Here is a 57,120-nt window from a genome sequence, read left to right as displayed (position 1 = left end):
GTCGCAGCGCACCTCTCTGGAGGACCGCTTGCTGCTGCTCGAGCAATGGATGAACGCCGCGACCGGCACCGAGGCAGAGCTTCTGGTCGAGTACCGGGTGCGGCGGCGCGGGCGCGGCGGGTTGCAGCAGATGCAGCTCGACCCGCTGGACGAGCTGGCGCCGGGCGATCTGCTGGTCGTGGTCGTGAAGCCGCCGGAGGCGCTGGCCGAAGCGGAGCCGACACAATGAAACGATTCACCTTCTTCGACAAAGGCGGCGAACCGTCCCGTGTGCCCCACGCCCCGGACCGGTCGCAGGGTATCGACATCGTCTACCTGTTCGACATCCTGCGCGGCAATGCCCGGCTGATCTCGGTCGTGACGCTGGTCTGCCTCGTCGGCACGTTCTTCTATCTGCAGCGCGTCACGCCGATCTACACCGCCCATTCCCAGATCATTATCGACACCCGGCAGGAACGGGTGACGCCGGTCGAGGAGGTGGTCTCCAGCCTTAACGTCAGCAACTCGGTCGTTGCCGGCGAGGTGGTCACCATCCAGTCGAATGTCCTGATCGGGAAGGTGGTCGACACCCTCGACCTGGTCCATCACCCGCAGTTCGACCCACGCCTGCCGCGACCGGAAGGGCCCATCGCCGGGATCAAGCGCTTGATCCGCGGCGAGGAACCGTTCCACGTCATCGCCCGCCGCTTCCCGGATGAGGCGCTCCGCTCGATCGTCATCAACGATGTGCGGCAGCGGCTGAGCGTCTCGCAGATCGGGGTGTCCTATGCGATCGGCGTCCGCTTCGACTCGCCGGATCCGCAGCTTGCCGCGGATGTGGCGAATGCCGTGGCCGACCAGTACATCGCAGGTCAGCTCGCCGACAAGCACGACGCCACCGTCCGGGCCAATGACTGGCTGGCCGACCGCATCCAGGAGCTCAGCGCCCAGGTGGAGACGGCCGACGCGGCCGTGGTCGACTTCCGCATCGAGATGACCTCGGCCGCAGGCGGCGGGGAGGAGACCACCAACCAGTTGCTGGCCGAGCTGAACTCGCGCCTGGTGGCGACCAGCGCCGAACGCGCGGATGCCGAGGTCCGTTACCGCCTGGTCGAGCGGCTGATGGAAAGCGAGGGCCTTGCCGCCGTCGCCGATGTCGTGACCTCGCCGCTGCTGGAGACGCTCCAGCGCCAGCAGACCGACCTGACCTCGAAAAAGGCGGAGCTGGCCAGCACGCTGGGCCGGCGCCACCCCGAAATCATCCGCATCACCGCGCAGATCGAGGATGTGCAGCGCAGCATCGAGGACGAACTGCGCCGCCGCATCGAATCGATGCGCGGCGATGTCAGCGTCACCCGCAACCGCGAAGCCGCGCTGCAGGAGCAGATCAAGGAGGTCTCGGACCGGGCCGAGATGATCTCCACCGCCTCGGTCCGCCTCAACCAGCTCGAGCGCACCGCCCAGGCCACCCGGCTGGTCTATGAAAACTTCCTCTCGCGCTTCAAGGAAACCAGCGCGCAGAGCGACTACCAGCGGCCCGAGGCCCGCGTCATCGGGCGCGCGGCGGTTCCGCTGGTGCCGTCCTTCCCGCGGCGCACCCTCTCGATGGCGATGGCCGCCGTGTTCGGGCTGTCCATCGGCGTCGCCTTTGTCTTCCTGCGGAGCCTTTTCACGGTGCCGATCCGCACCTCGGACGAGTTGCGCGAGGCGACGAACCTGCCCTTGCTGGCGATGCTGCCCTATGTGCGCTCGCTGGGGCCGCGCCATGCCTGGCTGCGCCGCGAACTGAGGAACGAGAAACCGTCGGCCTTCATGGAAGGGATACAGCTGATACGGACGAAGCTGTTCGAGATGTCGCACGGCAAGCCGCCCAACGTGGTCATGGTCACCTCGTCCCTGGCGAGCGAGGGCAAGTCGTCGCTGTGTTTCGCGCTGGCCCATTCCCTGTCCAAATCCGGGGCGTCGGTGGCGCTGCTGGACGCCGACCTGCGCCGCTCGGATTCGGTGCGCGCGCTGGGGCTGCCGCGCAAGGGGACGTGCCTCGTCGATTACCTGGAAGGCAAGGGCAACTTCAGGGACCTGATCGAACGCTCGGAACTTCTGGATGCCGACGTGATCACCCCGCGCCGCTCCAGCAACAATGCCGCCGGCCTGATCTCCTCCAAGAAAATGTCTGGCCTCATCACCCGCCTGTCGGCGCGCCACGACATGGTGATCATCAACGCCCCGCCGGTGCTTCAGCTCTCCGACGCGCTCGTGCTGTCGAACCACGTCGATACCACCCTGATGGCGGTGCAGAGCGGCCGCCCCTCGGCGCGGATCGTCAAGCAGACGCTGGAGCGGCTGAACGAGGCCGGCGCCGATGTCTGCGGCACCGTGATGACCCAGGTCCGGCGCAAGGATGTCGCCGGGCGCGAGGTCTATGGCTACGCCTATGAGTATTGAGACCGGCCTCCGCCCCCCGGCCGCCTGGCCGGAAGGATTGGCCGCGCAGGGAGGTCCGGCCCGGCAACCTGAACACAAGCCTTTCGCGTTGCGGTCTTCCCGATCTGGCCGTGACAAGCGCTGCCGATCCGGGGGATAGTGCACCCCACCCGCGCTTTCGGCAGAAAGGGCAAGCCGGCGGAGCCGGCGCGCTCGAGAACGCGACCGCTGCACAAGGCGAGGTATGAGACGCACCGGAACCGGCGGTTCCGGTCATGGATCTTTCGAAGGGCCGAATCCGGCGATTTTTCATGCGTGAAGAAGGCACAGCAAGGCGTATCGGGATCGTGATCCCGCCGGGCGCGCGGCTCAGCGGCCGGCAGGCGCTGCTGATCGACCGCATCGCCGCCGACCCGCGACTCCGCATCGTGGCCAGGATCGAAGGGACGGAAACGCGCCGCGCCCCCCGGCTGCCGCCCCTGGCGAAGGGCCTTCTTGCCGCCGAAGGCGCGCTGAGCCGGCTGCGGTGGCCCGACCATCCCGCGCAGGACGCGCAGGCGTTGCTCGATGCGCTGCCGGTTCTGGAAGGGCGCGGGGCGGACGGCCCGGTCGACGTCTTCCTGGCCCTCGGGGACAATCACCTGTCCGCGCGGCAGCTCGCGATGGCACGGCTGGGCGAGTGGTCGCTCAGCGTGTCCGGCGTGCCCGCCGCGCGGTCGGACTGGGCCATGGTCGATCCCGCGCTGCGCGCCGCGGGGCTGGTGACGGTGGACATCCTCCAGCGGACCGCCGGGCGGCCCGAGGGGCAGGTGCGGGCGCGCACGGCCTACAACCCCAAGCCCACGGCGATCCTGACCGCCGCGTTCATCGCCGAGAAATCCTCGCTGTTCCTGCGCAAGGAACTCGGCGGGACGGAGGCGCGCGGCCGCGCTCCGGACGCGCCCCCCCCGCGGCCCGCGCCACCCGCGCCGGGCACCGCGGCGCTGCTGGGGTATGCCGCCCATGTCGCGCGCATGGCCGCGCAGCGGGCCGCGGACCGGCTCCGCGTGAAACTCGGACGGGGGCGCGCCTTCTGGCAGCTGGCGGCGGGGCACGGCGACGTGCTGGATTTCGAGCCGTCGCAGGCGCTGGACGTGCCGCGGCGGAGCTTTCTCATGGCCGACCCCTTCTTGTTCGAAAAGGACGGCGAGCTTTTCGTGTTCTACGAGGCGCAGGACGCCGACGAACGTCCGGCCTGGATCGAAGTCGGCCGCCTGGAGGGCGATCGGCTGATCCCGCTGGGTGCAGCGCTCAGGCGCGACTACCATCTCTCCTATCCGTTCGTGTTCAGCGACGGCGACCAGATCTACATGATGCCCGAGACCCAGACCGCCCGACGACTGGAGGTCTGGCGGGCCACCGATTTCCCGCTGGAATGGGAGCTGCACGCCTGCGGTTTCGAAGGCTCCCACATCGCGGATTCCAACCTTTTCCAGCATGACGGGCAGTGGTGGCTGATGACCAACCTGTCCGACCATGTGGTCTTTCAGGAGCATTCCAGCGAACTCTATCTCTTCTCCGTCGATGGCCCGTCCCTGACGGGATTGCGGCCGCATCCGCAGAACCCGGTGGTGATCGGCAGCGACGTCGCGCGCAACGCCGGCGCCGTTGTCCAGCACGGCGGGCGGCTGTTCCGGGCGTCGCAGAACAACAGCCACGGCATTTACGGCTACGGGCTCAACATCATGGAGATCGAGGAACTCGGCCCCGACACCTACCGCGAACGGCGCGTGCGCGCCTTCACCCCGAAGGACCGGCCGGGATCGCGGGGGCTGCACCACGTCAGTTTCGCCGCCGGGCGGTTCGTCCTCGACTGGAGCGGCAAATGAAGTGGTGGGCCCTGCTGCTGCCGATGCTTGCCGGATCGCCCGCTTGGGCGCAGGAGCCATTCCGCCTCGGCGTGCAGACGCATTTCGAACAGGGCTGGGGGCTGGACTGGGCCGGCATTGCCGCGGGGCTGGGCGCGCCGCTTGTCCGCGATGAAATCGGCTGGGCCGAGGCCGAGCGGGCCCGCGGGCGATACGATTTCTCGAAATCGGACCCCTACATGCGCGAGATCCGCGCGCAGGGCATGGCGCCGCTGATCGTCTGGACCGACACCAACCCTCTTTACGACAGGAAACAAACGCCGCACAGCGAAGACGGTCGCGCGGGCCTCGTGGCCTACCTGGATGCGATGCTGACCCATTACGCGGGCACGCTGACGCGGATCGAGATCGGCAACGAGGTGAATTCCGAAGAGTTCCTTTCCGGCCCGTTTCGGGACGACCCGCCGCGCCACCTCGCGGCGACGGTGCGGGCCGTGGCGCAGGGGCTGAAGCCCCGGCATCCGGACGTCGAGATCATCTGTGCCGGAACCAACATGATCCCCCTGCAATTCCTGCGCGACTTCTTCCGCCACGGCGGGCTGCTGGATTGCGACGCGATCTCGATCCACCCCTACCGGCGCCATCCCGAGAATGCCGACCTGGAGATCGCGGCCCTGCGCGCGCTGATGCGCGACATGGGCGGCGAGAAACCGATCCACGTCACCGAATTCGGCAAATGGGTCGAGGACCCGGCCGAGTCTGCCGTCTACATGGTGAAAATGGTTTCGATCCTCGCGGCCGAAGGCGTGGGCGAGGCCTATTGGTATGCCCTCATGGATGAGCCGTGGTGGCCGAACATGGGGCTGATGACGCCGCAGCGCGCCGAGAAACCCGCAGCCGAGGCATTTCGCTTCCTTCAGGAAAAGCTCCTGCCGCTGGGGCGCCCGGTGCCGCGCGCGGCGACACGCGCGGCGCGCGTGTTCGAATACGGCGACGGCGAGGGCCTGGTGTTCTGGGGCGTCGATGGCGCAATCGCGCTGACGGGCGAGGCCGCGTTCTTCGATGTCACGGGCCGGCCGGTGCCGCGCCCGGAGCGCCTGACCGAGACGCCCGTCATCGCGCTGGGCCGGCGGCTGGACCTCCGGATCGTCACCGACGCGCCGATTGCCGATTCGCTCTACCAGTACGACACCCCGCCGTGGAGCTACTTCGCGCGCCGCCCGGGGATCGGGCTGACGCCGCTGGAGACGATGGAATGGCGGTGGTCGTCCTATCGCGGCGCGCCGGACCTGTGGCCCCTGAAGATCACCGACGCGGGGATGACCACGGCACGGTTTTCCGACGGGCCCTACCATGCCGTCGAACGCTTCACCGCCGCCGCGGCGGGGCGCTACCGCGTGGTGGGCTGGTGGCAGGCCTCGAAGGACAGCGAGCCGTCCGTCATCCTGGTCACGCACAACGGGGCCGGGATCGCCGAGGGACGGACCGGGCCGGGCCGGTTTCGGCTCGGGCCGCTGGATGTGACGCTGGCGGCGGGCGACACGGTGGATTTCGAAGTCGCCCCCGGAGGGCCGGGCGGGGACGGTTCGCTCCGCCGCCGCATCCGCATAGACGGGCCCCTTCCCTGAAGGGCCGGGCCAACATTCCATGAAGCGTTAATAAGAATTTGGAGAATCGCGGACCTTCAGTCTACGATTTTCCCAGCGGATGCCGATTGAAACCTTCTCCTGTTCCCTCCGAATTTCATTGACCGCGCTTAGATCACCCGCGGCGGAAACGCCAAGAAACACATGTGAAAGGGTAGATAGTATGATTTTCAAATATGATCCCGCGACGCTTCGGGAAGAGCTGCACCAAAAGGGCTACGCGCACCTGAAGGACGTCCTGTCCGACGATTTCGTAGGCTATCTGAAGGATTTTTACGAGACCTCCATGAAAGACGCTGAAAACGAGTCCGAGGACTGGAAGATCGCCGGCAAGAAACGGCAGTTCGTCTTCAACTTCCCCTCGACCGAAGCCGCCCGGGAATTCAAGACCGGGCTCGCACGGCTGACCGGCATCGACGAGAACACCTTCACGATCTCCGAACGCCATCTCAAGGTCTATGACGAAAAGGCCAATCCCTATCCGGCCCCGCACAAGGACCGCTCGGCGTCGTCCTATTCGATCGGCCTTCCCGTCTTCCTGCCCAAGGGGTCGACCGTCTGCCTGTTTCCCGATCTCGATGCGGCGCCGAACACGGAGGATCACGCTGTTTTCCTGACCGAGCGCGACCGACCGGATATCGAGAAGATCTACGAAAAGGAAAATGCCCTGATGCTGAACGAGAGTGTCGGGGACATCGTGATCTTCCTCGGCTCGGCGCTCTGGCATGAGCGGGTGCGCGGCGCAGGCACGGCGGTGCTCTACGTCAAGGTCAACGGCGAAGGCGTCGATCCGCTGGGCGAAAACATCTACGCCGCCGCAATGTAGGCCAGCCCATGCGCGCCATCGGCTGAACGCGCCGACCCGCGCGCGCAGCGCCCGGCGCGGACGGATGGGGCAGCGCGGAAAACCGGCCCGCGCGGGGCTCTGTGCGGCACCCTGCGGGCCAAGTCGCATGTCAGGGGAAAGGCATCTGAAATACCGCCCGGACATTGATGGCCTTCGCGCAGTCGCGGTTCTGGCAGTGGTTTTCTACCATGCCGGTCTGACGCCGTTCAGCGGCGGCTTTGTCGGCGTCGACGTCTTTTTCGTCATTTCCGGTTTCCTCATCACCTCAATCCTGCGCGACGAGATCGCCCGGGGACGCTTCCGTCTGGCGAATTTCTACGACCGCCGGGTCCGGCGCCTGTTCCCGGCGCTGTTCGTCGTCCTGGCCGCCAGTTCGATCGCGGCCTGGGCGATGCTCCTGCCCGAGGACATGCGGAATTTCGGGCAGAGCCTGGTCGCGGCGAACCTGTTCGTCTCCAACCTGCTGTTCTGGAAGGAGGCGGGCTATTTTGACACGGCGGCCGAATTGAAGCCGCTTCTGCACACCTGGTCGCTTGCCGTCGAGGAACAATACTACCTCCTCTTTCCGCTGCTGATCGTGGGTGGCGCGCGCGCGTTCCGGGCGGCGCTGGGGGCCGTTCTGGCCGCGATCGGCGCGGCCTCTCTGGCGCTGGCGGCCTGGCAGGTGAGCCACGCCCCCGATGCGGCCTTCTTCCTGCTGCCCGCGCGTTTCTGGGAGCTGCTGACCGGCGCGGCGCTCGCCTTCCTTCCCGGCCCGGCCACCGGCCGCCGCGGCGTGACGGAGGCCATCGCGACATGCGGGCTGGGCCTGATCGCCCTGCCGATATTCGCCTATTCCGATCTCACCCCCTTCCCCGGTCTGGCTGCGATCCTGCCGTGCCTGGGCGCGGCGCTGCTGATCTACGCCGGCGCGGACGGGCGAAGCCGGGTTCATGGCGTCCTGCGCTGGGCGCCCGCTGTGTTTTTCGGACGGATCTCCTATTCGCTCTACCTGTGGCACTGGCCGGTGCTGGTCTTCGCGAAATACTATGCCGTCCGGCCGCTGACCGCCGTGGAGACCGGATCGGCCATCTGCCTGTCCGTCGCCCTCGCCGCCCTGTCCTGGCGCTTCGTCGAACAGCCGTTCCGCGGGCGCAGGTCCGCCTTCGGGAGGCGGACGGTCCTTGCCGGCGCGGCCCTCGCCACGACACTCGCGGTCGCGTTCGGCCTGGCCGCCGACCGCAGCGAGGGCCTGCCTGGGCGCCTGCCCGCCGATGTGCTGGCGCTCACCTCCGAGGCCCCGCATATCCACGCCCGGCGCGATTGCCACTTCGCCTCGGAAAAGGCATCCGTGTCCGATTTCTGCCTCCGCGGCGCCGGCGGGCAGGCGCCCCGGTTCCTCCTCTTGGGGGACAGCCACGCGGACATGCACGGCCCCGGCCTTTTTGCCGCCGCGGCCGCGCTGGGGCTGACGGGGGTGCAGTTCACCGACTACGGCTATGTGCCCGCCCCCGGATACGCCCGCGCCGGCGACCAGGGGCGCTACGCCGGCAACCACGCGATGCTCGACGAGCTGCTCGCGGCCTACCCCGAGATCGACCTCGTCATCTACGCGCTGTTCTGGAACCAGGCGCTCGGCTATCCGGTGGCTGCGGGCCCCGACGGCACCACGCACCCCCTGCCCGACGCCCTGCGGAATCTCCTGAAAAAGTATCCGCATAAGCGCTTCGTTTTCCTGGAGGATGTCCCGAATTCGGCCGTCCTGGGCCCCAATGGCCTGGCGCGCGCCGCCTATCTCAACCCGGCCCCCGCCGTCGTGCCCCGCGCCGAATACGAGGCGCAACTCGACCGCCACCGCCCGCTTTTGGCGGCGCTGGCACGGGCGCCCAATGCCGTTGCGATCAGCGTCGCGCCGCAGCTCTGCGACGCCGGGGGCTGCAGCGGCAGGGATGGTGACGTGCTGCTCTACCGCGACACGGACCACCTGTCCGAGAAAGGATCGCTGCGCCTGAAAGGCGTCTTCGGCGATCTGCTTCGGGAATATCTGGTGGCCCCGCGCGGCCGCTCGTGAGGATCGGGATGCGGGGGGCGGCCGGGCCGCGTGGCCGGGCGCTACCAGGGAACGGCGGTGCCGAGCGCCCCGGCCAGTTCCCGCAGCGCGGTCGCGGTCTTGTCCTCCAGCGCGATGCCCTGTTCCCGGTTCTCGGCCATGGCGTCCCAGCGCGCGTCGCCGGGCAGCCGCACGCAACCCTCGCCCCCGGAAGAGGCAACCATCCCGGCGAGCAGTTCGAGCCGGTCGTAGAAGGTCTCGATCGGCATCCAGCGCGCGATATCCAGCGCCAGGATGAAATGCCCGCTGTTCCCGTGCCGCTCGAAATCCTTGTACATCGACGCTACCTGGGACGAGACCCCTGCCCCGGTCAGAACGCCGCTCAGGATCTCGACCATCAGCGCCAGGCCGAACCCCTTCGGCCCGCTGGCCGGCAGCAGGGTCCCGCGCATCGCCGCGTCGGGATCGGTCACGGGGCGGCCGTCCTCGTCCACCACCAGCCCCTCTGGCAGGTCGCGGCCATCTTGCTGGTGGGCCCGCACGGTCGAGCCGGCGAGGCCGGCCGTGGACATGTCGACGATCAGCGCCCGCCCGTCACGCCGCGGGGCGCCGAAGGCAAAGGGGTTGGTGCCGAGAACCGGCCTGTAGCCCCCCTCCGCGGCCACCTTCGGGAAGGAGTTGCTCAGCGCGATGCTGATCATCCCCGCCCCGGCGGCGCGGTTGATGTAATACGCCCCCGTGCCGTAGAAATTGCTGCGCTGCACGCCAACCACGCCGAGGCCGGTCGCGCGCGCCAGGTCCACGGCGCGGTCGGTCGCGAGCGCCCCGGCCACCTGGCCGAAGCCGTCATCGGCATCCAGCAGCGCCGCCGCCTCTGACAGCGACCGGAACGTCATCCGCGCCGGCGTGCGGATCAGGCCCGCCTGAACCCGGCGCAGCAGGATCGGCAGCCGTTCGACGCCGTGATTGGTCCGCCCGGCGAGATCGTTCCAAAGCAGGTTGTCCGCGATCGCCTCGACCTCGCCGCCGTCAACGCCGGACGCCCTCAAAAGGGCCTGCGCCACCGCGCGCAGATCGGGAGCCGGGACCCGCAGCATGGCTCAGCCCCCCAGACGCCGGAGCGCGCGCCCGAACTCCTCGCGCAACCGGATCGCCGAGGGCATCGGGTCGGTCAGGCTCAGGATCGGCATGACCTTGCGTCCCACCATCAGGCTTCGGATCCAGCCCGTGAAGCTCAGCTCGCCGCGCCTGTTCAACTCGCGGAACGCGAGGAAGTCACGCAGCGGGTTCCACATGCGGACGTTCTCTTCGTAATCGGGAAAAGTGGGAACGCGCTGCCCGGTTTGCCGGCGATAGATCATCTCGTCGATCGGCAGGCCGCCCGCGACCACCATCCGGTGCGCGTCGGTGAAACGCGGGTTGACCTCGATCACCTTCAATTGCCCGTCGCGCAGGTCCTTCTTGAATTCGATGTTCCCCATGCCGCGCCAGGGCATCGAGGCAAAGAACCTTCGCCCCGCCTCGGCGGTGTCGGGAAGCCATTTCGAATCGTGATAGCAGGCCCCGCCCCGGTTCACCGGATAACGGCGGATGACGCGCTTGGTGTAATGGAACAGCCATCGGCCATCCTCGTCGATATAGGTGTAATAGCTGGACAGCAGGCTGTCCGGGCCGGGCACCATTTCCATCACCATCACCTCGCAATTCGCGGCCTGGGCCAGCTGCACCTTCTCGACCAGTTCGTCCCAGTCGTTTTCGACGATGAACAGCTTCCGGCCGAAGACCGGGATGAAGAGATGCGAATGGATCGGCTTCACCATCACCGGGAACGTCACCTCGTCCCGGATCGCCTGGAGTTTCTCGGCGCTGTCCACATCCCAGAAATTCGGCGTCGCCACCCCGGCCGCCCGCGCGCGCAGCAGCGTGGCCCTCTTGTCCAGCATCTCTCGGCGCAGGGCGGGGTCGAACCCTTCCAGCAGATATTTTTGCGACAGCGCGGCGTGGTGCGTGGTGACAAATTCGATGGAATCGTCGCACAGGGCGAAGATCAGGCTGCCTTCCAGTTCCGGCTTCGGCGCGTCGAGCAGCAGGTCCCGCCAGAAATCCTGGATCGCGCCGCCGTCGGGCGCCCGATACTTCCGGCGGCAGTGGCGCGAATAGAGCGCCAGGCACCCTGCCTTGCCGGCGGCACTCACCGGGATGCCGACGCGGCCGAAGTTGCGTGCCAGGGCGGCACTGTTGGCCGCGCCGCCCAGAATGAGCACCGGGGTCGACGTCTCCAGCGCATCGGAAATCTCGTTTGCCGCGAACTGTCTCAAAGTCTCATGACCCCTTGCCGGTTTTCGAACAGGTACTGCAGAATGCGGGTCGCGACGGGCGTCGCCCCGGAACGGTCCGCCACAAGGTAATGATGGTGAATGCCCGGCCCGACATTCACCTCGTGGAACTGGGCGCCGCTCGCGCCCAGCGGCGCCGAGATGTCGTCAGCGATGACGTCCAGCCCCGCGAAACGCACGCCCAGATCCGTGACCAGCCCGGCGCCGGCCGATACGATCCCGGGGTGCACCTCGGCGGTGACCGTATGGTTTTCGCGGTCGGCGTTTTCATTGACCGCGCGTTTCACGACGATCCTCTCTCCGTCCGCGGGGGTCTGCCCGGGATCGAGGCCCTGCGCCGCGAGATGATGCAGCGCGTCCTGGTCGATCACCAGCGGGCTGAGCGCGCTGATCGGCCGCTCGGACAGCCGCTTGCGATTCTGCGCTGCGACCAGCGCGCGTATCGAGGAGCGCCCGTCTCCGCAGACCGTGGGGGGATCGCGGCGCACCGCGTCCAGCAGCCGCCCGTCGAGATAGAGCAAGCGATAGCAGTTGCCGGCGAGCATCGGCTCCGCCAGCAGTTCGGCATTGAAACTCGCGGCGTGCAGGGCCGCGCGCAGCAACGAGCGCTCGGTGCGGATACCCGTGGTCACCCCATGCCCGCCGCCGGTTCCGGTGGCCGGCTTGACCACGATCGGCCCCGGCGTTCGGGCCAGGAAATCCCGCGCGCGGCCGAGCTGGTCGAGCGAGAACACGCAGTGCTCGGGCACCGGCAGGCCCTTTTCGGAAAGCAACTGGTAGGTGACCGCCTTGTGGGCCATGACCCGTGTGGTGACGAGATCGTCCAGCATGAGGTCCGAATGCGAGACGAAGGTCGCAAGGCCGTCGAGGGAAATCCGCTTGAGACCGGCCAGGTCATGGCACTCGGCGCCCAGCTCCCGCGCCGCGTCCCGCCAGAGCCGGTCGTAGAATTCGTCGCGCAGGCCGCCGAAGCGGCGCCGTTTCAGGACGCTGCGAATATCCGCGAATTTGAGCGCGCGGCGCGTGATCCAGGTCACCCGCTGACGCATTCGCCCTGCGAACGGAGAATCTCCGCCGCGCAGGGCCTTGCTGTCAGTCATCGAAAAGGCACCCGTCCGCCGCCAGCTGCCTGTCGACCCAATCGTTCGAGAACTCGCCCCGCTTCACGCTGTCCACATAGGCGGCGAGCTGTTCGCGGTTCACCTCCAGCCGTTGCAGCACGTCCTCGGCCGCCCATTGCGGAACGACCACGACGCCGCTCGGATCCGCGGCCAGGATGTCGCCGGGCCGGACGACGACGCCCCCGGCGCTGATCGGATAGTTGATCTCGCCCGGGCCGCGATGCAGCGGACCGAACGGGGTGACGCCCTTGGCATAGACCGGCAGGCCGCATTCGATGACACCCGGCAGGTCGCGGATCAGCCCGTCGATGATGAACCCGGCGATGCCCCGGTGCCGCGCCTTGTTGGCCACGAGATCGCCGATCACCGCGGCGGTGACGCTCTGGCTGGCGTCGATGACCATGATGTCCCCGGGCTGCGCCAGATCCAGCGCCTTGTGCACCATGAGATTATCGCCTGGGAAACATTTCACGGTAAGGGCCGGGCCGACCAGCGGCTTGTCGTTGACGAGATTGTGGATCTCGCCGCCCATCGTGTACATTCGGTTCAGCATGTCCGAAATGTCGGTGGACTCGAACTGCCGAAAGCGGCTCATCAGGGACGGGTCCGGCCGGTCGAAGGTCCGGCGGACCATAAAACCGGGCCCCGGTCGCATCTCGGCGGATTTGGGCTTCTGCGTGCCGCTGCCGGCCCCAGTCGTTACCGATTTTTCCATCCCTACACCCCGATTTTCCAAAAAAACGATTCGTCATACACTATGGCGAAAGGTTACCGGACCCCTTCGGAGGCGGACAGAGTTTTTGCCGGCGCCGCTGAGGGCGGTGAACAATGCCAAGGGCATCGCCCCGATCGTCGCCCCACCGCGAACGATCAACGGAAGACCCCGCGGAAAAGCCGCCCGCCGAAGGGAAGGTTGCGGCAATTCTGAGGCACACGAGACCGCATTCAAGCGACGGAAACCAGCCGCCGCCACCCGCCCGTCGAGGCCGCTGAATCGCCGTGGCAGGCGCCCCGGAGGGGCGCTTGAGCGCATGATCCCGGGCACCATCCGGGCCTATTCTCTGGATCGCGCAAATCCGCTGCGCTAGGCTCTCCGCAGAAGCCAAACGAGGACAAGGATGACGGTCTTCCCCGCTTCGACCGCCTTGCTGGCGATCTGGCTGATCCAGAGCCTGCGAAACCCCGACAACGGCATTGTCGTGGCCATCGCGTTGCTGCCCTTCGGCATGTTTGCGGCGGTATCGCTGGGCGGCCTGTCGATCATAGCCGCGCATCTCGTCGCCCTGCTGACCGTCGCGGTGTTCATTCTGCGCTGGGTCAGCCGGCGCCCGGCGGTCCGGCTGGGACAGATCCCGGTCCCGGGGGTGTTCCTGCTGCTCTACGCCGGCTATGCCGCCGTTTCGGCCACGGTTCTGGTGCGGCTTTTCGCCGGCGAATTCCTGGTCTTTCCGATGACTGTCAATCTTACCGGGACGGCGGTCAGTATCTACTTCCACTCGACCATGACCCTGCTCGCGCCGGGAAACTCCAACATCGCCCAGACCCTGTATATCGTCCTGTCCTGCGGCTTCTTCATCGCCGCGGCCGAGACCTTCCGCCAGCGCTCGCCGCGGTTTGGCGAGATCGGGCTGACCTGGGCGGCCGTCCTGAATGTCGTCCTGGGGCTGCTGGACCTGGCCCGGCTCGATCCGCTGCTGTCGATGATCCGGACCGCCGACTACACCTTGGCCAACGAGCACCTGCTCAGCGGGTTTTCCCGCGTGATCGGCGGGTTTTCCGAAGCATCCGGCTTCGGCGCGACATCGGCCGCATTCTTCGCCTATTTCGCGATGTCCTTCCTGATCCGCCAGCGCCCGCTGCACGGCGTGTTGGCGGCCGCGAGCCTGGCCTGCGCGGTGCTGTCGCTGTCCTCCTCCGGGCTTCTGGCGATGGCCGGCGCGGTGCTGCTCATCGGGCTGCACGCGCGCGTCTACCTCGGCCGGGGGATGAGCCGGAGTTTCGGTCACTGGTTCGTCATCATCGCGACGGTGACGACGGCGCTGGGCAGTTTCGCGTTGCTGGTGGCGCCGGTGTCCGATCTAGTCGGCGACGTGCTCGACCGGCTCGTATTCTCCAAGAGCTCGACCCTCTCCGGGATCGAGCGCAGCGCCTGGGCGAAGGCCGGCCTCGATGCGTTTGTCCAGACCTGGGGGCTGGGCGCGGGGGCCGGATCGCTCAGGGCAAACGGCCTGATCTCGGTGCTGCTGGGCAGCGTCGGCCTGCCCGGAACCCTCGCCTTTCTCGGCTTTCTGTGGTGCGCGATCGGCGGCGGCGCGCGTTTCGCGGGCAGCGAGGACCGCCGCATGTTCTACGCCGCGCGGATTTCGGCCATGACGCTGCTGGTGGCCATGCTCCTCTCGGGCACGACGCCGGATCCGACGCTGTTCCTGATGACAACGACGGCCGTGGCCACGGCCACGCGGCGACGCGGCGCCGCCGAGCGTCGCGCCGCGCCGCGCCAGGCGCAGCCGGTGCGAGGGCCCTTTCCGGGCGCAGGCGACCTCGTCTGAGCTCGACGGGCGGCCCGGCCCGGGTTTCCCGAAGTGGACCCTGCCGGATGCGCCGCGCGCGATTTCGGGCCTTCGCATTCGGCCCGCGATCATGCAAGCTTGGCGGGATACAGCGATTTACAGGCATCCGGATTTCAGAACGTTCATGAGCACCCCGCCCACTGCCCACAGCCCTTCGCGCGGCCGACCGCGGCTCTCGGCCCTCCCGAACCGGAGCCGCGGCGAATGAGCCGCGCTGTCCGGGGAGGCATCTGGACGGCGGTTTCCCGGATCCTGTCGCAAGTGGTGCAATTCGCCATCTTCATGGTGGCGGTGCAGGTGATGAGCCCGGCCGAATTCGGCATCTTCGCGCTGGTCTGGACATGGTCGCTGATCCTGTCCCAATTCGCCATTGCCGGCTGGCCGGAATACATCATGCAATGGTCCGGCGACAGCACCCAACCGCGCCGTGTTCTGGCGTTGGCGATGGCCGGAGGGGCCTTTCTGGCCGGCATCGGGATCGCCCTCAGCTATCTCGCGCCACTCATGATCGATGATCCGCGGGCAACGCCGCTGATGCAGATCTTCGCCATATGGATCTTCTTCGCGAGCGTCGGCGGAACCTTCGCCGGCGCGATGAACTGGGAGGACCGTCTGACCGCCGCCGCCGTGGCGACGATCATCGGGGACCTGGCCAATTTCGCCGTCGCGGTCTGGGCGCTGCTGCAGGGCCACGGCGTGTTTGCCCTGGCCGCGGGGCGGCTCGTGGGCGCGCTGTTCTGGGCGGGCGCGGGGTTGGCGGTCGTGCGTATGGCGCCGGATTTCGGGATCACCCGGCAGCAGGCGGGGGAAATCCTGAGGTTCACCTCCCGGATTGTCGCGGTGCGCCTTCTGGTGAACATCCGGCTCTATGCCGCCACGCTGGTGATCGGCACCTTCCTCGGCGCCGCCCATGCGGGCTATTTCCGGGCCGGCCAGCGACTGGTCAGTGCGCTGGGCGAAGTTCTGGGAGAACCGACGCGCGTTCTGGCCTGGAGCCTGTTCCGCAACACCCGCAGGAGCCAGGGCCCGCGGGTGGATTTCCGCGAGCGCGCCAACAGCTTTTTCCCGGTTCTTCTGACCTTCGCCATTCCGCTGTTTGCGGCCACGGCCTTCCTGGCCGAGGACATCACCCTTGGATTGCTGGGAGAGGAGTGGCTTCCGGCGGCGCCGGTGGTCCGCGTCCTGGCCATCGCCTACGCCGTGCTGGCAACAAGCGCGGCGAACGAGGCGGTCCTGTCGCTGGCCGGGATGGTGCGCATCCTGCCCTACATGGTTCTGGGCAACGCGACCCTCGGCGTCGGGATCACGATCATCGCGGCCCCCCACGGGATCCTGGCCACGGCCTGGGCGCAGGTCGCGTCGGCGCTGGTCATCTTTTCGATCAACGCCTGGATGATGCAGCGTCATGCCGCCATCCGCTGGGGACAGGTTTTGCTGAGGCTGCGGGCGGTGCCGGTGGCCCTTGCCCTGTCCGCAGCCGTTCCGCTCATCGGCGGGCAGTCGGCCGCGCTGGACGCCGTTGCGCCGTTGTTGCGCGCCGTCCTTCTGGCGGCGGGGTTCGTGGTGGTTTTCTACGCGACCCTGCTCGGGCTGGACGGCCGACTGCGCCGGCTGGTTCTTCAACTCGCGCGGCGCAGACTCTGACCGGCGGGCGGACGGCGATCCCGCACATGCCGCGCCTGGGACGGTGGCGCCCGGACGAACCGTCAGTATCTGTTAATAATCCGTGAATCTTTGGGCCGCCCGCCCGGATTCCCGTATACTCGTTAACGTCTACGATTCGACGGCGTCCCGCCCGCGGGATCCGCCAAGTTAGTGCACGGTTAATTTTCAATCGGTTTTTTCCATGAATTTCGACATCCATTCAGGTGCCTATTCCCCCTCCGGGCATGACGCGCCACCCGAGACCCGCGGCGACGAGCGCGCGGCATCGGGAGGGGACGCGGCAAAAGCGGTCTTTGACCGGTGCTTTTCCGTCCTCGCGCTCCTCTTCTTCGCGCCATTCCTGATCGTCATTTCGCTGGTGATCCTGCTCGGAGACGGCGGCCCGATCCTGTTTCGCCACAAGCGCATCGGCCGGGATGGCCGGATCTTCAACTGCCTCAAGTTCCGCACCATGGCCAATGATGCCGAAGAGCGGCTGAAGGCGATCCTGGACACGGACCCCAAGGCCCGCGCGGAATGGGACGCCAACCAGAAGCTGGAGGACGACCCGCGCATCACCTGCATCGGAGAGTTCTTTCGCAAGACCAGCCTCGACGAGCTTCCGCAGTTCTGGAACGTGCTCCGCGGCGAGATGTCCGTGGTCGGCCCGCGCCCGATCGTGGCGGAGGAGGCGCATCATTACGGCGAGCATTTCAAGGACTACCTGTCGGTGCGCCCCGGCGTCACCGGGCTCTGGCAGGTGATGGGACGCAGCCGCACGACCTATGACGAGCGGGTGGCGATGGACATCGACTATGTGCGCAACCGCAGTTTCCGGATGGATATCTGGATCATCCTGAAGACGATCAAGGTCATGCTCGTCCGCGACGGCGCGTGCTAGGACCGTCCGGCCGCAGGTTCAGAGAACAGCAATCCCGACAACTGATGCCCAGGTGATGGAACACCCGATGACGACAAGAGCGTTGAGTGTCCCGCCGGACAGCCGCTGCACCCAGGAGGGGCAGTTCTCTGGTGTGAAATCGCGCTTTTTCATGGTGCCTGCTCGTGGAGAGGGTTTTTTTGTCCAACCGTTATTTTTCAGCGTAAACTGGGGCTGTTTCCCGATCAACACCAATCCCGGAAAGGGGCCCATTTTGTCATGATTTCGCCGATGCCGGAGCAGAGCTGAGCATGCGCCTCGTCGTTTCCATCCCGACGACCGGCCGCCGCCGCATCGTCGGCCCCACCATCCGCGACATCGCAGGGCAGACGCGGCTGCCGGACCTTCTGGTCGTCGTCTGCGCGCGCGACGGCGATATCGACCTCTCCGATCTGGAGGGACTGCCCTTCCCGATGCAGGTGGTGCAGTCCGAGATCGGGCTGACCCGGCAACGCAACCGCACGCTGGAGATGTTGGACGCTGAGGACATCCTCCTGTTCCTCGACGACGATTTCGTGATGGCGCGGGACTACCTGGCCTGCCTGGAGCGGCTGTTCGAGGGACATCGGGACGTGGTCCTCGCAACCGGCCGGGTCTTGGCCGACGGCATCCACGGCCCCGGCCTCGCCCATGACGAGGCCGCGAAATACCTCGGGGCGGTGGCGTCGGGCGCATGTTCGGGACATCTGGCGACGGTCTACAACGGCTATGGCTGCAACATGGCGATCCGGGCACGGCCCGTGGTCGAGCACAATCTGCGCTTCGACCCCAACCTGCCCTTCTACGGCTGGCTCGAAGATGTCGATTTCTCGCGCCAGCTCTCCGCCTACGGCCGGATCGTGCGCGCCAACACGCTGCGCGGGGTGCATCTGGGCACCAAGACGGGGCGCAGCGGCGGGCTGCGGCTGGGATACTCGCAAATCGCCAATCCGCTCTACCTGCGTTCGAAACGGACGATGCGCGGCACCCGCGCCTTCGCGATCATGCTGCGCAACGTGGTCAGCAACCTTGTCCGTTCGCTTTACCCCGAGCCGGAGATCGACCGGCGCGGGCGGCTGCGCGGCAACCTGCGCGCCATGCGTGACATCGCGACCGGCGAGCTGCGTCCCGAGCGCGTGAAGGACTTCGAATGACAGGGACCCGTCCAAGCCGGGTGGTCGTGATCACCGATTTCGCATCCGTCCGCGGCGGCGCCTCGAAACTGGCGATGCTCCAGACCGGACTGCTGAGCGCGCGCGGCGTGCCGGTCACCGTCTTTGCCGGCGACGCGGGCGGCGCGATGCCCGAGGGTGTGCAGCTGGTGGCGCTGGGCGGCGCGCGGCTGCTGGAGCAGGGCAGGCTGGCGGCGGCGCTGGGCGGTCTTTGGAACCGCGCCGCGCACGCCGCCCTGCGCGACTGGATCGCCACGCAGGACGACCCGCGCATCATCTACCATGTGCATGGCATCCAGCAGACCTTGTCGCCCTCGGTGCTGCGGGCCCTGCAGCCGGTGCGCGCGCGGGTGGTGCTGCATGCCCACGACTATTTCCTGAGCTGCCCGAACGGCGCCTTCTTCGACTTCCGCGCCGGGGAAAGCTGCGCCCGCACGGGGCTGTCCGCCGCCTGCATCGCGCGGAACTGCGACAAGCGGAGCTACGCGCAGAAGCTGTGGCGCGTGACGCGTCAGGGCCTTCAGGACCGCGAGACGCGGCGGCTGTTCGGCACAGCCGTGACCGTCCTCATTCACGCGGGGATGCGCGCGCGCCTGGCCGCGGGCCGGCCGCAGCTCAGGACCGAGGTCCTGCCCAACCCGGCAGAGCCGCTGCTCCCCGCACCGGCGGACCCGGCAGCAAACGCAGAGTTCCTCTATGTCGGCGACGTGCACGCCTACAAGGGCGTCTTCCTGCTGGCCGAGGCGGCGCGGCGCGCCGGCGTGAAACTGCGGATCCTCGGCGATGGCCTGGACCGCGCGCGCCTGGCCGCGGCCTATCCCGAGCATTGCCTCGACGGCTGGGCCGACAGGGACAAACTGGCCGAAAGCATGCGCCAGGCCCGCGCGCTGGTCGCGCCCACCCTCGGCCCCGAGCCTTACGGCCTCGCCCCGGTCGAGGCGCTGCTGGCGGGGGTCCCGGTGGTGATCTCGGACAGCATGCTGCTCAGTTCGGACATCGACCGTTTCGGCGCCGGCGTCAGCTTCGCCGCCGGGAATGCGGCGTCGCTCTCCCAAGCGCTGCGGCGGATCGCCGATGACGACGGCGCGGTGCGGCGGATGTCCGCCCGGACCGCGGCCGCCGCGGCAGAGATCACCACGACGCCCGAGGCCTGGTGCGACGGGCTTCTCGACATCTATTCGGGATTGCTCGACGCGGCATCGCGGAGCCCCGCGGGCTGAGCCGCGGCAGCCTTCGGGCGCTACAGATCCACCCCCAGCGCGCCGAGGCTGCGCGTGATGCCCTCGCGGAAGGCGTCGGGGTCGAACCGCCGGGCATGGGCGATCAGCGCGGCGGGGTCCGTCCGGTCCAGCCCCAGCGCCTCGAACCGCTCCACCGCGTCGATCAGCGCCTCGACGCTCTGCTCCCGGAACAGCAGCCCGGTCTCGCCCTCCAGCACCGTGTCCAGCGCGCCCCCGCGGCCATAGGCGATGACCGGCCGGCCCGAGGCCATGACCTCGACCGGGACGATGCCGAAATCCTCCTCGCCCGGAAAGATCAGCGCCTTGCAGCGCGCCATATGCGCGCGAAGCACGTCGAAGGGCACCTGCCCCAGGAAAGTGACATTGGCCCCGGCCTTGGCCGCCAGCGCCGCGCGGGTCTTGTCCGGTCCGCCGATCACGACCAGGGGCCTGTTGAGCCGGGTGAGGGCCTCGACCGCGATATCGGGGCGTTTGTAGGGCGCGAGTTCCCCGGCCCAGAGGTAGAAATCGCCCAGCTCGGCGCGCGGCACGGGGGCGAAATCTGCCACCGCCACCGGCGGATGCACCACGTCCGCCTCGCGCCCCCAGTATTTGCGGATGCGCGCGGCGACATGGTTGGAATTCGCCGCGAAGCCGTCGACCCGCGCGGCCGAGGTCACGTCCCAGCCGCGCAGCCGGTGCGCCAGCGGCGGCATCAGCTGCCGCGTCAGCCAGCCCGCGCCGCTGCGATAGGTGTGATACTGGTCCCACAGATAGCGCATGGGCGAATGGCAGTAGCACAGATGCGGCGCGTCGGGCGGGGCGATGACGCCCTTGGCCGGCCCCGCCTCGGACGAGATCACGAGGTCGTAGCCGGTGAGGTCGATCTCCTCCAGCGCGCGCGGCATGAAGGGCAGGTATTTCTGGTAGAGCTTCGGCGCGAAGGGCAGGCGCGCGACCGAGGTGGTGAAGATCCGGTGCCGCTGCAGGGCGGGGCTCAGCCGCCCGGGCACGACCACATGGGTGAAGATATCGGCCTGCGGGAACATCTCGCACAGCGCCTCGAGCACCTTCTCGCCGCCGCGCATGCCGACCAGCCAGTAATGGATCAGCGCCACGCGCCGATCGTCGCCGCGCTCAGCCATGGCGGCAGCCTCCGTATGCCGGCCCTGGCTCAGGCATAGGAATAGTCGCTGGCGTAGGTGTCGGGGCTCTTGCTGCTGTCCACCATGGTCATCACCGTGCCATCCAGCACCACCCCCATCTCGGCAAAGGCGGCCAGCCCCTTCTGGACCGCGTGGCGCGGGGTATCGTTCCAGCGCACCAGGTAGACGCGGCTGTCCACCGCCTGCGCCAGCACCAGCGCGTCCGACACAGCCAGCAGCGCCGGGGCATCGACGATGACGACGTCGTAGACCCGCTTCAGCTCGTTGATCAGCGGCTTAAGCCAATTCGCCGACAGCTGGTCGGCGGTGCCGGGATGCGACCCTGAGGCGGCCAGCACGTCGAACCCCAGGTCGGGGTCGGAATGGATCGCCTCGTCGATGTCGCAGCGGTTCTCGATGAAATCGACGAAATCATGCGCCATCCGCCACTTGAAGGCCGCCTGCAGCGACGATCGGCGCAGGTCGCAATCGACCACGATCACCGATTTGCCGGCCAGCGCCGACATATGCGCCAGCGCCAGCGCCGTCGTCGTCTTGCCCTCGCCCGGCACCGAGGAGGCCAGCATGATCGAACGCGAGACATCGCGCCCGTCGCGCATCAGCAGCGCGGTTCGCAGGTGCCGGATGCGTTCGCCGTAGATGCCGTAGGGCTCGGCGCGCAACGCCTCGAAGGCGGCGCGCGGGGTCTTCCACCGGCCATCGGGGATCGCGTCCAGCACCGGCAGGCCGGTCTCCGCCTCCAGCTCGCGCACGGAGCGGAAGGCGACGCCGGTCAGTTCCAGAAAGAACACCAGCCCCACCGCCAGCGCCGCGCCGGTCATCCCGCCCAGCGCCACCATCAGCTTGGGCCGCGGCGCCGAGGGGGCACCGGGCACCGTGGCGCGTTCGATCAGCACCGCATCGGGTTCCTGAAGCTGTTCCTGGGTGCGGGTCTCGTTCAGGCGCTCCAGCAGGCCCTCATAGGTCTGGCGCTTGGCCGAGGACTCGCGCTCCAGCTGGCGCAGCCCGATCGTGGCGCGCGAGATCGCCAGGAGGCGCTCCTCGACCTCCGACAGGCTTTTCTGCATGGCCTCTTCGCGGGACATGGCCACCTCCAGCTCGCTTTTCTGGATCTCGACCATCTTGGCGACCTCGCGGGTCAGGTCCGCCTCGATCCCGGCGATCTCGGCCGCCAGCCGCACGCGCTCGGGGTGACTGGCATCGTAGCGCTCGGCCCAGACGGCATCCTTGCGAGTCGCGGCCAGCAGTTCCTCGTGCAGCACCTCGATCATCGGCGAGGTGACGATATTGGCCACCGCGCCCATGCCCTGCTGCTCGATCACGCGGGCGATCTGGGTGTAGCGCGCCTCGACCGCGATCCGGTCCGAGCGCGCCACGATCAGCTGGTTGTTCAACTCCTCGAGCTGCCCCGCGGCCGCGCCCAGGCTGCCGCCTTCGAGGATCAGGATCTCGGCCCGATACTGCTCCACCGCGGCCTCCGCCTCCTCGACCTGGGCGCGCAGCTCGGCCACGCGATCCTCCAGCGACGTGCTGGCGCGCTGCGCGGTCTCGCGCCGGCCGGTCAGCTGCGCGGCGATATACTGGTCGGCAATGGTATTGGCCAGCAGGGTGGAAAGCACCGGATCCTCGGTCTCGATCAAGATCGAGATGACAAAGGATTCGCCCTCGCGGCGCACGGTCTGACCGTCGCGGATGGCGCGGACCAGCCGCTCCATCCGGGCGGCCTCCGCGACTTCGGGCGACGGCGGCGGCACGGGTTCGGGGCCGATCAGCCCGATGACCGCCGCCTTCGCGCGATCCGCCAGCGATAGCGGCCGGTTGGCGGGGTCCATCATGGCGAGCCGGTCCATGCCGATCTCGCGGATCACCTTTTCGATCAGCACGTTCGAGCGCAGCACCGCCGCCTCGCCGTTGACCACCTGCTCGCTGAGATCGAGGTCCGACACGACCTCCGCGTCGGTGATGACCTGGCTGCGGCGCGCGTCCAGCATCACCTTCGAGACCGAGGTGTAGCGCGGCGTGATCTGGCTGACGGCGATTCCCGCCAGCACGGCGCAAAGAACCGTGATGCCCGCGATCAGCCATTTGCGGCGCGCCACCATGCGAAACAGTTCACGCACGTCCACCTGATCCCCCTCCTCGGTTTCGGGAAGCGGCCTGCGCAACGGGAAGGGGCCCGGTCCGAACGGAGTTACCCTGCTGTTCATCCTCGTACTCCACATGCGAGCCCCACCCACCCTGCGGGTCTCACAGTTCTCCTCGCGTCCGTGGCCGGGGAACACGCCGGTCGAGCCATGCAACCGGTTCAGACAAGAAATAGCGACAAAATAATGGCATTAGAACCTTCAAGCGCAAGGAAAACCGGGAAAACCCTCGGCGCTGTCGCCACCTGCATCACAATGACAGACATTCGCTCGGATTGCACTTCATCAACGATCAATGGAAGCGCCGGGCGACCTCAGCCCCGTGCCGCGCGCGCAGCAAGCCACCGCGCGCCAGCCCCGCCGCGAGCCCCGCCAGCATGAAGAAGAAGATCCCCAGATCGGGTGTCGGCAGAATCAACATCGCCACGCAGAACAGCGCCAGACAGGCCGCCTTCAGCGCCCGGATCACCACCGCGCGCTCCTGATCGCCGCCCTGTTCGCGCAACGTCGCCGTTGCGCCCAGAAATCCCAGAAACAGCCCCGTGCCGATCAGCCCGATGCTGCCGAGGCAGGCCAGCAGCCAGTTCGACGCCCGGATCGAGCCCAGCCCCGCCCCCATCATCCAGGTCTCGAGGAAATTGCTGAAGGCCTGCGCGTTCCAGCTCATCCGCTCGACCCCCGAAGAGCCCTCCAGTTTCTGGAACAGCGCCCGGTCCAGGTAGGCCGCGACGGGATCGACCAGCTGATAGGCCGCGAACAGGCCGATGGCCCCCAGCCAGGCCAGCACCGCCGCCACGGCCCAGACCGCCGCGGTGCGCCGGTGCACGCGGTGGCGCAGCCGGCGCAGATAGGCCAGACCCGCGAAGCTGACGCAGAACAGTGCCGCCGCCACATAGGCCGAGGAGGAGGTGCCGCGCAAAAGCACCACGACCGTGGCCAGCAGCATCCAGAACCCAAGCCGCGATCGCCCCCCGGCGACCCAGTATTGCAGCCAGAACCCGAATAGCGCCAAGGTGAGATAGCCATAGGACGACGCCTCGGGAAAGCCTCCGACCATGCGCTTCAGCCCGCCCATCATGCTTTCGGTCAGCATCGCGTAATTGGCGGTGCGGATCGGCTCCAGCAGCTCCGGCAGGCCGACGGCGTGGCTGATCACGTCCAGCCAGCCCAGCGCGACATGCACGCATGTGACGACGATCATCGCGCGCCGCACCCGGCCGGCATCGGGGCGGCGGCGGAACGCCGTGGCCAGGGCAAGGAAGGCCAGAACGCCCAGCCCGATACGGAACAGCTGTGTCAGATTGCCGACATTCGGGCGCAGCGGCACCGAGATGATGGCAGTCCGCCCCTCGCTCCGCGCGATCGAGAACACCTCGGTCTGCCCCTGGAACACGCGGGGCAGGAAAAGCGCCGCCATGATGCAGAACAGCCCCAGCAGCAGCAGCCAGAACCCCGGCTGACCCATCCGCATCGTGCCGACGACCTGGCGCATCCCGTCGCGGCTGAGAATGACCAGACCGAACAGCGTCACCGCCATCAGGTCGAGCGCCAGGATCGACGCCCCGCCCAGCGCCGGCAGATTGAACGCGGCCGCCGCGCCGAACGGCGCCATGGCCATCGCCAGCCACAGCCCGCGATGCGGACCCATGACCATCAACGCCGCGATCGCGGCCAGCGACAGGAATGTGCTCGCGACGATCTCCATGGCGCGGCGGCGGCTCCTTTTGGGCGGTTCCGGGCCACCTTAGCGCCCCGCGCGCAAAAGCCCAGCCGCTTTGCCCCGCGATGTGCGAGGCGCGCCGGCAGGCGCGGTCAGCCGCGCGGGCGGGCCAGCGCCAGCGCCTCCTCCAGCACCTCCATATCGCCGACATGGTTGCTGAGGATCAGCACCAGACGCGCGTTCAACGCGTCGCTTTCGGCCTTGCTCAGTCCCTCGTGCGCCGCCAGCAGCGCGGCGTAGAAATCGTCGGGGCGGGCGATGTTGGGGGCGGTGTTGAGCGTGCTCATGGCGTTCCTCCTCAGGCCCGGCCGGTGGCCGTGTTCAGCGCGGCGCGCACCGCCGCCTCGTCATAGCGTTCCCAGCGCGCCGCGACATGCTGGTCGGGGCGGATCAGGTAGACCGCCGAGAGCGCGTCGCCCAGATAGCGGTCGGCCAGTTCCGGCGTGTCGCCGGCAGACAGCGCGAGGCGCGTCGCGGCGATGCCGCCCTCCTCCAGCACCTCGGGCGCGTCCGCGTCGATGGTCAGCAGGCGGAAGCCGCCGCCCAGCTGCGACAGCAGCCAGCCGCCCTGAACCGGCGCGTCGATCGCCGGAGAGCCGGGCCGCGTGCGCGCGGGCATCGCGTTGCAATCGGGCCCGTTAAGCGGCGAGCCGTCATAGGTGCAAGGCACGCTCAGCCGCCCCGAATTGACCAGCGGCCGGGCGAAAGCCACCTGTTCCGACAGGTCCAGCACCGCGTCGCGGAAGATGCGGCTGATCTCGGACTTGGGCGTGATGAAATCGGTGGAGCGTGATGAATTCAGGATGTTCTCGTCGGCGCCGTGGATGCGCTCGGCATCGTAGCTGTCGAGCAGCGTTTCCGGCGCCTGCCCCTCGATCACCAGCTTCAGCTTCCAGCACAGGTTGTCGGTGTCCTGAAGCCCCGAGTTCGCGCCGCGCGCGCCGAAGGGGCTGACCTGATGCGCCGCATCGCCGGCGAAGATCACCCGCCCGTGGCGGAATTTCTCCATCCGACGGCACTGGAAGGTGTAGATGGAGACCCATTCGAGGTCGAACTTCACCTCGTCGCCCAGCATCGCCTTGAGGCGGGGAATGACGTTCTCGGGCTTCTTTTCCTCGTCCTTGTCGATGTCCCAGCCCAGTTGCAGGTCGATCCGCCACACCCCGTCGGGCTGCTTGTGCAGCAGCGCCGACTGGCCGCGGTTGAAGGGCGGGTCGAACCAGAACCAGCGCTCGGTGGGGAAGTCGGCCTCCATGATCACGTCCGCGATCAGGAAGTTGTCCTCGAACACCCGGCCCACGAAATCGAGCCCCATCATCTGCCGGATGGGCGAGCCCGCCCCGTCGCAGGCGATCAGCCAGTCGGCCTCAAGCGCATATTCGCCCTCGGGCGTGTCCACGCTCAGGGCGACGTGGTCGCCCTTGTCCTCGGCACTGAGCACCTTGTTGCCGCCGCGCAGCTCGATCGGCGCGCCCACGGCCTGCAACTCGCGGACGCGGTTCACGAGGTATTCCTCGAAATAATATTGCTGCAGGTTGATGAAGGCCGGGCGGCGGTGGCCGTCCTCGGGCAGGAGGTTGAACTCATAGACCTGACGGTCGTCGAAGAACACCTTGCCCACGTTCCACTGAACGCCCTTCTGCACCATCGGCTCGCCGCAGCCAAGCCGGTCAAGGATCTCCAGCGGGCGCTTGGCGAAGCAGATTGCGCGGGAGCCGAAGCTGACCTTGTCGTTGTCGTCGAGCACCACCACCTCGACCCCCTGCTGCGCGAGGTCGATGGCGGCGGCCAGCCCCACCGGGCCCGCGCCGACCACGACCACCTTGCGCCGCACCGGCGCCGCGGCGTCCTGATCGGGCGAGCGGGTGTAGGGGTAAAGCGGGATCTCGAAGATCTTGTTCATGTCAGTTCCTCGCACATGGTCTTAGTGGGCCGATCCGGGGCTCCGCCCGTTCGGCCCTGAAACGCTCCACCGGAGCGTTTCCTGGACGGGCCTCACCCCTGCAGTTGTTCCCACATCTCGAGATCGCGCTGCGCGGTCCAGATCCGGGGGGTATCGATGCCGCGGGCCTCGTCATAGGCGCGCGCGACGTTGAAAGGCAGGCAATGCTCGTAGATCGCGTAATCGGCGAACTTGGGGTCGCATTCGGCGCGCACGGCGTCCCAGGCTTCCTTCAGGCCGCCGCCGCGGGCGGCGACGCGGGCGGCCGGGCGATAGGTGCTTTCCACAAAATCGCGGGTGTTCTCGATGGCCTCGTTCACCATCTCCTGACCCACCAGCGCGTCGCCGCGGCCCGGTGCGATGGCGTCGACCTCGAACCACTTGATCGCATCGAGCGTGTCGCCCCAGTCGTTGAAATGCCCGTCGCCGCAATAGCAGGCCGAGTGGTATTCGACGATGTCGCCGGTGAACATAACGTTCTGGTCGGGCACATGGATCACGATGTCGCCCGCCGTATGCGCCCGGCCCAGGTGCATCAGGTCAACCCGGCGGCTGCCGAGATAGACGGTCATGTTGTCCGAGAAGGTGGTGGTCGGCCAGGTCAGGCCGGGGATGCTCTCATGCCCTTCGAAAAGGCGCGGGAAGCGCTGGAATTCGCTGTCCCAGTCCTCCTGACCGCGCTCGACCACCATGGCGCGGGCGGCATCGCCCATGATGATCTGCTGCGCGCCGAAGGCGGATGCGCCCAGCACGCGCACGGCGTGGTAATGGGTCAGGGCCAGATGGGTGATCGGCTTGTCGGTGACGGAGCGGACGCATTCGATCACCTTGTTCGCCAGGCGGGGCGTGGCCTGCGCCTCGACGATCATCACCGAGTCGTCGCCGATGATCACGCCCGAGTTCGGGTCGCCCTCGGCGGTGAAGGCGTAGATGCCCTCGCCCACCTCGGTGAAGCTGATTTTCTTTTCGGTCATGTCGCCTTGCGACGCGAATGCTTTTGCCATGGTCTTTATCCTTTGAGCGCTGCGCCGGCGGCGGGGTCGGCCGCCTCTGGCGGGAGTATTTGGGCCAAGAAGAAGGGGGGGTTACCGCTTGTAGGGGTCGTCGAGGGCGGGCAGGACCTTGCCCACGCAATCGCCGAAGCCGATGGTGTATCCGTCGCCGCGGGCCGCGCCCTTCAGCGTGAGGGTGTCGTCGTCCTCGATGAAGCTGCGGGTGCCTCCGCCGGTCAGCTCGACCGGCTCCTTGCCGCCCCAGCTGAGCTCCAGCAGCGAGCCGCGGCTTCCCTTTGTGGGGCCGGAGATGGTGCCCGAGCCCAGGAGGTCGCCCACGTTCATCGGGCAGCCGCTGGTGGTGTGATGCGCCAGCTGCTGCGCGGCGGAGTAATACATCTCCTTGTAGTTGGTGCGGGTGATTGTGGTTTCCTCGCCCCCCTCGGGGCGCAGGGTCACCTCCAGCTCGATGTCGTAGAGCATCGGGCCCGGCTCATCCAGGTAGGGCAGCAGTTCCTTCTCGCGCGCGGGCGTGGCGGTGCGGAAGGGCTCCAGCGCAGCCTTGGTCACGATCCAGGGCGAGATCGTGGTCGCCGTCGCCTTGGACTGGAAGGGGCCCAGCGGCTGGTATTCCCAGGCCTGGATATCGCGCGCCGACCAGTCGTTGAGCAGCACATAGCCGAAGATCGCCGCATCGGCCTCGGCCACGGTGATCGGGCCGCGGCTGGGCTGGCCGACGATGGCGCCCATTTCAAGCTCGATGTCGAAGCGCTTGCAGGGCGCGAAGCGCGGTGCGCCCTCGTCGGGGGCCTTGATCTGCCCCCAGGGGCGGTGGAACGCGGTGCCCGAGACCACCACCGAGGAGGCGCGGCCGTTGTAGCCGATGGGGATATGCAGCCAGTTCGGCGGCAGCGCGTTCTCGGGGCCGCGGAACATGGTGCCGACATTGAAGGCGTGGTTCCGGCCGGCGTAGAAGTCGGTGTATTCGCTGACCACGAAGGGCATGTGCATCTCGGCCGCCGCCGCCGGCACCAGCGCCTTTTCGGCCGCGGCACGGGCTGCGGGCGCGGCGTCCGCGCCCAGCATGGCGATCAGGGTATCGCGGAACTCGGCCCAGGCCTCAGGGCCGAGTTCCATGAAATCGTTCCAGAAGGGCACGTCGAAGACCGGACTTTCGCCGGGAGCGATGACGCCGTCCTCTTCCAGCAGGGTAACGTCGAGGATCATCTCCCCGATCGCCACGCCGCAGCGCGGCTCGGAGCCTTCGGCGGAGAACACGCCATAGGGCAGGTTGTTCAGCGGAAAGGGGCAGTCGGGCGCGTTGGCGCTCTCGACCCAGGATTTCATCAGGGGCATGTCAGTCCTCTCAGGCTTGGGCCGCGTCGGGCTGTTTCTCGGGCGCGGCCTCGGCGAAGGCCGGCAGGGCCGCGCATCGGGTCTCGATCTCGCAGAGGCGGGCATAGGGCGCAAGGTCCAGCCCCCAGCGATGGGCGTTATACATCTGGGCGACAAGGCAGATATCGGCCAGGCCGGGCGCCTCGCCGAAGGCAAAGGGCGTGTCGGGGCGAACCATCGCCTGCAGCGCGTCGAAGCCCCGGGCCATCCAGTGCCGCATCCATGCGGCCTTGTCCTCGGGCGTGGCGTCGTAGGTTTCGCCCAGGTGCTGCACCACGCGCAGGTTGTTCACCGGATGGATGTCCATCGCCACCAGATGCGCGGCGGCCAGCACCTGCGCGCGGGCGACCGGATCGGCGGGCAGCAACGCCGGCGCGGGCCACAGCGCCTCCAGATAGTCGATGATGGCCAGCGACTGGGTCAGCGCGGTGCCGTCGTCGAGCACCAGCGTCGGCACCAGATGCGCGGGATTCAGCGCCAGGTAATCGGGGCTGTGCTGCTGCCCGCCGTCCTTGACCAGATCGACCGGCACCATCTCGGCCTCGATCCCCTTGAGGTTCAGCGCGATCCGCACGCGGTAGGCGGCGGTCGAGCGCCAGTAGGTATAGAGCTTCATCCGCGGTCCCTCAGAATTCGATGACCATGCCGTCCCGCCCGAGATGGAGCGGGCCGGACCAATGCGGCGCGACCTCGGCCCGCCAGTGGGCTTCGGTGAAATCCGGGTCGTCATTGGGGATCAGGTGGTTGAGCGCCAGCGCCCCCACGCCGGCGTGCATGGCGATCCGCCCGGCCTCGCCCGCGGGGGTGTGGCTGCGCAGCAGGTGGGCCTTGAGCCGGTCGTCGCCATTGCCCACCCGGGCGCAGAGCGCATCGACCCCTTCCAGCAGCATCGCCTCATGCACCAGCAGATCGGCGCCTTTCGCGAAATCGGCCATCGCGGCCATCGGCGCGGTGTCGCCGGAGAAGACGACGGCCTTGCCCTCGCCCTCGAAGCGCAGGGCGAAGCTGTCCTCGATCGGCGGATGCACATTGCGCATGGCGCGCAGGCGCAGCCCGTCCCCGTCCAGCACCTCGCCTTCGCGCAGTTCCTGCAGCGCCACCATCCGGCGGATATCGGGCCGGCCCTCGTCGGCGATACGCAACTCGATGTCGAAGGACATCGCCGCCCAGAACGCCTCGAAATAGGCGGCCAGCCCGGCCGGGCCGATCACTCGCACCGGGCGCTTAAGCCCCGCCGTCCAGGCGGTGTGCACCAGCGGCCCGAGTTCGAGGTAATGGTCGGAATGCAGATGGGTGATGACGATCAGGTCGAGCGCGTGCAGCCCGCCCCCCTGCCCGATCACGCCGCGCGACGCGCCCAGCCCGGCATCGACCAGCACGGTCCTGCCTGCCAGCCGCAGCAGGTGCGACGTGGGCATGGACGAGCCCGGCCGGATGGCCGGGCCGCCCTTGACGCCGAGAAGCGCGACCGAAGGCATTACGACCAGTCGCCTTCGGGCGTGCCGTTGAAGCGCTTCTTCAGCCCCTTCCAGCAGTCCATGTAGGTGTCCTGCAGCGGCGCCTCTTTCGCGGCGAAGACGGTCAGGTGCTGCGGGAATCGGGTCTCGAACATGAAGGACATGGTGTTGGCGAGGAAGTTCGGCACCATCGGCTCGTTCGAGGCGCCCTCGAAGGCGTCCACGTCGGGCCCGTGCGGCAGCATCATGTTGTGCAGCGACAGGCCGCCGGGGACGAAGCCCTCGGGCTTGGCGTCGTAGATGCCGTAGATGTTGCCCATCATCTCGGACATGATGTTCTTGTGATACCATGGCGGGCGGAAGGTGTTCTCGGCCACCATCCAGCGCTCGCGGAACAGCACGAAGTCGATATTCGCGGTGCCCGGCACGCCGGAGGGCGCGGTCAGCACGGTGAAGATCGACGGGTCGGGATGGTCGAACAGGATCGCGCCCACCGGGCTGAAGCTGCGCAGGTCGTATTTGCAGGGCGCGTAGTTGCCGTGCCAGGCCACGATGTCCAGCGGCGAGTGGTCGATGAAGGTCTCGTGGAACTGGCCGCACCATTTCATCACCACGCGGCTGTCGGCGTCGCGGTCCTCGTAGGCGGCGACCGGCGTCTTGAAGTCGCGCGGGTTGGCCAGGCAGTTGGCGCCGATCGGCCCGCGCGAGGGCAGGTCGAATTTCTGGCCGTAATTCTCGCAGACGAAGCCGCGGGCGGGGCCTTCCAGCACCTCGACGCGGTAGACCATGCCGCGCGGCAGGATGGCGATCTCCTTCGGCTCCAGGTCGATGACGCCGAGTTCGGTGGCGAAGCGCAGCCGCCCTTCCTGCGGGACGACCAGCAATTCGCTGTCGGCCGAGTAGAAATACTCGTCCTCCATCGAGGTGTTGACCAGGTAGATATGCGCGGCCATGCCGACCTGGGTGTTCACGTCGCCGGCGGTGGTCATGGTGCGCATGCCGGTGACCCAGGTGAGCCGCTCCTCGGTATGCGGCACCGGGTCCCAGCGATACTGCCCGAGGCTGATCACGTCGGGGTCGATATCGGGGGCCGATTTCCAGTAGGGCACGTCGATCTTGGTGAAACGGCCCGTATGCTTGACCGAGGGGCGGATGCGGTAGCACCAGGTCCGCTCGTTCTGGCCCCGCGGCGCGGTAAAGGCGGTGCCCGAAAGCTGCTCGGCATAAAGGCCGTAGGCGCATTTCTGCGGGCTGTTCATGCCCTGCGGCAGCGCGCCGGGCAGCGCCTCGGTCTCGAAGTCGTTGCCGAAGCCGGGCATGTAGCCCGCCGCCAGCTTGACGTCCTTCATGGTGGTGTTGGCCTGGATATGTCCGTCCATCGCGCGCCTCCCTCGGATTCGACAGCAAATTGTGGGCGTGATAATAGTTTCAAATGCAACAATCAAGAGACAGTTGCATTTGAAACAGTTGCCATTCGCCCCGCCGCCAACTAGGACGCAGACATGCAAAGCCGCGATTTCGACCTCGAAACCTTCCTACCCTTCGTGCTGAACCAGGCGGCGGAGACGACCAGCCACGCCTTCGCCGAAATCTACCAGAAACGCTACGGCATGACACGCGGGCAATGGCGGGTAATGGCCAATCTTGGCCGGTTCGGCGCCATGACCGCGACCGAAATCTGCCGCCGCGGCCAGCTGGAAAAGACCAAGGTCTCGCGCGCCGTGCACGCGCTGGAGCAAAAGGGCTGGCTCAGCCGCAAGAGCCTGGAGAGCGACCGGCGCAGCGAATGCCTGTCGCTGACCGAGGCGGGCCGCGCGGTGTTCGACGATCTGGGCCTGGCCGGACTGGATTACGACCGCGCGTTGCGCGACCGGCTGGGCGATGCGGCCGTGGACGAGGCCATCGCGCTGCTGCGCCGCCTGTGCCCCGACAACCAGGGCGACGGCCCCGCGTCGAACCCCTGCCAGGACGCCGGATCCTGACCGCGCCGCGGCAGGGCCGCCTGCGCCCGCCCATGCGCCGCGATAACGTCACAGAACTGTTTCGCCACGCTTGATCTGCATCAACGGAAGGGCTGCGGTACCCGGCTATTTTGCAGTCGCAGAAACCACCGCCTTGCGACAGCCGGGAGAGGACCCCATGACGCAGTCTCCGCAGACCGGGCCTATCGGCCACGGCGCCTTCCGCGCGATGGACCGGATGCGCGACGCCATGATGTCGAAAGCGACCGGCGGGCTGTCGCCCATCGCGCTGACACTGGCCTATGCCGATTGGGCGATGCACCTGGCGACCTCGCCCGGCCGCTCGCTGGAGCTGGCGCAGACCGCCGCGCAGCGCGGTGGCGAACTGACCCTGAGCCTGTTCAATGCCCGGTTCACCGACAAGGACACGCCGCCGGCGGTCACCCCCGCCCCCCACGACCGCCGCTTCCGCGGCGAAGGCTGGGACGAGCAGCCCTTCCGCAGCTACGCCCAGACTTTCCTGCTGTTCGAGGAACTGATGCAGGAGGCCACCTGCGGCGTGCCCGGCGTCTCGCCGCATCACCGGGACGTGGTGTCCTTCGCCACGCGGCAGGCTCTCGATGTCTTTTCGCCCTCCAACCTGCCCTTCGCCAACCCCGAGGTCCTCCGCAAGACGGCCGAGACCGGCGGGCGGAATTTCATCAGCGGCCTGATGAACTGGTGGGACGACGCCAGCCGCGCCGCGACCGGCCGCCCGCCGGCCGGCGCCGAGGCGTATGTGGTCGGCCGCGACGTCGCCGCCACGCCCGGCCGCGTCGTCTATCGCAACCACCTGATGGAGCTGATCCAATACGCCCCCGCCACCGAAACGGTGAAGGAAGAGCCGATCCTGATCGTGCCGGCCTGGATCATGAAATACTACATCCTCGACCTGGAACCGCAGAACTCTATGGTGCGCTATCTGGTTGGGAAGGGTCACACCGTCTTCGCCATTTCCTGGCGCAACCCCACCGCCGAGGACCGCCATCTGGAACTCGACGACTACCGCCGGCTCGGCGTGATGAAGGCCCTCGACGCGATCGGGCGCATCCTGCCCGGCCGCGGGATCCACGCCACCGGCTATTGCCTGGGCGGCACGCTGCTGTCGATCGCCGCCGCCGCGATGGCGCGCCAGCAGGACCACCGGCTGGCCTCGGTCACGTTGCTGGCCGCGCAGACCGATTTCACCGAGCCGGGGGAGCTGGCGCTGTTCATCGATCACAGCCAGATGGATTTCCTCGACAGCGTGATGTGGAGCCACGGCTACCTTTCGGACGGGCAGATGGCGGGGGCCTTCCAGATGCTGCGCTCGAACGATCTGGTATGGTCGCGGCTGGTGCACGACTACCTGATGGGTGAGCGCGCGCCGATGAACGCGCTGATGGCGTGGAACGCGGACAGCACGCGCATGCCCTACCGGATGCATTCGCAATACCTGCGGCAGCTCTACCTGAACAACGATCTCGCCGCCGCACGGCTGATGGTCGACAATCACCCCGTCGCGTTGCAGAACATCCGCGTACCGCTGTTCGTGGTGGGCACTGAAAGCGACCATGTCGCGCCCTGGACCTCGGTGTTCAAGATCCACCAGCTGGTGGATACCAACGTGACCTTCGCGCTGACCAGCGGCGGGCACAATGCCGGCATCGTGTCCGAGCCGGGCCACCCGCACCGCCATTACCGCATCACCCACAAGCGCGCCGATTCCCCCTGCATCGGGCACGAGGAATGGCTGCGCCACACCGAGCCGGTGGAAGGGTCGTGGTGGGAGGCGTGGAACGACTGGCTCGACACCCTCTCGGGCGACGAGGTGGCGCCGCCGCCGATGGGCGCGCCCGACAAGGGCTATCCGCCGCTGGAGGAGGCGCCGGGCACCTATGTGCACCAACGCTAGACGCGCCTGAGGGGCTGCCCCGCCGATCCGGGCGGGGCCATTGTCCGTGGCAAGCGTCAGAAACCGGGGCGACCCCGTTGCGAACCTTGGCCGGTGCCTCCGCACCGAGGGCCGCGGCCGCCCCGGCGACGGGCGGGACAGATGGTCAATGCCCAGGTCAGACAAGGGGCCGTTTCGCGCGCTGCGCTGCTCTTCGGCCCCGCCCGGCGATCCGCCCCTCGCTCAGACCTGCAGCGTCGCCCGCACCGCGCGCTGCCAGCCGCCATAGCGGGCCGCGCGGGTGGCCGCGTCCATCCGCGGAGCGAAGCGCCGCTCCAGCGCCCAGCTCTCGGCAAAGCGGGCAGCGTCTGGATAGAGCCCCGCCTGCATCCCCGCCAGCCAGGCCGCGCCCAGCGCCGTGGTCTCGTGCAGCACGGGCCGGTCCACCGGCGCGCCCAGGATGTCGGCCAGGAACTGCATCGCCCAGTCCGAGGCCACCATGCCGCCATCGACGCGCAGCACCGTGTTCCCCGCGCCGCCCCAATCGGCGCGCATCGCTTCCCACAGGTCGCGGGTCTGGAAGCCCACGCTTTCCAGCGCCGCGCGGGCCAGTTCCCTCGGGCCGGTATTGCGCGTCAGGCCGTAGATCGCGCCGCGGCACTCGGCGTTCCAATAGGGGGCGCCCAGCCCGGTGAAGGCGGGCACCAGGATCACCTGCTGCGCCGGATCGGCCGCTTCGGCCATCCCCTGCGTCTCGCCCGCCGCCCCGATCAGCCCCAGCCCGTCGCGCAGCCATTGCACCACCGCGCCCGCAACGAAGATCGAACCCTCAAGCGCATAGGTGATCTCGCCTCCCAGCCGGTAGGCGATGGTGCCGAGCAGACGGTTCCGCGACCCCACCAGCGTGGACCCGGTATTGAGCAGCGCGAAACAGCCGGTGCCATAGGTCGATTTCATCATGCCGGGCCGGAAGCAGGCCTGCCCCATGGTCGCCGCCTGCTGGTCGCCCGCCACCCCCCGGATCGGCACCGCCGCGCCGAAATGCGCGGGGTCGGTCAGGCCGAAGTCATCGGCGCAGTCGCGCACCTCGGGCAGCATGGCCGCGGGGATGTCGAGAAGCGCGCAGATCTCCGGGTCCCAGCGCCCGTCGCGGATGTCGTAAAGCATCGTGCGCGCCGCGTTGGTGGCGTCGGTCACATGCGCCCGCCCCCCGCTCAGCCGCCAGATCAGGAAGCTGTCCACCGTGCCGAACAGCAGCGCGCCCGCCGCGGCCCTCTCGCGCGCGCCGGGCACGGTGTTCAGCAGCCAGGCCAACTTGCTGCCCGAGAAATAAGGATCGCACAGCAGCCCCGTCCTGCGCGTGATCTCGGCCTCGCTGCCCGCCGCGCGCAGATCGGCGCAGAGTCCGGCGGTGCGCCGGTCCTGCCAGACGATCGCGTTGTGGATCGGACGACCGGTCTCGCGGTCCCAGACCAGCGTGGTTTCGCGCTGGTTGGTGATGCCGATCCCGGCCAGATCGCCCGCCGCGACGCCGCCCCGCGCGAGCGCCGCGCGGCAGGTGGAAAGCGTGCTCCGCCACAGATCCTCCGGGTCGTGCTCGACCCAGCCCGAGGCGGGGTAGTGCTGCGGGAATTCCTGCTGCGCGGAGGCGACCGGACGCAGGGCCGCGTCGAACAGGATCGCGCGGGTCGACGTGGTGCCCTGGTCGATGGCCAGCACATGGGACATGGGCGAACTCAGCCGCGCGCGGGGACGTTCTCCGCCATCCACGCTGCCAGCGCGGCAACCTCCTCGGGCGTCATCCTAAGCCCCAGCCTGGAGCGGCGCCAGAGAACATCCTCGGCGTCCCGCGCGTATTCCCGCCCGATCATCCAGCGCAGTTCGCGCTCGCTCAGCGTGGCGCCGAAGTCGCGGCCGAGATCGGCGCGCGCCGTCGCGCCTTGCAGCATTTCGGCCGCCTCGGTCCCGTAGGCGCGCACCAGCCGCAGGGCCCATTTCGCGTCGAGAAAGGGATGCGCCGCGCGCAGATCGGCCACCAGCCCCCCCACCCCATCCACCGCGAAATCGCCGCCCGGCAGCGCTGCGCCCGCGGTCCATGCGCCGCCCGCGCCGGGGAAATGCGCGGCGAGCCGCGCCAGCGCCACCTCGGCCAGCCGGCGATAGGTGGTGATCTTGCCGCCGAAGACATGCAGTGCCGGCGCGCCGCCCGCCGCGTCCAGCGACAGAACGTAATCGCGCGTCGCCGCCGTCGCCGAACCGGCCCCGTCGTCATAGAGCGGCCGCACCCCGGAATAGCTCCAGACCACATCGCGGCGCGTCACCGGCCGCGCGAAATAATCCGAGGCGAAGGCGCAGAGATAGTCCTGCTCCGCCTCGGTGCAGACGGGGCGGGCCGGGTCGCCGTGATGGTCGTGATCGGTGGTGCCGATCAGGGTGAACTCCTGCTCATAGGGAATGGCGAAGATGATACGCCCGTCCCGACCCTGAAAGAAATACGCCCGGTCATGGTCGAACAGCCGCCGCGTCACGATATGGCTGCCGCGCACCAGGCGCAGGTTTTCGCGGCTGTCCAGATGCAGCGCGTCGCGGATCACCTCGCCCACCCAGGGCCCGGCGGCATTGACCAGCGCGCGGGCGTGATGGATCTCGACGCCGCCGCCGCGCGCCACCGAGATGCGCCACAGGCCATCCGCGCGCTTGGCCGAAATCACCTTTGCCCGGGTCAGGATGCGCGCGCCGCGCGCCGCGGCGTCGCGGGCGTTCAGCACCACAAGCCGGCTGTCATCGACCCAGCAGTCGGAATATTCGAACGCCTTGCGGTATTTCGGGTGCAGAACCGCCCCTGCCGGATCCCGCGTCAGGTCCAGCGTGCGGGTGCCGGGCAGGATGCCGCGCCCGCCGAGGTGGTCGTACAGGAACAGTCCGAGGCGGATCACCCAGGCCGGGCGGCGCCCCCTCGTCCACGGCATGAGCCCGCCCAGCAGCCGCGCCGCCGGCGTGCCACCCTCAAAGCGCAGGTCGGGGTGCAGGGGCAGCACGAAGCGCAGCGGCCGGCTGATATGCGGCATCGCGCGCAACAGCACCTCGCGCTCCTTCAGGGCGGCGCGCACCAGGGCGAACTCGAAATATTCCAGATAGCGCAACCCGCCGTGAAACAGCTTGGTCGAGGCCGAGGAGGTCGCCTGCGCCAGGTCCCCCCTCTCGGCCAGGGTCACGCTCAGCCCCCGCCCCGCGGCGTCGCGGGCGATGCCGCAGCCGTTGATGCCGCCACCGATCACGAACAGATCCACCGGATCGAGATGCCCCGCCGCCATGCCTGCCACCCTCCTGTTGCGACAACGGTCTAGAGAGTGCGTCCGGACAGGAACAGGAAAAGTTTTGTGACGCCGGGCCGCGAAACGGGTGCATTGCGCGCGCCTATGCGGCTAGGGTGACCGCAGACCCCGAGCGGAGGTTTGGCCATGCCCCATCCCGAGCTGATCGTGTTCACCGATCTCGACGGCACCTTGCTGGACCACGACAGCTACAGCCCCGCCGCCGCAGCGCCGGCGCTGGCGCGGCTGCGCGCGGCGGGCGTGCCGCTGGTGCTGGCCTCGTCGAAAACCGCCGCCGAGATCGCGCCGCTGCGCGACGCGCTGGGTTTTGCCGACGTGCCCGCCATCGTCGAGAACGGCGCGGGCCTGCTGGAACCGGGCGAGAGCGCCACGGCCGGCGGACGATACGAGGCGCTGCGCGCCGCGCTCGACACCCTTCCGGCCGATCTGCGCGCCGGTTTCGCGGGGTTCGGCGACTGGGGCCCCGACGGCATCGCCGAGCACACCGGCCTGTCGCCCGAAGAGGCCGCCCGCGCCGCGCGGCGGCAATTCTCGGAGCCGGGACTCTGGACGGGCGGCGCGGCCGAAAAGGCGCGCTTTCTCGACGCGCTCGCCGCCCGGGGCATCACCGCGCGCGAGGGCGGGCGTTTCCTGACCCTCAGCTTCGGGGGCACCAAGGCCGCCCGGATGGAGGAGATCCTGGCACGCTACGGCCATCCCTTCTCGGTCGCGCTGGGCGACGCCCCGAATGACGTGGAGATGCTGGAGCGCGCCGATCTCGGCATCGTCGTCGCCAATCCGCGCCGCGCCCCGCTGCCCCCGCTCGGCGGCGAGGAGGAGGGGCGCATCCGCCGGACCACCCTCGCCGGCCCCGCGGGTTGGAATGAGGCCATCTTGCAGGTTATGGTGGAACGGTCCCGATAGGGAACACGGAGGACGACGCGTGGCAGACTTTCACCAGAACGGCAACGTCGCGACGCTGCACAACCTGCGGACGACCCTGCCCGAGGCCCTGTCCCGCGAGCTGGAAACCTACGCCCAGACCCGCCGGATCAGCCTGATCCTGCCCTCGCTGTTCTCCGAACTCGAAGGCCAGGCGCTGCCGCATATCCTCGACGAGCTGAGCAAGGTCCCCTACCTGCACCGGATCGTCATCGGCCTCGACCGCGCCGACGAGGCGCAATACCGCCACGCGATCGAATTCTTCTCGCGCCTGCCGCAGGATCATGTGGTGATCTGGAACGACAGCCCGCGGATGAAGACCATCCACCAGCGGCTGGAGGCGCTGGGCCTCAACCCCGGCGAGCCCGGAAAGGGCCGCAACGTCTGGTTCTGCCTGGGCTACACGCTGGCGTGCAAGGACAGCGCGGTGGTGGCGCTGCACGATTGCGATATCGTGACCTACAGCCGCGACATGCTGACCCGGCTGGTCTATCCGGTGACCAATCCGAATTTCCCCTACCAGCTGGCCAAGGGCTATTACCCGCGCATCGGCAAGGGCAAGCTGAACGGCCGCGTCACCCGCCTGCTGGTCAGCCCGATCCTGATCGCGCTGAAAAAGGTGATCGGCGACCGCGACTACCTCGATTACCTGCGCGCCTTCCGCTACCCGCTGTCGGGCGAATTCGCGATGCGGACCGCGCCGCTGCCCGACCTGCGCATCCCCTCGGACTGGGGGCTGGAGATCGGGGTGCTGTCAGAGGCCTGGCGCAACCTCGCCCCGGGCTCGGTCTGCCAGGTGGATATCGCCGACAATTACGACCACAAGCACCAGCCGGTCTCCGAAGAGGACGCCTCGACCGGGCTGTCGCGGATGTCGGTGGACATCTGCAAGTCGATCTTCCGCAAGCTGGCCGCGGACGGGACGATCTTCAGCGACGAGATATTCCGCACGCTCAAGGCCACCTATTACCGCTGCGCGCTGGACCTGCTGGAGGGCTATTACGCCGATGCGCGCATGAACGGGCTGCATATCGACCGGCACAGGGAGGAGAAGATGATCGAGCTGTTCGCGGCCAACATCATGACCGCCGGGCAGACCTATCTGGAGAATCCCTCGGAAACGCCCTTCATCCCCACCTGGAACCGCGTCCACGCCGCCGACCCCGCGCTGATGATCGACATGCTGCGCGCGGTCGCGGACGATTACGACGATTACACCTGACGGGGCCCGGCGGGACCTGCCCGGCATCATCGCCGGGTGGGAGATGCCGGACGGCGTTGCCCGAAACGCCCCATCTTCGTCGCCCGCCTTCGGCTGCGGCGACTGACGGGTCAGCCGCCCGCGGGCCTATTTCCGCACGAACCGGTTGGCGATCCAGCGGCACTGGTAGGGCGCGAAGCTGATGTCGCCGCCTGACGGCCCGACATGCTCGCCGGTCAGCAGGTCCACCCAGTCCTCGCCGCCGATCAGGTTGATCGACAGCGGCGAGACCGCGACCGTGTCGCCGCTGACATTGTGCAGCGCAAAGATCGATTGGTCGCGGTCGATGCTCTGGCGCCAGATGCCGAAGATGCGGTGGTCGAGATGCAGCGTGAACTGCGTCGCGTTGGGGTGGAAGGCGGGTTGGCGCGCGCGGATGCCGATCCGGTCCTTCATGCTGTTGAGCACGCGGGCCTGCGCACTGTCGGGCGCGCTCAGCAGGGCGCAGAGCCGCTGATAGTCCCAGCGGTGGCGGTTGATCGCCCGGTTCAGCCCGGTGCGCTCCACCCCCTCATGGTCGTTCGGCGTGGCCAGCAGCGAATGGATGTAAAAGGCGGGGATACCCTCCAGCGCCATCACGATGGTCTGGCTGCACAGGAAGCGCTCGATCTGCCAGTTGTCCTCGCCGGCGAAGGTGCCCTTCATCGCGTCGAAAAAGGTGATGTTCAGCTCATAGGGCGCCTCGCCGCCGCCGTTCAGGCTGCGCATCGAGACGCGCCCGCCGAACGCCTGCACCGCAGCCACCAGCCGGTCGATATCCTCCTGCGGCAGGATGCCCTCGGCGGGGCGCATCCCGATCCCGTCATGGCTGGCGGAGAAGTTGAGATAGGTGCAGCCCAGTTGCGCCGGCGGCATCGACACCTGCCAGCGGTGCAGATGCTCGGCCGTGCCGCTGTGCAGCGCGTGCAGGATCAGCGGCGGCAGCGAGAAATTGTAGACCGCATGCGCCTCGTTGCGGTTGCCGAAATAGGTCAGGTTCTCGACATTGGGCACGTTGGTCTCGGTCAGCAGCAGCACCGGCTCGACCGCGAAATCGCACAGCACCCGGAACAGCTGCACGATGGCATGGGTCTGCGGCAGGTGGATGCAGGAGGTGCCGATTTGCTTCCACAGATAGGCCACTGCATCGAGCCGCAGGATGCGCACGCCCTCGTCGATGTGCAGCCGCATGATGCGGATGAACTCCAGCAGCACCTCGGGATTGCGGAAATCCAGGTCCACCTGGTCGTGGCTGAAGGTGCACCAGACATGGCGGGTGCCGTTGGCGGTCTCCACCTCGCGCAGCAGCGGGTGGGTGCGCGGGCGCACGACGCTGGAAAGGTCGTCCCCGGGCGAGGCCTCGAAGAAGAACCGGTCGAAGGGCGGCTCGCCCTCCAGATAGGCGTTGAACCACTTGCCCTGGCTGGAGACGTGGTTGAGCACCAGGTCGGACATCAGGGTGAAATCGCCCGCGAGGCGCCGGATGTCGGACCAGTCGCCCAGCGCCGGGTTCACCTCGCGGTAATCCGTCACCGCGAAGCCGTCATCCGAGGTGAAGGGAAAATAGGGCAGCAGGTGCACCGTGCTGACCGTCCCCTGGAGATAGCCCATCAGGAAATGATGCAGCACGTCCAGCGGCTCGTGCCCGTCATCGGTGACCGAATTGCCGTAAGTGATCACGATCGCGTCCCGCTGCGACCACAGCCGCTTGCCCGGCGTGCGGGCGCGCTTGCGCCGGTGCGCGCCCTCCGGCCAGAAGGCGGCGATCACCCTCGAGGCCAGGATATCGGGATCCTCCTCGGGGTAGATGCGGCCGATCAGATCGGTCAGCTTCATGCTGAGGGTCGGGGGCGTATGGGTCATGCGTGTCCGTTCCGGCAACCTCGCCGCAACTTAGGGCATGGGCCGCGAAGCTCAACCCGGCGCGGGGTCCGGGGCGGTCAAATCAGCGGCAGATGCCGCCGGGAGGGCGTTGCGCCCGCCCGGAATGCCCGCCAGACGGGCAGCGGAAGGCCCGCGCCCTACCGGCGCGGGAAGATCAGGATCGCGCGGAAATCGTTGACATTGGTCAGGGTGGGGCCGGGCACCACCTGGTCGCCCAACCCGGCGAAGAAGCTGTGCGCGTCGTTGCGCCCCAGCGCGCCGCCGGCGTCGAGCCCGCCCTCCCGCGCGCGGGCCAGCGTGTCGGGGCCGATCACCGCGCCCGCGACCTCGGCCGCGCCGTCCACGCCGTCGGTGTCGCAGGCCAGCGCGTGGATCGCCGGCGCGCCGCGCAGCGCCAGCGCCAGCGCCAGCGCGTATTCCGCGTTCGGCCCGCCGATGCCGTCGCCGCGCCGGGTGACGGTGCATTCGCCGCCCGACAGCAGCAGCAGCGGCGCATCGCCCGGACGCAGCCGCGCCTGCCGCCCCAGCGCCAGACGCGCATGGGCCATGGCCAGCTCGCGCGCCTCGCCTTCCAGCGCGTCGCCCAGGATCTCGACCGCGCAGCCCCGCGCGCGGGCCAGGTCGCCCGCGGCCTCCAACGATTGCACCGGGGCGGCGATGACCCGGTTCTCCACCCGCGCCAGCTGCGGCGCGTCGGGCGGCAGGACGCCGGTCTCGCCCGCCAGCACCGCGGCGACCGAGGACGGCGGAACGATACCCCATCTCTCCAGCACCGCGCGGGCGTCGGCGGGCGTCGTGGCGTCGCCCACCGTCGGCCCCGAGGCAATGAAGGCCGGGTCGTCGCCCGGCACGTCGGAGATCATCAGCGCCAGCATCCGCGCCGGATGGGCCGCGGCGGCCAGCTGCCCGCCCTTCACCAGGCTCAGATGTTTGCGCAGGGTGTTCATCGCCCCGATCGGCGCGCCGGAGGCCAGCAGGTCGGCATTGACCTGTTGCTTCTCCGCCAGCGTGATCGCGCCCGCCGGCTGCACCAGCAGGGCCGAACCGCCGCCCGAGATCAGCGCCAGCACGAAATCGTCCTCGCCCAGCCCGCGCAACAGGTCGAGCATCCGCGCCGTCGCCGCCTCGCCGGCCGCGTCCGGCACCGGGTGTGCGGCCTCGACGATCTCGATGCCCTGCGTCGGGCGGGCATAGCCGTAGCGCGTGATGACCAGTCCCTCGCAGGGGCCCCAGGCCGCCTCCACCGCCTCGGCCATCCGGGCCGAGGCCTTGCCGGCGCCGACCACGACCACCCGGCCCGCGGGCCGCGGCGGCAGGGCGGCGGGCACGCAGCGCATCGGGTCGGCCACCTCGACCGCGCGCGCGAAAAGCGCCCGCAGGATTTCGCCGGCCTGTGTGCTGTCAGGAATGTTGTCTGTCATGTTCTGCCCCGGTTGTGCTGCCCGGCCTTTCTAGACCGGGCGCAGGCAGATGAGAAGCTGGTGCCTCAGCGTAGGAGAAGCGCGTCCTCCAACTCCGCGTTGTCGCGGACGAGATCGGCCAGCGTGACCTTGTCGAGCGCCTTGTAGAACTCGGCCAGCGCCCCGCCCAGCGCGCCGCGCAACCGGCAGAAGCCAATGATCGGGCAGGTATTGGCCTCCTGCGCGAAACACTCGGCGAAGGGCACATGCGATTCGAGCTTGCGGAACACCAGGCCGACGTTGATTTCCTCGGGGGGGCGTTCCAGCGTCACGCCGCCATGGCGGCCGCGGGTGGTCTTGACCAGCCCGAAATGGCTGAGCGTGTTGATCACCTGCGCCATGTGGTTTTCCGAGGTATTGCAGGCGGTGGCGATATCCGATTTGCGCACCACGCGCCCCGCGTTGACGGCGCAATACATCAGCGCGCGCATGGCAATGTTGGTCCGTGTCGTCAGTCGCATCTGTTCTGTCTCGCTCCCCGGCGCTGCGGGCTGTGATCGGTCATTGCTACATCACAGAGGCAACAATTGACTTGATCGAGATCAGACCGCCCAGCTGGGCTATGCCATAAAAGCCGCATTTCAACCATAGCTTTTCGGAGGGCCCGTGGAAAATCAGCGCGAAGGCGCCGCCGATCGCGGCCGGGACCGTCTGCGGGCGATGCAGGCGCCGGTGCGAGGTATGCCTGCCGGAATGGGCGCGGGCCGCGGGGGGCACGGACGGCCTAGCGCCGCCGCGCGCCCGGCACCATTTGCAGCGCCGCAAAGATCAGCGCCGCCACCGCCACGATGCTCGGCCCCGCCGGGGTGTCGAACATCAACGATCCCGACAGCCCGCCCAGCGCGGCCAGCGCCCCTACCGCGACCGAGCCCGCGGCCATGCCCTCGGGCGTGCGCGACAGCCCGCGCGCGGCGGCGGCAGGGATGATCAGCATGGCAACGATCAGCAGGGCGCCCACGACCTTGATCGCCACCGCCACCACCAGCGCCAGCGCCACCGTCAGCACAAGCCGCTCGCGCGCCGGGTCGATGCCCGAGGCATGCGCCAGCTCCTCGTTCAGGGTGGAGGTGAGCAGCGCCGACCAGCGCCACCCCAGCAGCCCCAGCACCACCGCCACGCCCCCCCAGATGAAGCCAAGGTCGGATGTCCCCACCGCCAGGATGTCGCCGAAGAGATAGGCCGTCAGGTCCACCCGCACCCCGTGCAGGAAGGACACGCCCACCAGGCCGAAGGCGAGCGCCGCATGGGCCAGCACGCCCAGCGCGGTGTCCATCGCCATGCCCCGGCCTGCCAGCGCCGAAACGCTCAGCGCCATCAGCAGGGCCACCGCCAGCGTGCCGACGAAGATGTCCGCCGACAGCGCCAGCGATAGCGCCACGCCAAGGATCGCGGCATGGGCCGTCGCCTCGCCGAAATAGGCCATCCGGCGCCAGACCACGAAACAGCCCAAGGGGCCCGCGGCCAGCGCCACGCCGAGGCCCGCCAGCGCCGCTCGCAGCAGGAAATCATCCAGCATGGGCGTGTTCCCCCTCGCCCGCGCCATGATTATGGCCGTGGCCGTCATGGTCGTGCTCATCGTGGTCGTGATCGTGATCGTGATCGTGACGATAGAGCGCCAGCGCGCCGCCGGTGCCCAGGCCGAACAGCGCGCGGTATTCCGGCGCGTTCGACACCACCATGGGCGTGCCCTCGCAGCAGACATGCCGGTTCAGGCACAGAACCCTGTCCGAGGCGCTCATCACCACATGCAGGTCGTGGCTGACCAGAAGAATGGCGCAGCCCGTCTCGGCGCGCAGCTCCTCGATCAGCTTGTAGAAGGCCGCCTCGCCGGGTTGGTCCAGCCCCTGCGTCGGCTCGTCCATCACCAGGATCTGCGGCCTGGCCAGCAGCGCGCGGGCCAGCAGCACCCGCTGGAACTGCCCGCCGGACAGCGTGTCCATCTGCTGGCGCTCGACGCCGGGCACGCCGACGCGGGCCAGCGCGGCGCGGGCCTCGGCATCGCTGCGGCGTTCGGGCATCGACAGGAAGCGGCGCACCGTCATCGGCATCCGCCCGTCGAAGGCCAGCCGCTGCGGCATGTATCCGACGCGCAGCCCCTTCTGCCGGCTGACCCGCCCCTCGGAGGGCCGGATCACCCCCAGCAACGCGCGCAGCAGCGTGGATTTGCCCGAGCCGTTGGGCCCGACCACGGTGACGATCTCGCCCGGATGGATGGTGAAATCCACCCCCTCAAGCGCCACGCGCCCGCCATAGCGGACGCCCATCTTCTCTGCCGTGATCAGGCTCATGCCGCCCCCTGCGCCCGGCAGGCGGAGCACAGCCCCACCGCCTCGATGCTCATCCGCTCGATGCGGAAACCGGCCGTCCCCGCGGCCGCCTGCATCGCCTCCTGCACCGCCCGGCCCGGCGCCTCGGCCACCTGATCGCAGCCGTTGCAGATCAGGAAGGCGGGGCTGTGCGGCTCTCCGGGATGCATGCAGGCGGTGAAGGCGTTCAGACGCCGGATACGGTGCGCCAGCCCGTTTTCCACCAGGAATTCCAGCGCGCGATAGGCGACTGGCGGCTGCTTGCCGTAGCCGTCCTCGGCCAGGCGCGCCAGCACGTCATAGGCGCCCATCGCCTGATGGGTCTCCAGCAGGATCTCCAGCGTGCGCCGGCGCACCGGCGTCAGGCGCAGCCCCTTCTCGGCAGCCAGCGCCTCGGCCCGCGCCAGAATCTCGTCGGCGCAGGCGTCATGGTCATGGGCGGCAAAGGCCAGCCCGGCCGTCTGTTCGGTCTCCATCCGCTCTGCCCCCTTGACACGTTACGATATAACATATCAATACTCGCTCCCCGGATGCAACCGACAAAGGACACACCATGCGCCTGTTCCTGTGCCTGTCTGCCGCCCTTCTGGCCACGCCCGCCCTTGGCGAAGTGCCCAGGGTGATGACCGATCTTCCCGCCGTCCATTCGCTGGCCGCGCAGGTGATGGGCGATCTCGGCACGCCGGGCATCCTGCTCGACAAGGGCTCGGACGCGCATCATTTCCAGCTCAAGCCGTCGCAGGCGCGCGCCCTGTCGCGGGCCGGGCTGGTGATCTGGGTCGGCCCCGAGATGACGCCCTGGCTGGACCGCGCGATCGCGGGCGTCGGGCTGTCGGGCGCGGTGCTGGAACTGATCGAACTGGAGGGCACGCACCGGCAGGGATTCGGCGGCGGGCAAGCCGGCGTGGCGGGCGACGCGGATCACGCCGACGCGGACGGTCACGATCACGAGGGGCTCGATCCGCATGCCTGGCTGACGCCGGAAAACGGCCGGGCGTGGCTGACGGCCATCGCCGAGGAACTGTCGCGCCTCGATCCCGACAATGCCGCGACCTACGCCGCCAACGCCGCCGCCGCCATCGCCGCGCTGGACGAGACCGAGGCGCGGATCCGCACCACGCTGGCGCCGGTGGGCGATGCCCCGGTGGTGGTCTTCCACGACGCCTACGGCTATTTCGCCGGCCATTTCGGCGTGAACATCGCCGGCACCATCGCCTTTGGCGACGCCGCCGCCCCCGGCGCGCGCCACCTCGCCGAGATCCGCGCCGTGCTGGAGCGGACCGGGGCGGTCTGCGTCTTCCCCGAGGCGCAGCACGACCCCGCCTATGTGGAAACCCTGGTCGAGGGGACCGGCGTGCGCGTGGGCGCCCCGCTCGACCCTTCGGGCAGCGCGCTGGACTACGGCCCCGGCCTCTATTCGGCGCTGCTGAGCGGGCTGGCGGCCAGCATCGCGAAGTGCGTCGCCCCCGAATAGGGTTTCGGCCCCGCGCCTCGCCCCCTATTTTGGGCCGAGGCACAACCGGAACAGGGAGGCGGCCATGAGCGAATGGATCGCGGCAGCGCAAGACGGGGCCATTCTTTGGCTCTGGCAGATGGAGGGCGGCGCGCACCCGCTCGAACAGCACAGCGCCAGCGCCGACAGCCCCGAAAGCCTGGCCGAGACGGCGGCGGCGCTGATGCCCGGCGTCGGCGGGCCGATCGTCGCCTGCGGCCTGCCCCAGGCCGGGTTCCGCAAGGTGCCCTGCGAACCGCTGGACGCCGCGCCGCTGGATCTGGCGTCAAGCCCGCGCCGGGTCGCCGCCATCCCCGGCCTCGCGCAGGAAAACCCCGCCCATGTCACGCAGGGGGCCGAGACGAAAATGGCCGGCTTCCTGGCGCTGAACCCGAAATTCGACGGCGTGCTCTGCCTGCCCGGCACCGAGACCGCCTGGGCCCATGTCAGCGCGGGCGAGGTGGTCAGCTTCCAGACCTTCGCCACCGCGGATCTCGCCCGCGACAGTGCCGCGCGCCTTGGCCTCAGGGCCGAGGCCTGGGACGAGCCCGCCTTCCTGGAAACCCTGTCCGAGGTGCAGGCGCGGCCCGAGAGGCTGGCCGGGCGCATCGCCAGCCTGCGCGCCGAGGGGCTGCTGGCGGGCCTGTCGGAGAACGTCGCGCGGGCGCGGCTCTGGGGCGCGCTGGTCGGGGCCGAGATGGCCGCGACCCGCCCCTATTGGCTGGGCCAGCCGGTCGCCGTGATCGGCGAGGGCGCGCTGGCCGCGATCTATGTCAGCGCGGTGACCGCGCAGGGCGCGGCCCCGGTGCAGGCCAAGGGGCAGGCGATGCTGCTGAAGGGGCTGGCCGAGGCCCGCGCGCGGCTCGGCTGATCCCGCGACACGGGCCGCCGCACCTTGACCCGCATCAAGGTGCGGGGCGGGGCCGGCATGGTCTACTCCTCCTCGGAGCCGGAACCTTGACGGAGGATGAGGCGTGCCGCAGGTCACGCATCTGAACGGGCGCATTTGGCTGGGCGCCGGGCTGCTCGCCCTGGCCCTGGCGGCCGCGCCCGCGCGCGCAGCGGAGCGTCCCCCGCCCCGAGGGGCAGGGGACGGGGCCGCCGGCGCGGCCGGCCAGACCGTCCCCCCTGCACCGCGGGCCGAGGCCGACGGGGGGTGGACGATCTACACCAACGCCCGCTTCGGCACCTCGATCCGCCCCCCGCAGAGCCGTTTGCGCCCCGCCGGAGACCCGCCCGCCAACGAGGAAGGCCGCCGCTTCGCCCCCCCTGACGGGCAGGCCGAAATGCGGGTCTGGACCGGACAGAGCGCGCTGCGGTGGACGGTCACGCAGACTCGGACCGAAATCCTGAACACCCACCCCGCGGCCCGCCCGCCGGCGCAGCGCGGCGGCGCGCATCGGTTGACGTTCAGGCTCGATCTGCGCGCCACGGTCCTGCTCAGCCACGGAATCGCGGATGGCGCGGGCGGCGCTGCCGCGGCCGCACCGCTCGCGCCGGCGCCGGTGTCCCGGGCGCGCGCACTCGGCCGGCGGGGGATATTTCCCGTCCGCGAACTGCCGACCGACGGCACCTGGTGCTATCCCGAGGCGGCGCCGCTGCAACCCGACGGAAGCAGCCTGGACTGGCCCACGACGTCCTGTGCCCGGGACCGGGCGCGGGGCATGATGAGCGATCTCGTCATGGTCCCGATGCGGCGGCAGGGCGGCGGCTGGCGGGTGGTCGATAACGTCATCGGTCCGACCGATGTCATCTGGTACAACTGGGTTGATGGCTACGGCCTGCCCGAACGGCTGTTCACGCCGGGAGATTGACCCGGGCTAGGGAGGGATGCAGATGCGACATTCGTCAGTTGTGCAAGGGGCGGCGCTGGCCGTGCTGCTCGCCGCCAGCGCCGCGCCGGGGGCCTCCGCGGCCTCCCGCGCGGCCATGACGCGCGGGCCCAGCCCCTGCCCGGGGGCCGCGTGCGCCCTGCCCCGCCCCGCCGGCGCCACCACCGACAGCCTCACCCTGAGCGCCCCGCGCAGCGGCTGGCAGATCAGCGTGCCGCACGATTGGACCCAGCAGATGATCGACGACCCCGAAGGCGGCACCGCCCGCTTCACCAGCCCCGACGGCGAGCTGGCGATGGGCGTCTCGACCATCCAGCTGCCCGAGGGGATGGACCTGCCCGAGGTGATCCCGATGCTCGAGGAGAGCATGGACTGGGGCGCCAACCCCTACGAGGTCCGACCCGCGACCATCCACGGCGTCACCGGCGAGATGCGCAGCTACGTCTGGCAGTCCGAGGGGGCATGGATGGTGGCCTACGCCTTCTACGCCCGCAGCGGGCCGCATCTGCATGTGGTCTGGGCGGTGCTTCCCGAACCCGCGGCGCCGGGCCGCTCGCAGCAGGTCTTCGCCATCATGCAGACCTATCAGAGCACCTTTCGCATGGCCGCCCCCGCGCCGCTGCCCGACACCGCCGCCCCCGCCGCCGCCCAGTCGGAAACCTCCGTCGCGCGGCCGCGGTCCGCCGGCCCCGCGCTGGCGCTGGCGTTGCTCAGCGCCGGCGCGGCACCGGGAGAGAACGCGGCCCTGCTGCGCCCCGACACCGCCGAGGTCAACGCCGTGGGTCAGGTGGTCGGCACCGGCCGCGAGGGGGTGATCGAGATCGCGCTGATCTACGCCGAGACCGGCTATCAGGTGGGCGCGCACCGGGCCGCGCTGTCGGGGATAGGCGCGGGGCCGGTGATCGAGGTCTCGCTGGCCGTCACCCGGCCCGACAACGGCTGGCCCGAGGGTGTCTACCGCGTCGTGGTGCGCCACGACCAGGCCGAACTGGGCAGCCGCATGTTCTCCGTCGAAAGGGCCGCCCAATGACCCGTCCCGCCCGGCCGAACGGCCCCGCCCTGCTGACCCTCGCCGCCGCGCTGCTGCTGCCGACGGCGGCCGCGGCCGAAACCGACTGCTACGCCGGCAAGGACCGGGCCGGCCAATGGGCCTGCGCCTGCGACACACCCGCGGCGCGCGCCCTGACCACGATGATCATGGGCGGCTATTCCGATCTTCAGCGCAAACCGGACCTCGCGGAATGCGCGGCCTGGGCCGACGCGATGAACGCCGCCGCCCCGCCGCCCGCCGCCGCATCGGAACCGGAGCAGGCCGCCACCCCGGCGGCCTGCCTGGCGGGGTTCGACGCCTGCCGCGCCGCGGGAACCGCCGACGCCGGCTGCGTCGCCGAGTTCAACGCCTGCGAGGAGAGCCGCGCCGAGACGGTGCGCCAGCGGGCGGTGGCCGAGGGGCTGATCAGCCCCGCCCAGGCCGATGCCTGGCGCGACATCGCCCGCGCCGCGCCCGAACCGGCGCCCCTGCCGGCCCCGGAGCCCGCGCCCCTGCCGGCCGAGCCCGGGGCCCAGCCGCCATCCGCCGCGCCCGGCTTGGCGCCCGAGGCCGAGACCGCCCCCCCCTCAGTCAGCCGCCGCAGCGGGCGCAGCGGCCAGAGCCGCTGAGCCGGCGCCTGTCGCTTTGTTCATTGACGCTTGGCCGGGATTCGGACTAAGCGGAAGGGGCTTCGGTCCGGGCGGTGCGCCGTCCGGTTAAAAGGGAACATGGTGCGGGCCTTCGGCCCAATTCCGTGACTGCCCCCGCAACTGTAAGCGGCGAGCGATGCCGGCACATGCCACTGCCGCGCCCATATGGCGCTGTGGGAAGGCCCGGCAAAGCCACGACCCGCAAGTCAGGAGACCTGCCGAAGAGTTCACCCTGTCCTGACGCGGGGCGCGTTCGGGGCAACGGATCTTCCGTAGTGGTGGCACATCTCACCGTCTGCGGAAGGAGTGCGTCCTTCCAATGACCAATTCGAAGCACATCGGCCAACTCCGGCCGACAGAGGGACACAACATGAACCGTGCCAAACTCATGGCAACCGCGGCCGTCGCCGCGCTGACCGCCACATCGGCAACCGCGCAGGAAACCCACGACCTGGGCGAGATCATCGTTTCGGGCGGCCTGACCCCGATCAGCGCCGAGGCCTATGGCCGCGCGGCCAGCGTGCTGACCGCCGAGGAAATCGAGGAGCGCGGCATCACCACCGTGCAGGACGCCCTGCGCGCCGTCCCGGGCCTCAGCGTCAGCGGCATCGGCGCGAACTACACCCAGGTCCGCATCCGCGGCGCCGAAAGCAACCACACCCTGATCCTGATCGACGGGATCGAGGCCGCGGGCGGCGATGGCGAATACATCCTCAGCGGGCTCGAGGCCGTGAACATCAACCGCATCGAGGTGCTGCGCGGGCCGCAATCGGTCTACTACGGCTCGAACGCCTCGGCGGGCGTGGTCAACATCATCACCCGCAAGGGCGGGATCGGCACCGAATACGGCGGCTCGGTCGAAATCGGCGGCGGCACCACCGCCACCGCCTTCGTCTCGACCCGGACCGCGCGCGGCGGCCTGTCGCTGAACCTCTCCGACCGCGACGACGCGGGCTATGATTTCTCGGGCGACGGCGGCGAAAAGGACGGCACCGACCGCCAGACCCTGATCCTTTCGGGCGATTTCGCCGTGACCGAGGCGCTGACGCTGGGCTTCACCCTGCGCCGCGCCGACGAGCGCTACGAGTTCGACAGCACCTCCTGGATGGCCGTGGATTCCGACGGCTACGTCGTGGACGATCCCACCCAGTCCAGCACCCGCGACGAGGCCACGGGCAGCGTCTATGCCGATTTCTCGATGCTGGAGGGGCGGCTGACCCATCACCTCGCCTACGAAAAGACCGACAACGAGGAAACCTATGGCGGCTTCGCCACCAAGACCGAATCCGAGGCGCTGAAATACCGGCTCAGCTTCGGTCTCGACGGGCAGCCGGCGGCGCGCGCCGACCAGATGCTGAACCTGCTGGTCGAGAACGAGCAGGACAGCAGCAGCCTGAATCCCGCCTACAAGCGCGAAACGACCTCCGTCGCGCTCGAATACCGCGGCCATTACGACAGCGGGCTGGACATCCAGGCCGGTCTGCGCCGCGACGACAACAAGGTGTTCAAGGACATCACCACCTGGACCGTCGGCGCTGCCTACACCTTCGCCAACGGCGTGCGGCTGCACGGCTCGGCTGGGACCGGCTCGGTCAACCCGACCTATTTCGAACTGTTCACCAACGTCACCTACGGCACGCCGCCCTTCGCCACCACCTATCTGGGTAACCCCAACCTGACGCCCGAGACCAACCGCAGCTTCGACCTCGGCGTCGAACTGCCGGTGTTCGGCGGGCGCGGTCTGGTGGACGTGACCTATTTCAATGAGACCCTGACCGATGAGATCGTCTCGGTCATGTCGGGGCCGGGCAGCTACAGCTTCGCCAACCAGACCGGCGACAGCGACCGGCAGGGGGTCGAGGTCTCGGCAGAACTGGCCGCGACCGAGGCGCTGGACCTGCGCCTGTCCTACACCTATCTCGACGCGACCGATCCGGCGGGCACGGTCGAAATCCGCCGTCCCAAGCATGAACTGGGCCTCGGCGCGACGTTGGAGACCTTTGGCGGGCGCGGCACGGTCACGGCCGACCTGCGGCATGTGGCGGGCAATTACGACACCCAGTTCTGGGGCGCCTACCAGACCGTCAAGCTGCCCGACTACACCACCGTGGACGTCGCCGCGCGTTATTCGCTGAGCGATCACGTCACCCTGACCGGCCGCGTGCAGAACCTGTTCGACGCCGATGTGATGGATGTCTGGGGCTATGCCGGCCGCGGGCAGACGGCCTATGTCGGGCTCGATGCGCGCTGGTAAGGCCATAACGACCATGATCCTGGCCGGGGCGGCGCTGCTCGCCCCGGCCCTTCCCGCCACGGCCGGGCGGCCGGAACGGGTGGTCTCGGTGAACCTGTGCACCGACCAGCTGGCGATGCTGCTGGCCGGCGAGGGGCAGTTGATCTCCGTCTCCTTCCTGGCGGCCGATCCGCGCAGCTCGGCCATGGCCGAGGCGGCGCGGGCCTATCCGCTGAACCGCGGCCGGGCCGAAGAGATCTACCTGATGCGTCCCGACCTGGTGATCGCCAGCCGCTTCACCGGCGGCGCCACGCTGGACATGCTGCGCCGGCTGGGCATCCCGGTGGCGGTGTTCGACCCGGCCGTCACGCTGGCCGATGTCGGCGACCGGCTGCGCCAGATGGGCGCGGTGCTGGGCCGGACCGAGCGCGCCGCGCAGGCGGTCGCGGAATACGAGGCGCGGCTGGGCGCCCTGCAGGCCGAGGTCGCGCAACGCCCCCGCGCCGCGCTCTATTTCGCCAATGGCTACACCCTGGGCGACCGGACGCTCGCCGGGCAGATCCTGCTGGCCGCGGGCTTCGACAATCTGGCGACGGAGGCGGGCTACAGCCACGGCGGCACCCTGCCGCTGGAGGTGCTGGCGCTGGCCGCCCCCGACGCGCTGATCACCGGCCGCCCCTATCCCGGCGGCTCGCGCGCCGAGGAAATCCTCGAACACCCGGTGGTGCGGGCGCTGCGCGCGGGGCGGTTGCGGGGCAGCGTCGCCGACAGTGACTGGATCTGCGGCACGCCCTTCGTGCTGGGCGCGGTGGAGCGGCTGATCCGCGCCCGCGAGGCCGGGCCGGAGGCGCGGCCATGATCCGCCTGATGCTGATCCTCGCGGGCCTCGTCGCCGCGCTGTTCCTGGCCTCGCTGACGCTGGGCCCGGCCGATATCGGCCCGGGCGAAAGCCTGCGCGCGCTGCTGTCGGGCGACGGCGGGCCGCTGACGCTGGTGATGCGCGAGATCCGCCTGCCCCGCGCCCTGCTGGCGGCGATGATCGGCGCGAGCCTCGGGCTGTCGGGCGCGGCCCTGCAGGGCTACCTGCGCAACCCGCTGGCCGAGCCGGGGCTGATCGGCGTCTCGGGCACCGCCGCGCTGGGCGCGGTGCTGGCGATCCAGACCGGGCTTTCGGCCACGTTTGCGCTGGGCCTGCCGCTGATGGCGCTGGCCGGCGCGCTGGGCGGCGTTCTGCTGATCCTGCTGCTGGCCGGGCCGCGGGGCAGTTCGCTGACGCTGATCCTGGCCGGTATCGCGATCTCGGCGCTGGCCGGGGCGTTGACCTCGCTGGTGCTGAACCTCTCGCCCAACCCCTTCGCCGCGACCGAGATGATGTTCTGGATGATGGGCTCGCTGGCCGACCGCTCGATGGCCCATGTCGCGCTGGCGCTGCCGCTGATGGCGCTGGGCTGGGTGCTGCTGGTCACGCTCGGCCGCGGGCTCGATGCGCTGACGCTGGGCGAGGACGCGGCGCAGGCGATGGGCATCCGCCTGTCCCGGCTGCGGCTGGCGCTGATCCTCGGCACGGCCTGCGTGGTCGGCGCGGGGACGGCGGTGGCGGGCGCGATCGGCTTCGTCGGGCTGGTGGTGCCGCATCTTCTGCGCCCGCTGGTGGGCGCGCGGCCCTCGCGGCTGCTCTGGGCCTCGGGGTTGGGCGGGGCCGCGATGGTGTTGGCCGCCGATATCGCGGTGCGGCTGGTTATGCCCGAGCGCGACCTGAAGCTCGGTGTCCTGACCGCGCTGGTGGGGGCGCCGCTGTTCCTGCACCTGATCTACAAGACGCGGAGAGACATGCCATGAGCCTCCTTTCCGTCCAGAACCTCTCCGTCACCCTGCGCGGGCGGCCGGTGTTCCGCGATGTCAGCTTCGCCATCGAACCGGGCGAGGTGGTGGGTCTGATCGGCCCCAACGGCGCGGGCAAGACCACGCTCATGCGGGCCGCCCTCGGCCTGATCCCGGCGGAGGGGCGCAGCTCCCTCGCCGCGCTGGAGCCGCGCGTCCGCGCCAAGGCCGCCGCCTGGATGCCGCAATCGCGCGAGATCGCCTGGCCGGTCTCGGTTGAGACGCTGGTGATGCTGGGCCGCACGCCGCATCTGGCCGCCGGCCAGTCGCCCAGCGATGCCGACCGCGCCGTGGTCGAAACCGTTCTGGCGCGGATGGGCCTGACCGGGCTGCGCGCCCGCGCCGCGACCCGCCTGTCGGGGGGCGAGCAGGCCCGCGCCCTGATTGCCCGGGCGCTGGCGCAGGACACGCCTCTTGTGCTCGCCGACGAGCCGATCGCCAGCCTCGACCCCGCGCACCAGATCTCGACCATGCGGACCTTCGCCGCGCTGGCCGAGGAGGGGCGCGCGGCGCTGGTGTCGATGCATGACCTCGGCCTCGCCGCGCGCCATTGCACCCGGCTGATCCTGCTGGGCGAAGGACGGCTGGTCGCCGACGGCCCGCCCGGCGCGGTGCTGACCGCCGAGCGGCTGGCCCGCGTCTTCGGCATCACAGCCTGGTTCAGCCAGACTGACGACGGCCCGGTCTTCCAGCCGCTGGAGGTGCTCCGGTGAGCGCGCACCGCGGGGGCTGGACAGCCCCGGGTCGCGGCGGGCATGCCTGTAACATCGCCCCGGGCGGGCGATCCTGAGGAGGGAACAGCAGATGGACCTGAACGCGCTTATCGCATTCCTGCACAAGGGCGGCCCGGCGCTGTGGGTGATCGCCGGCCTCTCCGTCCTGACGCTGGCGCTGGTCCTGTGGAAGCTCTGGCGCCTTGCGCGACTGGGCGCCTGGGCGCGCGGGCGGGTCCGCACCGCGGTGGCGCTGTGGTGCGAGGGCGGGCAGGCCGCCGCGCTGGAGGCGCTGGCCCGTGGCGGCGACCTGCGCGCACGGCTCGCGGCCAGTGCCATGGGGGCGCTGCGCAACCCGCGGATGGATCGCGACGCCGCCCGCGAGGAGACCACCCGCGTCGCCAAGGCCGAACTGGCCGAGCTGCGCGCCGGCCTGCGCGCGCTGGAGCTGATCGCCACCATCGCGCCGCTGATCGGCCTGCTGGGCACCGTTCTGGGCATGATCGAGGCGTTCCAGGCCCTGCAGGACAGCGGCGCGCAGGCCGATGCGGCAGCGTTGGCCGGTGGCATCTGGGAGGCGCTGCTGACCACGGCCGCGGGCATGGCCGTGGCGATCCCAGCCGCCGCCGCGCTGACCTGGTTCGAAAGCGTGGCCGAGACCGCGCAGACCGATCTGGAGGATATCGCGACGCGGATCTTCACCCATGCCGGAGACCGGGGGGCGGGCTGATGTTCGATTTCGCCGACCCGCTCCCGGCCCGGCGGCCGAGCCTCACGCCGATGATCGACGTGGTGTTCCTGCTGCTGGTGTTCTTCATGCTGGTCTCGCAAGTCGGGCGCGAGGGCGGGCTGCCGCTGTCGGCGGCGGGCGCGGGCGCGCCCTACCAGGGCCCGCCGCGGCTGGTCGGGATCGCCCCCGGGGCCATCACGCTGAACGGGAGGCCGGTGGCGCTGGATCGGCTGGCAGAGGCGCTCAGCCCGCTCACCGAAGGCCCGGCCGACGCCATCCTTCTGCGCACCACCGACGGCGCGACGCTGCAACATCTCACGGATGTCACCGACGCGCTGACGGCGGCGGGCTTCGCCCGGCTGGTGCTGGTGGAGTAGGCGCATGGACTTCCGCCCTGCCCGCCCCCGCCGCCGCCCCGCCGAGGCCATCGTGCCGATGATCAACGTCGTCTTCCTGCTGTTGATCTTTTTCCTGATGACGGCGCGGATCGCGCCTCCCGCGCCCTTCGAGATCACCCCCCCGCTGGCCAGCGGGGGCGAACCGGCCACTGAAAAGGTCAGTCTGTTTCTGTCTGCCGACGCCTCGCCCAGCTATGGCGGGGCCAGCGGCGCGGCGGCGTGGCAGGCGCTGGCCGAACGGCCGGATGACGCGGCGCCGCTGCTGATCCGCGCCGATGCCGAGCTGCCCGCCGCCACGCTGGCGCAGGTTCTGAAACGGCTGGCCGGTCTCGGCATCGCCTCGGTCATGCTGACGACGAGGCCACGATGAAACCGGCGCTGGAATTCGCGGGCTTCGTGACGCTGGCGGCGGCGCTGCACCTCGGCCTGTGGGCCGGCCTGCCCGCGGGCGGGGCGCAATCGGCGGGCGAGGGCGGCACGGCGCTGGTCTCGCTGGAGGCGGCGCCGGGCGCGTTGCAGGCGCTGGCCGACGCCTGGCGCCGCCCTCCCGAGGCGCAGCAGGCGGTCGCGCC

Annotated in this window: 49 protein-coding genes, 1 pseudogene and 1 riboswitch (1 of these 51 only partly in view); of the genes and pseudogenes, 28 read left to right on the top strand and 22 right to left on the bottom strand. The window is 69.2% G+C overall.

Annotated elements, in window-relative coordinates:
* The 6 genes from KCI33_RS08165 to KCI33_RS08140 all read left to right on the top strand — a co-directional run.
* On the top strand, nt 1-229 hold the end of the coding sequence (locus KCI33_RS08165; RefSeq protein WP_212524288.1) for a polysaccharide biosynthesis/export family protein. It extends 1,001 nt beyond the left edge of the window; 229 of the gene's 1,230 nt are visible here — the last part of the coding sequence; its start codon lies beyond the left edge, outside the window; the stop codon is at nt 227-229.
* On the top strand, nt 226-2,424 hold the full coding sequence (locus tag KCI33_RS08160) for a polysaccharide biosynthesis tyrosine autokinase (RefSeq protein ID WP_212524287.1): 2,199 nt from the start codon (nt 226-228) through the stop codon (nt 2,422-2,424). The genes KCI33_RS08165 and KCI33_RS08160 overlap by 4 nt, the downstream gene beginning before the upstream one ends.
* A 290-nt stretch (nt 2,425-2,714) precedes the next feature.
* Entirely contained in the window at nt 2,715-4,271 is a 1,557-nt protein-coding gene (locus KCI33_RS08155) for a hypothetical protein (RefSeq protein ID WP_212524286.1), read from the top strand.
* Nucleotides 4,268-5,878: a hypothetical protein gene (locus tag KCI33_RS08150; RefSeq protein WP_212524285.1), complete on the top strand. Its 1,611-nt coding sequence runs from the start codon at nt 4,268-4,270 to the stop codon at nt 5,876-5,878. Before KCI33_RS08155 ends, KCI33_RS08150 begins: the two co-directional genes overlap by 4 nt.
* 181 nt (nt 5,879-6,059) lie before the next feature.
* On the top strand, nt 6,060-6,722 hold the full coding sequence (locus KCI33_RS08145; RefSeq protein ID WP_212524284.1) for a hypothetical protein: 663 nt from the start codon (nt 6,060-6,062) through the stop codon (nt 6,720-6,722).
* The gene (locus KCI33_RS08140; RefSeq protein ID WP_349252192.1) at nt 6,622-8,793 is read left to right on the top strand and encodes an acyltransferase family protein; all 2,172 of its coding nucleotides are present in this window, start codon (nt 6,622-6,624) and stop codon (nt 8,791-8,793) included. The genes KCI33_RS08145 and KCI33_RS08140 overlap by 101 nt, the downstream gene beginning before the upstream one ends.
* A 41-nt stretch (nt 8,794-8,834) precedes the next feature.
* Here the strand turns inward: KCI33_RS08140 and KCI33_RS08135 are convergent, their stop codons facing one another.
* Genes KCI33_RS08135 through KCI33_RS08120 form a run of 4 tightly spaced genes read right to left on the bottom strand, consistent with a single transcriptional unit; the run spans nt 8,835 to nt 12,824 of the window.
* Nucleotides 8,835-9,869, bottom strand: coding sequence for an Ldh family oxidoreductase (locus KCI33_RS08135; RefSeq protein WP_212524282.1), 1,035 nt, complete (start codon nt 9,867-9,869; stop codon nt 8,835-8,837).
* A 3-nt stretch (nt 9,870-9,872) separates the two neighbouring features.
* The gene (locus KCI33_RS08130) at nt 9,873-11,090 is read right to left on the bottom strand and encodes a hypothetical protein (protein WP_212524281.1); all 1,218 of its coding nucleotides are present in this window, start codon (nt 11,088-11,090) and stop codon (nt 9,873-9,875) included.
* The gene (locus KCI33_RS08125) at nt 11,087-12,157 is read right to left on the bottom strand and encodes a hypothetical protein (RefSeq protein ID WP_212524280.1); all 1,071 of its coding nucleotides are present in this window, start codon (nt 12,155-12,157) and stop codon (nt 11,087-11,089) included. Before KCI33_RS08125 ends, KCI33_RS08130 begins: the two co-directional genes overlap by 4 nt.
* Before the next feature lie 43 nt (nt 12,158-12,200).
* On the bottom strand, nt 12,201-12,824 hold the full coding sequence (locus KCI33_RS08120; protein ID WP_212524279.1) for an RraA family protein: 624 nt from the start codon (nt 12,822-12,824) through the stop codon (nt 12,201-12,203).
* A 523-nt stretch (nt 12,825-13,347) separates the two neighbouring features.
* Here KCI33_RS08120 and KCI33_RS08115 point away from each other — a divergent pair.
* The 5 genes from KCI33_RS08115 (at nt 13,348) to KCI33_RS08095 (ending at nt 19,754) form a co-directional block, all read left to right on the top strand.
* Nucleotides 13,348-14,778 (top strand): hypothetical protein, encoded by a 1,431-nt coding sequence (locus KCI33_RS08115; RefSeq protein WP_212524278.1) that lies wholly within the window; start codon nt 13,348-13,350, stop codon nt 14,776-14,778.
* Nucleotides 14,779-15,003: 225 nt separating this feature from the next.
* Nucleotides 15,004-16,443, top strand: a complete 1,440-nt coding sequence (locus tag KCI33_RS08110; RefSeq protein WP_212524277.1) for an oligosaccharide flippase family protein — start codon at nt 15,004-15,006, stop codon at nt 16,441-16,443.
* Between the two features lie 202 nt (nt 16,444-16,645).
* On the top strand, nt 16,646-17,344 hold the full coding sequence (locus KCI33_RS08105; RefSeq protein WP_212524276.1) for a sugar transferase: 699 nt from the start codon (nt 16,646-16,648) through the stop codon (nt 17,342-17,344).
* A 290-nt stretch (nt 17,345-17,634) separates the two neighbouring features.
* Complete coding sequence (locus KCI33_RS08100; protein ID WP_212524275.1) at nt 17,635-18,516, top strand: glycosyltransferase family 2 protein; 882 nt, start codon at nt 17,635-17,637, stop codon at nt 18,514-18,516.
* Nucleotides 18,513-19,754, top strand: coding sequence for a glycosyltransferase (locus KCI33_RS08095; RefSeq protein WP_212524274.1), 1,242 nt, complete (start codon nt 18,513-18,515; stop codon nt 19,752-19,754). Before KCI33_RS08100 ends, KCI33_RS08095 begins: the two co-directional genes overlap by 4 nt.
* A gap of 20 nt (nt 19,755-19,774) precedes the next feature.
* Here the strand turns inward: KCI33_RS08095 and KCI33_RS08090 are convergent, their stop codons facing one another.
* The 10 genes from KCI33_RS08090 to hmgA form a co-directional block, all read right to left on the bottom strand.
* Nucleotides 19,775-20,899: a glycosyltransferase gene (locus KCI33_RS08090; protein WP_212524273.1), complete on the bottom strand. Its 1,125-nt coding sequence runs from the start codon at nt 20,897-20,899 to the stop codon at nt 19,775-19,777.
* A 29-nt stretch (nt 20,900-20,928) separates the two neighbouring features.
* Nucleotides 20,929-23,046, bottom strand: a complete 2,118-nt coding sequence (locus KCI33_RS08085) for a polysaccharide biosynthesis tyrosine autokinase (RefSeq protein ID WP_212524272.1) — start codon at nt 23,044-23,046, stop codon at nt 20,929-20,931.
* Nucleotides 23,047-23,356: 310 nt separating this feature from the next.
* Nucleotides 23,357-24,769, bottom strand: coding sequence for a hypothetical protein (locus tag KCI33_RS08080; protein WP_212524271.1), 1,413 nt, complete (start codon nt 24,767-24,769; stop codon nt 23,357-23,359).
* Nucleotides 24,770-24,876: 107 nt separating this feature from the next.
* Nucleotides 24,877-25,071 (bottom strand): DUF2783 domain-containing protein, encoded by a 195-nt coding sequence (locus KCI33_RS08075; protein ID WP_212524270.1) that lies wholly within the window; start codon nt 25,069-25,071, stop codon nt 24,877-24,879.
* A gap of 11 nt (nt 25,072-25,082) precedes the next feature.
* Nucleotides 25,083-26,687 carry an FAD-dependent oxidoreductase gene (locus tag KCI33_RS08070; RefSeq protein ID WP_212524269.1) on the bottom strand — a complete coding sequence of 535 codons (1,605 nt, stop codon included), beginning with the start codon at nt 26,685-26,687 and terminating at the stop codon, nt 25,083-25,085.
* A gap of 92 nt (nt 26,688-26,779) precedes the next feature.
* A complete protein-coding gene (locus KCI33_RS08065) occupies nt 26,780-27,730 on the bottom strand; it encodes an MBL fold metallo-hydrolase (protein WP_212524268.1) in 951 nt (316 codons plus the stop codon).
* Nucleotides 27,731-27,811: 81 nt separating this feature from the next.
* Nucleotides 27,812-29,074 (bottom strand): fumarylacetoacetase, encoded by a 1,263-nt coding sequence (fahA, locus tag KCI33_RS08060; RefSeq protein WP_212524267.1) that lies wholly within the window; start codon nt 29,072-29,074, stop codon nt 27,812-27,814.
* 10 nt (nt 29,075-29,084) lie between these two features.
* Complete coding sequence (maiA, locus tag KCI33_RS08055) at nt 29,085-29,729, bottom strand: maleylacetoacetate isomerase (RefSeq protein ID WP_212524266.1); 645 nt, start codon at nt 29,727-29,729, stop codon at nt 29,085-29,087.
* Between the two features lie 10 nt (nt 29,730-29,739).
* Nucleotides 29,740-30,591, bottom strand: a complete 852-nt coding sequence (locus KCI33_RS08050) for an MBL fold metallo-hydrolase (protein WP_212524265.1) — start codon at nt 30,589-30,591, stop codon at nt 29,740-29,742.
* Nucleotides 30,591-31,949 (bottom strand): homogentisate 1,2-dioxygenase, encoded by a 1,359-nt coding sequence (gene hmgA, locus KCI33_RS08045; RefSeq protein WP_212524264.1) that lies wholly within the window; start codon nt 31,947-31,949, stop codon nt 30,591-30,593. The genes KCI33_RS08050 and hmgA overlap by 1 nt, the downstream gene beginning before the upstream one ends.
* A gap of 123 nt (nt 31,950-32,072) precedes the next feature.
* Between hmgA and KCI33_RS08040 the strand changes: the two genes are divergently transcribed.
* Nucleotides 32,073-32,552, top strand: coding sequence for a MarR family transcriptional regulator (locus tag KCI33_RS08040; RefSeq protein WP_212524263.1), 480 nt, complete (start codon nt 32,073-32,075; stop codon nt 32,550-32,552).
* Between the two features lie 157 nt (nt 32,553-32,709).
* The gene (locus KCI33_RS08035; protein WP_212524262.1) at nt 32,710-34,464 is read left to right on the top strand and encodes an alpha/beta fold hydrolase; all 1,755 of its coding nucleotides are present in this window, start codon (nt 32,710-32,712) and stop codon (nt 34,462-34,464) included.
* Nucleotides 34,465-34,686: 222 nt separating this feature from the next.
* Here KCI33_RS08035 and glpK read toward each other — a convergent pair whose 3' ends face one another.
* Both glpK and glpD read right to left on the bottom strand, forming a co-directional pair.
* On the bottom strand, nt 34,687-36,171 hold the full coding sequence (gene glpK, locus KCI33_RS08030) for a glycerol kinase GlpK (RefSeq protein ID WP_212524261.1): 1,485 nt from the start codon (nt 36,169-36,171) through the stop codon (nt 34,687-34,689).
* Between the two features lie 8 nt (nt 36,172-36,179).
* Nucleotides 36,180-37,757: a glycerol-3-phosphate dehydrogenase gene (glpD, locus tag KCI33_RS08025; protein ID WP_212524260.1), complete on the bottom strand. Its 1,578-nt coding sequence runs from the start codon at nt 37,755-37,757 to the stop codon at nt 36,180-36,182.
* 147 nt (nt 37,758-37,904) lie between these two features.
* Here glpD and KCI33_RS08020 point away from each other — a divergent pair, with 147 nt between their 5' ends.
* Both KCI33_RS08020 and KCI33_RS08015 read left to right on the top strand, forming a co-directional pair.
* Complete coding sequence (locus tag KCI33_RS08020; protein WP_212524259.1) at nt 37,905-38,681, top strand: HAD-IIB family hydrolase; 777 nt, start codon at nt 37,905-37,907, stop codon at nt 38,679-38,681.
* A 19-nt stretch (nt 38,682-38,700) separates the two neighbouring features.
* Entirely contained in the window at nt 38,701-39,921 is a 1,221-nt protein-coding gene (locus KCI33_RS08015; RefSeq protein ID WP_212524258.1) for a glycosyl transferase, read from the top strand.
* A 126-nt stretch (nt 39,922-40,047) separates the two neighbouring features.
* Here the strand turns inward: KCI33_RS08015 and KCI33_RS08010 are convergent, their stop codons facing one another.
* The 6 genes from KCI33_RS08010 to KCI33_RS07985 all read right to left on the bottom strand — a co-directional run bounded on the left by KCI33_RS08010 (nt 40,048) and on the right by KCI33_RS07985 (nt 46,065).
* The gene (locus KCI33_RS08010) at nt 40,048-41,802 is read right to left on the bottom strand and encodes a sugar phosphorylase (protein WP_249138976.1); all 1,755 of its coding nucleotides are present in this window, start codon (nt 41,800-41,802) and stop codon (nt 40,048-40,050) included.
* A 158-nt stretch (nt 41,803-41,960) separates the two neighbouring features.
* Nucleotides 41,961-43,244: a glycerate kinase gene (locus KCI33_RS08005; protein ID WP_212524257.1), complete on the bottom strand. Its 1,284-nt coding sequence runs from the start codon at nt 43,242-43,244 to the stop codon at nt 41,961-41,963.
* Nucleotides 43,245-43,309: 65 nt separating this feature from the next.
* Nucleotides 43,310-43,744, bottom strand: coding sequence for an Rrf2 family transcriptional regulator (locus KCI33_RS08000; protein WP_212524256.1), 435 nt, complete (start codon nt 43,742-43,744; stop codon nt 43,310-43,312).
* A 263-nt stretch (nt 43,745-44,007) separates the two neighbouring features.
* Nucleotides 44,008-44,799: a metal ABC transporter permease gene (locus tag KCI33_RS07995; protein WP_212524255.1), complete on the bottom strand. Its 792-nt coding sequence runs from the start codon at nt 44,797-44,799 to the stop codon at nt 44,008-44,010.
* Nucleotides 44,789-45,571, bottom strand: coding sequence for a metal ABC transporter ATP-binding protein (locus KCI33_RS07990; RefSeq protein WP_212524254.1), 783 nt, complete (start codon nt 45,569-45,571; stop codon nt 44,789-44,791). Before KCI33_RS07990 ends, KCI33_RS07995 begins: the two co-directional genes overlap by 11 nt.
* Nucleotides 45,568-46,065, bottom strand: coding sequence for a transcriptional repressor (locus tag KCI33_RS07985; protein WP_212524253.1), 498 nt, complete (start codon nt 46,063-46,065; stop codon nt 45,568-45,570). Before KCI33_RS07985 ends, KCI33_RS07990 begins: the two co-directional genes overlap by 4 nt.
* A 77-nt stretch (nt 46,066-46,142) precedes the next feature.
* Here KCI33_RS07985 and KCI33_RS07980 point away from each other — a divergent pair, with 77 nt between their 5' ends.
* From KCI33_RS07980 to KCI33_RS07920, 13 genes and pseudogenes are all read left to right on the top strand, one after another.
* On the top strand, nt 46,143-47,063 hold the full coding sequence (locus KCI33_RS07980; protein ID WP_212524252.1) for a zinc ABC transporter substrate-binding protein: 921 nt from the start codon (nt 46,143-46,145) through the stop codon (nt 47,061-47,063).
* 64 nt (nt 47,064-47,127) lie between these two features.
* A complete protein-coding gene (locus KCI33_RS07975; RefSeq protein WP_212524251.1) occupies nt 47,128-47,952 on the top strand; it encodes a 2-dehydro-3-deoxygalactonokinase in 825 nt (274 codons plus the stop codon).
* Nucleotides 47,953-48,055: 103 nt separating this feature from the next.
* Entirely contained in the window at nt 48,056-48,895 is an 840-nt protein-coding gene (locus KCI33_RS07970) for a hypothetical protein (protein WP_212524250.1), read from the top strand.
* A 22-nt stretch (nt 48,896-48,917) separates the two neighbouring features.
* The gene (locus KCI33_RS07965) at nt 48,918-49,943 is read left to right on the top strand and encodes a hypothetical protein (RefSeq protein WP_212524249.1); all 1,026 of its coding nucleotides are present in this window, start codon (nt 48,918-48,920) and stop codon (nt 49,941-49,943) included.
* Nucleotides 49,940-50,572: a hypothetical protein gene (locus KCI33_RS07960; protein ID WP_212524248.1), complete on the top strand. Its 633-nt coding sequence runs from the start codon at nt 49,940-49,942 to the stop codon at nt 50,570-50,572. The genes KCI33_RS07965 and KCI33_RS07960 overlap by 4 nt, the downstream gene beginning before the upstream one ends.
* Nucleotides 50,573-50,618: 46 nt before the next feature.
* Nucleotides 50,619-50,831: riboswitch (cobalamin riboswitch) on the top strand.
* Between the two features lie 132 nt (nt 50,832-50,963).
* A complete protein-coding gene (locus KCI33_RS07955; protein WP_212524247.1) occupies nt 50,964-52,847 on the top strand; it encodes a TonB-dependent receptor in 1,884 nt (627 codons plus the stop codon).
* Complete coding sequence (locus KCI33_RS07950) at nt 52,834-53,685, top strand: ABC transporter substrate-binding protein (RefSeq protein WP_212524246.1); 852 nt, start codon at nt 52,834-52,836, stop codon at nt 53,683-53,685. Before KCI33_RS07955 ends, KCI33_RS07950 begins: the two co-directional genes overlap by 14 nt.
* A complete protein-coding gene (locus tag KCI33_RS07945) occupies nt 53,682-54,665 on the top strand; it encodes an iron ABC transporter permease (protein WP_212524245.1) in 984 nt (327 codons plus the stop codon). The genes KCI33_RS07950 and KCI33_RS07945 overlap by 4 nt, the downstream gene beginning before the upstream one ends.
* On the top strand, nt 54,662-55,420 hold the full coding sequence (locus KCI33_RS07940) for an ABC transporter ATP-binding protein (RefSeq protein WP_212524244.1): 759 nt from the start codon (nt 54,662-54,664) through the stop codon (nt 55,418-55,420). The genes KCI33_RS07945 and KCI33_RS07940 overlap by 4 nt, the downstream gene beginning before the upstream one ends.
* A gap of 91 nt (nt 55,421-55,511) precedes the next feature.
* Complete coding sequence (locus KCI33_RS07935; protein WP_212524243.1) at nt 55,512-56,150, top strand: MotA/TolQ/ExbB proton channel family protein; 639 nt, start codon at nt 55,512-55,514, stop codon at nt 56,148-56,150.
* Nucleotides 56,150-56,527 carry a biopolymer transporter ExbD gene (locus tag KCI33_RS07930; protein WP_212524242.1) on the top strand — a complete coding sequence of 126 codons (378 nt, stop codon included), beginning with the start codon at nt 56,150-56,152 and terminating at the stop codon, nt 56,525-56,527. Before KCI33_RS07935 ends, KCI33_RS07930 begins: the two co-directional genes overlap by 1 nt.
* Nucleotides 56,528-56,531: 4 nt before the next feature.
* Nucleotides 56,532-56,918, top strand: a complete 387-nt coding sequence (locus KCI33_RS07925) for a biopolymer transporter ExbD (RefSeq protein WP_212524241.1) — start codon at nt 56,532-56,534, stop codon at nt 56,916-56,918.
* Nucleotides 56,915-57,120 (top strand): annotated as a pseudogene (locus KCI33_RS07920) (energy transducer TonB); the annotation flags it as partial. The gene KCI33_RS07925 and the pseudogene KCI33_RS07920, both read left to right, overlap by 4 nt.

Source organism: Actibacterium sp. MT2.3-13A, assembly GCF_018139985.1.
Taxonomy (GTDB): Bacteria; Pseudomonadota; Alphaproteobacteria; order Rhodobacterales; family Rhodobacteraceae; genus JAGSOU01.
The sequence above is the reverse complement of the archived record's forward strand: the minus strand, read 5'-3'. Positions and strand labels throughout refer to the sequence as shown.

Bases quoted from the DNA above. Each gene is read 5' to 3' on its own strand.
- KCI33_RS08160 (WP_212524287.1), top strand. From the start codon at position 226: ATGAAACGATTCACCTTCTTCGACAAAGGCGGCGAACCGTCCCGTGTG.
- KCI33_RS08155 (WP_212524286.1), top strand. From the start codon at position 2,715: ATGCGTGAAGAAGGCACAGCAAGGCGTATCGGGATCGTGATCCCGCCG.
- KCI33_RS08035 (WP_212524262.1), top strand. From the start codon at position 32,710: ATGACGCAGTCTCCGCAGACCGGGCCTATCGGCCACGGCGCCTTCCGC.
- glpK (WP_212524261.1), bottom strand. From the start codon at position 36,171: ATGTCCCATGTGCTGGCCATCGACCAGGGCACCACGTCGACCCGCGCG.
- KCI33_RS08125 (WP_212524280.1), bottom strand. From the start codon at position 12,157: ATGCGTCAGCGGGTGACCTGGATCACGCGCCGCGCGCTCAAATTCGCG.
- fahA (WP_212524267.1), bottom strand. From the start codon at position 29,074: ATGCCCCTGATGAAATCCTGGGTCGAGAGCGCCAACGCGCCCGACTGC.
- KCI33_RS07955 (WP_212524247.1), top strand. From the start codon at position 50,964: ATGAACCGTGCCAAACTCATGGCAACCGCGGCCGTCGCCGCGCTGACC.
- KCI33_RS07990 (WP_212524254.1), bottom strand. From the start codon at position 45,571: ATGAGCCTGATCACGGCAGAGAAGATGGGCGTCCGCTATGGCGGGCGC.
- KCI33_RS08120 (WP_212524279.1), bottom strand. From the start codon at position 12,824: ATGAGCCGCTTTCGGCAGTTCGAGTCCACCGACATTTCGGACATGCTG.
- KCI33_RS08100 (WP_212524275.1), top strand. From the start codon at position 17,635: ATGCGCCTCGTCGTTTCCATCCCGACGACCGGCCGCCGCCGCATCGTC.
- KCI33_RS08090 (WP_212524273.1), bottom strand. From the start codon at position 20,899: ATGGCTGAGCGCGGCGACGATCGGCGCGTGGCGCTGATCCATTACTGG.
- hmgA (WP_212524264.1), bottom strand. From the start codon at position 31,949: ATGGACGGACATATCCAGGCCAACACCACCATGAAGGACGTCAAGCTG.
- KCI33_RS07975 (WP_212524251.1), top strand. From the start codon at position 47,128: ATGAGCGAATGGATCGCGGCAGCGCAAGACGGGGCCATTCTTTGGCTC.
- KCI33_RS08005 (WP_212524257.1), bottom strand. From the start codon at position 43,244: ATGACAGACAACATTCCTGACAGCACACAGGCCGGCGAAATCCTGCGG.
- KCI33_RS08110 (WP_212524277.1), top strand. From the start codon at position 15,004: ATGAGCCGCGCTGTCCGGGGAGGCATCTGGACGGCGGTTTCCCGGATC.
- KCI33_RS08080 (WP_212524271.1), bottom strand. From the start codon at position 24,769: ATGGAGATCGTCGCGAGCACATTCCTGTCGCTGGCCGCGATCGCGGCG.
- KCI33_RS07945 (WP_212524245.1), top strand. From the start codon at position 53,682: ATGATCCGCCTGATGCTGATCCTCGCGGGCCTCGTCGCCGCGCTGTTC.
- KCI33_RS08095 (WP_212524274.1), top strand. From the start codon at position 18,513: ATGACAGGGACCCGTCCAAGCCGGGTGGTCGTGATCACCGATTTCGCA.
- KCI33_RS08065 (WP_212524268.1), bottom strand. From the start codon at position 27,730: ATGGCAAAAGCATTCGCGTCGCAAGGCGACATGACCGAAAAGAAAATC.
- KCI33_RS07980 (WP_212524252.1), top strand. From the start codon at position 46,143: ATGCGCCTGTTCCTGTGCCTGTCTGCCGCCCTTCTGGCCACGCCCGCC.
- KCI33_RS08000 (WP_212524256.1), bottom strand. From the start codon at position 43,744: ATGCGACTGACGACACGGACCAACATTGCCATGCGCGCGCTGATGTAT.
- KCI33_RS07940 (WP_212524244.1), top strand. From the start codon at position 54,662: ATGAGCCTCCTTTCCGTCCAGAACCTCTCCGTCACCCTGCGCGGGCGG.
- KCI33_RS08145 (WP_212524284.1), top strand. From the start codon at position 6,060: ATGATTTTCAAATATGATCCCGCGACGCTTCGGGAAGAGCTGCACCAA.
- KCI33_RS08075 (WP_212524270.1), bottom strand. From the start codon at position 25,071: ATGAGCACGCTCAACACCGCCCCCAACATCGCCCGCCCCGACGATTTC.
- KCI33_RS08040 (WP_212524263.1), top strand. From the start codon at position 32,073: ATGCAAAGCCGCGATTTCGACCTCGAAACCTTCCTACCCTTCGTGCTG.
- KCI33_RS08020 (WP_212524259.1), top strand. From the start codon at position 37,905: ATGCCCCATCCCGAGCTGATCGTGTTCACCGATCTCGACGGCACCTTG.
- glpD (WP_212524260.1), bottom strand. From the start codon at position 37,757: ATGGCGGCGGGGCATCTCGATCCGGTGGATCTGTTCGTGATCGGTGGC.
- KCI33_RS07925 (WP_212524241.1), top strand. From the start codon at position 56,532: ATGGACTTCCGCCCTGCCCGCCCCCGCCGCCGCCCCGCCGAGGCCATC.
- KCI33_RS08135 (WP_212524282.1), bottom strand. From the start codon at position 9,869: ATGCTGCGGGTCCCGGCTCCCGATCTGCGCGCGGTGGCGCAGGCCCTT.
- KCI33_RS08105 (WP_212524276.1), top strand. From the start codon at position 16,646: ATGAATTTCGACATCCATTCAGGTGCCTATTCCCCCTCCGGGCATGAC.
- maiA (WP_212524266.1), bottom strand. From the start codon at position 29,729: ATGAAGCTCTATACCTACTGGCGCTCGACCGCCGCCTACCGCGTGCGG.
- KCI33_RS08140 (WP_349252192.1), top strand. From the start codon at position 6,622: ATGAGCGGGTGCGCGGCGCAGGCACGGCGGTGCTCTACGTCAAGGTCA.
- KCI33_RS07935 (WP_212524243.1), top strand. From the start codon at position 55,512: ATGGACCTGAACGCGCTTATCGCATTCCTGCACAAGGGCGGCCCGGCG.
- KCI33_RS08115 (WP_212524278.1), top strand. From the start codon at position 13,348: ATGACGGTCTTCCCCGCTTCGACCGCCTTGCTGGCGATCTGGCTGATC.
- KCI33_RS08070 (WP_212524269.1), bottom strand. From the start codon at position 26,687: ATGAACAAGATCTTCGAGATCCCGCTTTACCCCTACACCCGCTCGCCC.
- KCI33_RS08150 (WP_212524285.1), top strand. From the start codon at position 4,268: ATGAAGTGGTGGGCCCTGCTGCTGCCGATGCTTGCCGGATCGCCCGCT.
- KCI33_RS07985 (WP_212524253.1), bottom strand. From the start codon at position 46,065: ATGGAGACCGAACAGACGGCCGGGCTGGCCTTTGCCGCCCATGACCAT.
- KCI33_RS07960 (WP_212524248.1), top strand. From the start codon at position 49,940: ATGACCCGTCCCGCCCGGCCGAACGGCCCCGCCCTGCTGACCCTCGCC.
- KCI33_RS08010 (WP_249138976.1), bottom strand. From the start codon at position 41,802: ATGACCCATACGCCCCCGACCCTCAGCATGAAGCTGACCGATCTGATC.
- KCI33_RS07930 (WP_212524242.1), top strand. From the start codon at position 56,150: ATGTTCGATTTCGCCGACCCGCTCCCGGCCCGGCGGCCGAGCCTCACG.
- KCI33_RS07950 (WP_212524246.1), top strand. From the start codon at position 52,834: ATGCGCGCTGGTAAGGCCATAACGACCATGATCCTGGCCGGGGCGGCG.
- KCI33_RS07995 (WP_212524255.1), bottom strand. From the start codon at position 44,799: ATGCTGGATGATTTCCTGCTGCGAGCGGCGCTGGCGGGCCTCGGCGTG.
- KCI33_RS07965 (WP_212524249.1), top strand. From the start codon at position 48,918: ATGCGACATTCGTCAGTTGTGCAAGGGGCGGCGCTGGCCGTGCTGCTC.
- KCI33_RS08050 (WP_212524265.1), bottom strand. From the start codon at position 30,591: ATGCCTTCGGTCGCGCTTCTCGGCGTCAAGGGCGGCCCGGCCATCCGG.